At 70.5% G+C, this 57,185-nt stretch carries 47 protein-coding genes and 4 pseudogenes (2 of these 51 running past the window's edge); 35 read left to right on the forward strand and 16 right to left on the reverse strand.

Annotated elements, in window-relative coordinates; genetic code table 11:
- Both ACWD4G_RS08485 and ACWD4G_RS08490 read left to right on the forward strand, forming a co-directional pair.
- A protein-coding gene (locus tag ACWD4G_RS08485; protein WP_451291495.1) for an LLM class flavin-dependent oxidoreductase crosses the window boundary here: on the forward strand, nt 1–724 show its 3' portion. Its footprint begins 149 nt before the window's first position; 724 of the gene's 873 nt are visible here — the last part of the coding sequence; its start codon lies beyond the left edge, outside the window; the stop codon is at nt 722–724.
- Between the two features lie 129 nt (nt 725–853).
- Nucleotides 854–1,720: an intradiol ring-cleavage dioxygenase gene (locus ACWD4G_RS08490; protein ID WP_451291497.1), complete on the forward strand. Its 867-nt coding sequence runs from the start codon at nt 854–856 to the stop codon at nt 1,718–1,720.
- A 26-nt stretch (nt 1,721–1,746) separates the two neighbouring features.
- On the opposite strand, the gene ACWD4G_RS08495 is transcribed toward ACWD4G_RS08490, so the two are convergent.
- Nucleotides 1,747–2,502, reverse strand: coding sequence for a histidine phosphatase family protein (locus ACWD4G_RS08495; protein ID WP_451291498.1), 756 nt, complete (start codon nt 2,500–2,502; stop codon nt 1,747–1,749).
- Nucleotides 2,503–2,609: 107 nt separating this feature from the next.
- Complete coding sequence (locus ACWD4G_RS08500; RefSeq protein ID WP_451291500.1) at nt 2,610–2,957, reverse strand: SsgA family sporulation/cell division regulator; 348 nt, start codon at nt 2,955–2,957, stop codon at nt 2,610–2,612.
- A 228-nt stretch (nt 2,958–3,185) separates the two neighbouring features.
- Here ACWD4G_RS08500 and ACWD4G_RS08505 point away from each other — a divergent pair, with 228 nt between their 5' ends.
- The 5 genes from ACWD4G_RS08505 to ACWD4G_RS08525 all read left to right on the forward strand — a co-directional run bounded on the left by ACWD4G_RS08505 (nt 3,186) and on the right by ACWD4G_RS08525 (nt 7,708).
- Nucleotides 3,186–4,271 (forward strand): energy-coupling factor ABC transporter permease, encoded by a 1,086-nt coding sequence (locus ACWD4G_RS08505; RefSeq protein WP_451291502.1) that lies wholly within the window; start codon nt 3,186–3,188, stop codon nt 4,269–4,271.
- A gap of 1 nt (nt 4,272) precedes the next feature.
- Entirely contained in the window at nt 4,273–5,034 is a 762-nt protein-coding gene (gene cbiQ, locus ACWD4G_RS08510) for a cobalt ECF transporter T component CbiQ (RefSeq protein WP_451291504.1), read from the forward strand.
- On the forward strand, nt 5,022–5,849 hold the full coding sequence (locus ACWD4G_RS08515; protein ID WP_451291506.1) for an energy-coupling factor ABC transporter ATP-binding protein: 828 nt from the start codon (nt 5,022–5,024) through the stop codon (nt 5,847–5,849). The genes cbiQ and ACWD4G_RS08515 overlap by 13 nt, the downstream gene beginning before the upstream one ends.
- 155 nt (nt 5,850–6,004) lie before the next feature.
- The gene (locus tag ACWD4G_RS08520) at nt 6,005–6,463 is read left to right on the forward strand and encodes an organic hydroperoxide resistance protein (protein ID WP_451291508.1); all 459 of its coding nucleotides are present in this window, start codon (nt 6,005–6,007) and stop codon (nt 6,461–6,463) included.
- Between the two features lie 81 nt (nt 6,464–6,544).
- Nucleotides 6,545–7,708: a serine hydrolase domain-containing protein gene (locus ACWD4G_RS08525; protein ID WP_451291510.1), complete on the forward strand. Its 1,164-nt coding sequence runs from the start codon at nt 6,545–6,547 to the stop codon at nt 7,706–7,708.
- 547 nt (nt 7,709–8,255) lie between these two features.
- On the opposite strand, the gene ACWD4G_RS08530 is transcribed toward ACWD4G_RS08525, so the two are convergent.
- From ACWD4G_RS08530 to ACWD4G_RS08545, 4 genes are all read right to left on the reverse strand, one after another.
- A complete protein-coding gene (locus ACWD4G_RS08530) occupies nt 8,256–9,281 on the reverse strand; it encodes an AraC family transcriptional regulator (RefSeq protein WP_451291700.1) in 1,026 nt (341 codons plus the stop codon).
- A gap of 234 nt (nt 9,282–9,515) precedes the next feature.
- Nucleotides 9,516–9,791, reverse strand: coding sequence for a DUF1876 domain-containing protein (locus tag ACWD4G_RS08535; protein WP_451291512.1), 276 nt, complete (start codon nt 9,789–9,791; stop codon nt 9,516–9,518).
- A gap of 108 nt (nt 9,792–9,899) precedes the next feature.
- Complete coding sequence (locus ACWD4G_RS08540; protein WP_451291514.1) at nt 9,900–10,742, reverse strand: EamA family transporter; 843 nt, start codon at nt 10,740–10,742, stop codon at nt 9,900–9,902.
- The gene (locus ACWD4G_RS08545; RefSeq protein ID WP_451291516.1) at nt 10,739–11,278 is read right to left on the reverse strand and encodes a YbaK/EbsC family protein; all 540 of its coding nucleotides are present in this window, start codon (nt 11,276–11,278) and stop codon (nt 10,739–10,741) included. The genes ACWD4G_RS08540 and ACWD4G_RS08545 overlap by 4 nt, the downstream gene beginning before the upstream one ends.
- A 291-nt stretch (nt 11,279–11,569) precedes the next feature.
- Between ACWD4G_RS08545 and ACWD4G_RS08550 the strand changes: the two genes are divergently transcribed.
- The gene (locus ACWD4G_RS08550; RefSeq protein WP_451291518.1) at nt 11,570–12,217 is read left to right on the forward strand and encodes an RBBP9/YdeN family alpha/beta hydrolase; all 648 of its coding nucleotides are present in this window, start codon (nt 11,570–11,572) and stop codon (nt 12,215–12,217) included.
- Nucleotides 12,218–12,234: 17 nt separating this feature from the next.
- On the opposite strand, the gene ACWD4G_RS08555 is transcribed toward ACWD4G_RS08550, so the two are convergent.
- Nucleotides 12,235–13,968, reverse strand: coding sequence for a penicillin-binding transpeptidase domain-containing protein (locus ACWD4G_RS08555; RefSeq protein WP_451291519.1), 1,734 nt, complete (start codon nt 13,966–13,968; stop codon nt 12,235–12,237).
- 465 nt (nt 13,969–14,433) lie between these two features.
- Here ACWD4G_RS08555 and ACWD4G_RS08560 point away from each other — a divergent pair, with 465 nt between their 5' ends.
- Complete coding sequence (locus ACWD4G_RS08560; protein WP_451291521.1) at nt 14,434–14,841, forward strand: YciI family protein; 408 nt, start codon at nt 14,434–14,436, stop codon at nt 14,839–14,841.
- 83 nt (nt 14,842–14,924) lie between these two features.
- Nucleotides 14,925–16,070, forward strand: coding sequence for an RNA polymerase sigma factor (locus ACWD4G_RS08565; RefSeq protein ID WP_451291702.1), 1,146 nt, complete (start codon nt 14,925–14,927; stop codon nt 16,068–16,070).
- A 543-nt stretch (nt 16,071–16,613) separates the two neighbouring features.
- On the opposite strand, the gene ACWD4G_RS08570 is transcribed toward ACWD4G_RS08565, so the two are convergent.
- Both ACWD4G_RS08570 and ACWD4G_RS08575 read right to left on the reverse strand, forming a co-directional pair.
- A complete protein-coding gene (locus tag ACWD4G_RS08570) occupies nt 16,614–18,248 on the reverse strand; it encodes a penicillin-binding transpeptidase domain-containing protein (RefSeq protein ID WP_451291523.1) in 1,635 nt (544 codons plus the stop codon).
- 226 nt (nt 18,249–18,474) lie between these two features.
- On the reverse strand, nt 18,475–20,211 hold the full coding sequence (locus ACWD4G_RS08575) for a dolichyl-phosphate-mannose--protein mannosyltransferase (protein WP_451291524.1): 1,737 nt from the start codon (nt 20,209–20,211) through the stop codon (nt 18,475–18,477).
- A gap of 221 nt (nt 20,212–20,432) precedes the next feature.
- On the opposite strand from ACWD4G_RS08575, the gene rsmI reads away from it, so the two are divergent.
- The 9 genes from rsmI to ACWD4G_RS08620 all read left to right on the forward strand — a co-directional run bounded on the left by rsmI (nt 20,433) and on the right by ACWD4G_RS08620 (nt 31,508).
- Nucleotides 20,433–21,281, forward strand: coding sequence for a 16S rRNA (cytidine(1402)-2'-O)-methyltransferase (rsmI, locus tag ACWD4G_RS08580; RefSeq protein WP_451291525.1), 849 nt, complete (start codon nt 20,433–20,435; stop codon nt 21,279–21,281).
- Nucleotides 21,282–21,766: 485 nt separating this feature from the next.
- On the forward strand, nt 21,767–22,189 hold the full coding sequence (locus ACWD4G_RS08585; protein ID WP_451291527.1) for a hypothetical protein: 423 nt from the start codon (nt 21,767–21,769) through the stop codon (nt 22,187–22,189).
- A 93-nt stretch (nt 22,190–22,282) separates the two neighbouring features.
- Nucleotides 22,283–23,164 carry a TatD family hydrolase gene (locus ACWD4G_RS08590; protein ID WP_451291529.1) on the forward strand — a complete coding sequence of 294 codons (882 nt, stop codon included), beginning with the start codon at nt 22,283–22,285 and terminating at the stop codon, nt 23,162–23,164.
- Between the two features lie 156 nt (nt 23,165–23,320).
- Nucleotides 23,321–24,682 (forward strand): ubiquitin-like domain-containing protein, encoded by a 1,362-nt coding sequence (locus ACWD4G_RS08595; protein WP_451291531.1) that lies wholly within the window; start codon nt 23,321–23,323, stop codon nt 24,680–24,682.
- A gap of 298 nt (nt 24,683–24,980) precedes the next feature.
- Entirely contained in the window at nt 24,981–25,871 is an 891-nt protein-coding gene (rsmA, locus tag ACWD4G_RS08600) for a 16S rRNA (adenine(1518)-N(6)/adenine(1519)-N(6))-dimethyltransferase RsmA (protein WP_451291533.1), read from the forward strand.
- 30 nt (nt 25,872–25,901) lie between these two features.
- Nucleotides 25,902–26,828 carry a 4-(cytidine 5'-diphospho)-2-C-methyl-D-erythritol kinase gene (locus ACWD4G_RS08605; protein ID WP_451291535.1) on the forward strand — a complete coding sequence of 309 codons (927 nt, stop codon included), beginning with the start codon at nt 25,902–25,904 and terminating at the stop codon, nt 26,826–26,828.
- 95 nt (nt 26,829–26,923) lie between these two features.
- Complete coding sequence (locus ACWD4G_RS08610; protein WP_451291537.1) at nt 26,924–28,330, forward strand: acyltransferase family protein; 1,407 nt, start codon at nt 26,924–26,926, stop codon at nt 28,328–28,330.
- A 223-nt stretch (nt 28,331–28,553) separates the two neighbouring features.
- Nucleotides 28,554–29,333, forward strand: a complete 780-nt coding sequence (locus ACWD4G_RS08615) for an MHYT domain-containing protein (protein WP_451291539.1) — start codon at nt 28,554–28,556, stop codon at nt 29,331–29,333.
- Between the two features lie 147 nt (nt 29,334–29,480).
- Nucleotides 29,481–31,508 (forward strand): sensor histidine kinase, encoded by a 2,028-nt coding sequence (locus ACWD4G_RS08620; RefSeq protein WP_451291541.1) that lies wholly within the window; start codon nt 29,481–29,483, stop codon nt 31,506–31,508.
- A 123-nt stretch (nt 31,509–31,631) separates the two neighbouring features.
- Here the strand turns inward: ACWD4G_RS08620 and ACWD4G_RS08625 are convergent, their stop codons facing one another.
- Nucleotides 31,632–33,254, reverse strand: a complete 1,623-nt coding sequence (locus tag ACWD4G_RS08625; protein WP_451291543.1) for a S8 family peptidase — start codon at nt 33,252–33,254, stop codon at nt 31,632–31,634.
- Between the two features lie 415 nt (nt 33,255–33,669).
- Here ACWD4G_RS08625 and ACWD4G_RS08630 point away from each other — a divergent pair.
- From ACWD4G_RS08630 to ACWD4G_RS08645, 4 genes and pseudogenes are all read left to right on the forward strand, one after another.
- Nucleotides 33,670–33,902, forward strand: a pseudogene (locus ACWD4G_RS08630) (ATP-binding cassette domain-containing protein); the annotation flags it as partial.
- Nucleotides 33,888–34,127 (forward strand): hypothetical protein, encoded by a 240-nt coding sequence (locus ACWD4G_RS08635; protein ID WP_451291704.1) that lies wholly within the window; start codon nt 33,888–33,890, stop codon nt 34,125–34,127. The pseudogene ACWD4G_RS08630 and the gene ACWD4G_RS08635, both read left to right, overlap by 15 nt.
- Nucleotides 34,042–34,353, forward strand: coding sequence for a hypothetical protein (locus tag ACWD4G_RS08640; RefSeq protein ID WP_451291545.1), 312 nt, complete (start codon nt 34,042–34,044; stop codon nt 34,351–34,353). Before ACWD4G_RS08635 ends, ACWD4G_RS08640 begins: the two co-directional genes overlap by 86 nt.
- Nucleotides 34,350–35,183, forward strand: a pseudogene (locus ACWD4G_RS08645) (ABC transporter permease). Before ACWD4G_RS08640 ends, ACWD4G_RS08645 begins: the two are co-directional and overlap by 4 nt.
- A gap of 89 nt (nt 35,184–35,272) precedes the next feature.
- Here the strand turns inward: ACWD4G_RS08645 and ACWD4G_RS08650 are convergent.
- Nucleotides 35,273–35,971, reverse strand: coding sequence for an SMI1/KNR4 family protein (locus tag ACWD4G_RS08650; RefSeq protein WP_451291547.1), 699 nt, complete (start codon nt 35,969–35,971; stop codon nt 35,273–35,275).
- 175 nt (nt 35,972–36,146) lie between these two features.
- Here ACWD4G_RS08650 and ACWD4G_RS08655 point away from each other — a divergent pair.
- From ACWD4G_RS08655 to ACWD4G_RS08680, 6 genes and pseudogenes are all read left to right on the forward strand, one after another.
- Nucleotides 36,147–36,527: pseudogene (locus tag ACWD4G_RS08655) on the forward strand (DUF2269 family protein); the annotation flags it as partial.
- 195 nt (nt 36,528–36,722) lie between these two features.
- Nucleotides 36,723–38,522 (forward strand): ABC-F family ATP-binding cassette domain-containing protein, encoded by a 1,800-nt coding sequence (locus ACWD4G_RS08660; protein WP_451291705.1) that lies wholly within the window; start codon nt 36,723–36,725, stop codon nt 38,520–38,522.
- Between the two features lie 371 nt (nt 38,523–38,893).
- Nucleotides 38,894–40,657, forward strand: coding sequence for an outer membrane protein assembly factor BamB family protein (locus ACWD4G_RS08665; RefSeq protein ID WP_451291549.1), 1,764 nt, complete (start codon nt 38,894–38,896; stop codon nt 40,655–40,657).
- On the forward strand, nt 40,654–41,040 hold the full coding sequence (locus tag ACWD4G_RS08670) for a hypothetical protein (protein WP_451291551.1): 387 nt from the start codon (nt 40,654–40,656) through the stop codon (nt 41,038–41,040). The genes ACWD4G_RS08665 and ACWD4G_RS08670 overlap by 4 nt, the downstream gene beginning before the upstream one ends.
- Nucleotides 41,037–42,971 carry an outer membrane protein assembly factor BamB family protein gene (locus ACWD4G_RS08675; RefSeq protein ID WP_451291553.1) on the forward strand — a complete coding sequence of 645 codons (1,935 nt, stop codon included), beginning with the start codon at nt 41,037–41,039 and terminating at the stop codon, nt 42,969–42,971. The genes ACWD4G_RS08670 and ACWD4G_RS08675 overlap by 4 nt, the downstream gene beginning before the upstream one ends.
- A gap of 268 nt (nt 42,972–43,239) precedes the next feature.
- Nucleotides 43,240–43,935: a helix-turn-helix transcriptional regulator gene (locus ACWD4G_RS08680; protein WP_451291555.1), complete on the forward strand. Its 696-nt coding sequence runs from the start codon at nt 43,240–43,242 to the stop codon at nt 43,933–43,935.
- Nucleotides 43,936–44,027: 92 nt separating this feature from the next.
- On the opposite strand, the pseudogene ACWD4G_RS08685 reads toward ACWD4G_RS08680, so the two are convergent.
- The 3 genes and pseudogenes from ACWD4G_RS08685 to ACWD4G_RS08695 form a co-directional block, all read right to left on the reverse strand.
- Nucleotides 44,028–45,254, reverse strand: a pseudogene (locus ACWD4G_RS08685) (serine hydrolase domain-containing protein); the annotation flags it as partial.
- Nucleotides 45,255–45,262: 8 nt separating this feature from the next.
- Entirely contained in the window at nt 45,263–45,637 is a 375-nt protein-coding gene (locus tag ACWD4G_RS08690) for a hypothetical protein (RefSeq protein WP_451291557.1), read from the reverse strand.
- A 36-nt stretch (nt 45,638–45,673) separates the two neighbouring features.
- Entirely contained in the window at nt 45,674–47,353 is a 1,680-nt protein-coding gene (locus ACWD4G_RS08695; protein WP_451291559.1) for a sodium:solute symporter family protein, read from the reverse strand.
- A gap of 268 nt (nt 47,354–47,621) precedes the next feature.
- Between ACWD4G_RS08695 and galT the strand changes: the two genes are divergently transcribed.
- The 5 genes from galT (at nt 47,622) to mycP (ending at nt 55,081) form a co-directional block, all read left to right on the forward strand.
- Entirely contained in the window at nt 47,622–48,683 is a 1,062-nt protein-coding gene (gene galT / locus ACWD4G_RS08700; protein WP_451291561.1) for a galactose-1-phosphate uridylyltransferase, read from the forward strand.
- A complete protein-coding gene (galE, locus tag ACWD4G_RS08705; protein ID WP_451291563.1) occupies nt 48,680–49,687 on the forward strand; it encodes a UDP-glucose 4-epimerase GalE in 1,008 nt (335 codons plus the stop codon). The genes galT and galE overlap by 4 nt, the downstream gene beginning before the upstream one ends.
- 504 nt (nt 49,688–50,191) lie before the next feature.
- The gene (gene galK, locus ACWD4G_RS08710) at nt 50,192–51,421 is read left to right on the forward strand and encodes a galactokinase (protein WP_451291564.1); all 1,230 of its coding nucleotides are present in this window, start codon (nt 50,192–50,194) and stop codon (nt 51,419–51,421) included.
- Between the two features lie 183 nt (nt 51,422–51,604).
- Nucleotides 51,605–52,153 carry a hypothetical protein gene (locus tag ACWD4G_RS08715; protein WP_451291566.1) on the forward strand — a complete coding sequence of 183 codons (549 nt, stop codon included), beginning with the start codon at nt 51,605–51,607 and terminating at the stop codon, nt 52,151–52,153.
- A 1,539-nt stretch (nt 52,154–53,692) separates the two neighbouring features.
- Complete coding sequence (gene mycP, locus ACWD4G_RS08720; RefSeq protein WP_451291568.1) at nt 53,693–55,081, forward strand: type VII secretion-associated serine protease mycosin; 1,389 nt, start codon at nt 53,693–53,695, stop codon at nt 55,079–55,081.
- A gap of 33 nt (nt 55,082–55,114) precedes the next feature.
- On the opposite strand, the gene ACWD4G_RS08725 is transcribed toward mycP, so the two are convergent.
- On the reverse strand, nt 55,115–55,570 hold the full coding sequence (locus tag ACWD4G_RS08725; RefSeq protein WP_451291570.1) for a GNAT family N-acetyltransferase: 456 nt from the start codon (nt 55,568–55,570) through the stop codon (nt 55,115–55,117).
- A gap of 249 nt (nt 55,571–55,819) precedes the next feature.
- On the opposite strand from ACWD4G_RS08725, the gene ACWD4G_RS08730 reads away from it, so the two are divergent.
- Nucleotides 55,820–56,692, forward strand: a complete 873-nt coding sequence (locus ACWD4G_RS08730) for a LuxR C-terminal-related transcriptional regulator (protein ID WP_451291572.1) — start codon at nt 55,820–55,822, stop codon at nt 56,690–56,692.
- A gap of 81 nt (nt 56,693–56,773) precedes the next feature.
- Here ACWD4G_RS08730 and ACWD4G_RS08735 read toward each other — a convergent pair whose 3' ends face one another.
- Nucleotides 56,774–57,185, reverse strand: the 3' portion of a protein-coding gene (locus ACWD4G_RS08735; protein ID WP_451291573.1) for a MarR family winged helix-turn-helix transcriptional regulator. The gene runs 86 nt beyond the window's last position; only the last 412 of its 498 coding nucleotides appear in the window; its start codon lies off the right edge, out of view; it ends in the stop codon at nt 56,774–56,776.

Consider the following 57,185-nt stretch of genomic DNA (forward strand, 5'->3'; position numbering starts at 1 on the left):
CCTCGCCTGGACGGAACGCGTACGAGTGGGCGTCGGCCTGCTGCCGGTCCCCCTCCGGAACGTCGCCGTCACGGCGATGGAGCTGGCCACGCTGCACCGCCTGTTCCCGGGCCGCGCGACCGTCGGCCTGGGCCATGGCGTACAGGACTGGATGGGCCAGGTGGGCGCCCGGGCCGAGTCCCCTCTCACCCTTCTCCGGGAACACCTGGACGCGACTCGGGCACTGCTGCGAGGGGAGCGGATCACGACGGACGGCCGTTACGTCAGGCTGACCGACGTCGCCCTGGACTGGCCGCCGGAGCCGGACGTACGACTCCTCGCCGGAGCGACCGGCCCACGCACCCTCCGTCTGTCGGGAGAGGCGGCCGACGGCACGATCCTCACCGCCGGGACCCCGCCCGAGGGCGTCCGCCGGGCACGCCGACTGATCGACGAGGGCCGGGAGTCGGCGGGCCGCACCGACCCCCACGAGATCGTCGTGTACCTCCTCACGGCCACCGGCCCGGACGCCGCCCCCCGCCTGCGCGCCGAACTGACCGCCGAGGGCCTGGAATCCGTCCCCGACCTGGGGGTCGCCGGAGACGCCGGCGCGGTGGCGAAGGCCGTGGAACGCCTGGCGGAGGCCGGCGCCGACAGGGTGATCCTCCAGCCGACGGGCGACGAGCCCGACCCGGAGGGATTCATCCGCTTCGCGGCGGAGGAGGTACGGCCACTGGTGCCGTAGCGGCCGGAAGGCAGCCGCTGGGGTCACGCTTGGGGAACCCTTGGTTCGCTCTTGGGGAGTTCATAGGAATCCCTCATAGCATCACGCGCATTCCATGACGGGAACACTCAGAAAGCGCGCGGGCACACCATGAGCGAGAAGACGCAGAATCACGGCAAAGGCCACCACCACGACCACGAGGGCGAGATCGACGGAGGGCTGGCCCATGACCTGCCCATGTTCGCTCGGCGTCGGATGCTGAGACTGCTGGCCGGGGCGAGCATGGCCCCGCTGGTCGTGGCGTGTTCGTCGGACGAGTCGAGTGACGCCGGTACGTCCTCGTCGTCGTCCTCCTCCTCGTCCGCGGGGACCTCCTCCTCCGACTCGTCCTGCGAGGTCATCCCGCAGGAGACCGCCGGCCCGTACCCGGGCGACGGCTCCAACGGCCCGAACATCCTCAAGGAGAGCGGTGTCGTCCGGCAGGACATCACCAAGAGCTTCGGCTCGGCCAGCGGTGTCGCCGAGGGCATCCCGCTGACCGTCACCCTCACCATCGTCGACCAGTCCTCCGGCTGCGACACGCCCATGGCGGGCGCCGCCGTCTACCTCTGGCACTGCGACCGCGACGGCAACTACTCCCTCTACTCCGAGGGCATCACCGAGGAGAACTATCTGCGCGGCGTCCAGGAGGCCGACGACAAGGGCCAGGTCACCTTCACGTCGATCTTCCCCGCCTGCTACTCGGGCCGCTGGCCGCACATCCACTTCGAGGTCTACGGCAGCCTCGACGACGCCACCGCCGCCCAGAACATCGTCGCCACCTCGCAGCTCGCCTTCCCCAAGGACATCTGCGACACCGTGTACGCCACGGACGGCTACAGCCAGAGCGTCAACAACCTCGCCCAGCTCTCCCTGGAGACCGACAACATCTTCAGCGACGGCTACGACCAGCAGCTCGCCACCCTTGAGGGCGACACCGACAAGGGGTACACCGCCACCCTCACGGTGCCCGTGTAAGAGCCTGTGTCATATCCCCGGTCGGCTCACGCCACGCGGTCCAGGTGCGCGGTGTCCCCCCACCGCGCCAACCGCAGCCGTCCCCGTTCGTCGCCGTCCCACCGTGAGACGGAGGCGTTGGGGACGGGCGGCAGCCGGCCGGGGAACGTCGTGCCGAGCCCCGCGAACACCAGCCGCAGGGCGACGACGATCGCGTCATGGGCGACCACCAGCACACGGCGCCCGGACGCGACCCGGTCCAGCTCGTTCACCAGGTCCCGCACCCGCAGCACCACATCGGTCAACGCCTCCCCGCCCGGCGGCCGGTAGAACCGCTCCCCGACCCGCTCCCGCCGTGCCGCCTCCTCCGGCGACCGGGCCCGCATCGCGCTCGGCGGATGCATCTCGAACACCCCCATCTCCCGGTCCCGCAGCCGCTCGTCGAGGAGGAGAGGGAGAGGGGTGACCCCGGGGTGCGCCGCCATCGACGTCCAGGTCTGCACGGCGCGTGCGTAGGGGGAACAGACCACCAGGTCCGGCCCGCCGCCATCGCCGCCGCCGTCTTTTCCGTTCTCCGCGCGGGCCGACGCCAGCCATGCGCCCAACGCGCCGGCCTGGGCCCGGCCGAGTTCGGAGAGCGGTACGTCGGCGTCCCGGCCGGGCAGCGGTTCCGTCGAACCGGTCCGTTCCGCCTCCTCGTACGCCGCGTTCGCGGTGCTCTGTCCATGCCGTACCGCCCACACGGCGGCCAGGGAACAGGGGGCGACGAACTCGCCGGGAGCGTCGGACACTCGCACCTCCATGGGGGTTCCTGCCACGCAGGCGTAGGTTTCCCATGGTGTGCGCGTCGTATGTGCCGCCGCCGGATGCTCCTTCTGCCGACTTCTGCCGACTTCCGCCGGCGTTCCCGTCAGCGCGGGACCGGGGCCGCCGCCGTGTACGTCCGTCTCAGGAAGCGCATCAGGGCCTTGGTGTCGAACTGCATCACCTCGACGCCCTGCGACGAGTGGAACTCCATGACGGCCTGGACCCTGCCGAGGGGCCAGATGCTGATGGGGCCGTCGCTGGTGGGGGTGCGCAGGCCTCGTTCGAGGAGGTCGCGGGGGAACGTCCACTCGTGGGCGCCGAAGAGGTCGACATGGATGGTGGTGGGGGCGTCCTCGGGGTCGTAGCGGAGGACGACCGGCACGCTGTCACGGTCCTCGGGGGAGTCCGTGACCACATGGGCCCGGGCGTACTGCTCGACGGTGACGGACATCGGGCGGCTCCTCACGCTGAGTGACCTGGGCGGAAGCTGTGAATCTGCTGTCCGCCGTCTCCAATGTCGCACATTTTCGCCATGGCGCTGCTGGGAAGCCCGTGGGCCTGTGAGCCTGTGGGTGCGCCCCCCGTAATTGGGGTAGCGATGCTCTTGCAACATCCTCGCAATAGGGCTCTATCATCGTAAGGTTCCAGCCAGCCCGCGTACCGGAGAGCGAGCCTTCGTATGCACGTCCCCGACGGATTCATCAACGCCCCCGTCTCGGCGGTCGCCGGAGTCGTCGCCGCAGGTGCCGTCGCCGTGAGCCTGCGCGGGGCCCGCCGCGAACTGGACGAGCGCACGGCACCGCTCGCCGGGCTCGTCGCGGCGTTCATCTTCGCCGTGCAGATGCTGAACTTCCCGGTCGCCGCCGGAACCAGCGGGCACCTGTTGGGCGGTGCGCTCGCCGCGATACTCGTGGGCCCCTATACAGGGGTCCTGTGTGTGTCCGTGGTGCTCCTGATGCAGGGCATCCTCTTCGCCGACGGCGGTCTCACCGCCCTCGGCGTGAACATCACGATCATGGCCGTGGTGACATCGATCGTCGGATACGCCGTCTTCCGGGGGCTGGTCAAGGTCCTGCCGAAGACACGGCGGTCCGTCACCGTCTCCGCGTTCGTCGCCGCGCTGCTCTCCGTGCCCTCCGCCGCCGCCGCGTTCACCCTCGTCTACGCGATCGGCGGCACCACGGACGTACCGATCGGGTCCGTCCTCACCGCCATGGTCGGCGTGCACGTCCTGATCGGCATCGGCGAGGCCGCGATCACCGCCCTCACCGTCGGCGCCGTCATCGCCGTACGGCCGGATCTCGTCCATGGCGCCCGCGGTCTGACCGCCCCCCTCAAGCTCCGCGTCAACGGCGAACTCGTCGACGCGCCCGCACCCGTGCCCGCGCCGGTCGCCGCGCGCTCGCCCCGCAAGCTGCTGCTGGCCGGACTCGGCACGTCCCTCCTCCTCGCCGGTGTCGTCAGCTTCTACGCCTCCGCCGATCCGGACGGCCTGGAGAAGGTCGCCGCCGACAAGGGCTTCGACGCCAAGGCCGAGGAGCACGCCGCCGCCGACTCGCCGCTCGCCGACTACGGCATCGAGGGCCTCACCGACGCCCGGCTCTCCGGCGGTCTCGCGGGCGTGATCGGCGTCGGCGTCACGGTCGTCGCCGGGACCGGGATCTTCTGGACCGTACGCAAGCGCCGTACGGGCGAGGGGACTTCGGAGTCTTCGGGTACGCCGGGGTCTTCGGGTTCCTCCGCATCCGTCGCCGAGAGCGCCTGAGATGGGAGCGGGCCACGCCCACCGGCTCTACCGGCACGCGCACTCACCCGTCCACTTGCTCCCACCGCACACCAAACTCGCGGCCGTCTTCGCCTTCGTGGTCGTCGTGGTGTCGACGCCGCGCGAGGCGATGTGGGCGTTCGGGCTGTACGCCGTGCTGCTGGGCGGCGTCGCGTACGCGGCCCGCGTGCCCGCGCTCTTCCTCCTCCGAAGGCTGCTGATCGAGATCCCGTTCGTCGCCTTCGCCGTGCTGATGCCGTTCGTGGCACAGGGCGAACGCGTCGAGGTGCTGGGGATGTCGCTCAGCGTCAACGGGCTGTGGGGTGCCTGGAACGTTCTGGCCAAGGGGACGCTGGGCGTCGCCGCCTCCGTCCTGCTCGCCGCCACCACCGAACTGCGGGAGCTGCTGCTGGGACTGCAACGGCTCAAACTCCCGCCGCTGCTCGTCCAGATCGCCTCGTTCATGATCCGGTACGGGGATGTGATCACCGATGAGATGCGGAGGATGCGCATCGCCCGGGAGTCACGGGGGTTCGAGGCGAGCGGCGTACGGCACTGGGGGGTGCTCGCCAAGTCGGCCGGGGCGCTGTTCATCCGCTCGTACGAACGGGGAGAGCGCGTTCATCTGGCCATGATCAGCCGGGGGTACGCGGGCACCATGCCCGTCATCGACGAGGTGACCGCGTCCCGGGCGCAGTGGTCGTACGCCTTCGCCCTCCCGTTCGCCGCGCTCGTCGTATGTCTGTTGGGATGGATTCTGTGACCACCACAGCCAGTGATTCCGCCGCCGATTCCGCCGAGAGTGCTTCCGCCGCCGGTGACTTGGCCGGGGCTTCCGTGCCGCCGTCGCTCGATGTCGCCGGGCTCGCCTTCGCCTACCCGGACGGGCATCAGGCGCTCTTCGGCGTCGACTTCAGGATCGGTCGGGGCGAGCGGGTGGCGCTGCTCGGGCCGAACGGGGCCGGCAAGACCACCCTCGTCCTCCATCTCAACGGCATCCTCACCGGGGGCGCCGGGACCGTGACCGTCGCCGGGCTGCCCGTCGGCAAGCGGCACATGGCCGAGATCCGGCGGAAGGTCGGGATCGTCTTCCAGGACCCGGACGATCAGCTGTTCATGCCGACGGTCAGGGAGGACGTGGCCTTCGGGCCCGCCGCGGCCGGGATCAAGGACGCCGAGCTGGAGGCCCGGGTGGACCGGGCGCTCGATCGAGTGGGCATGGCCGAGTTCAAGGAACGGCCGCCGCATCATCTGTCGTTCGGGCAGCGGAGGCGGGTGGCCGTCGCCACCGTGCTCGCCATGGAGCCGGAGATCCTCGTCCTCGACGAGCCGTCGTCCAATCTCGACCCCGCGTCGCGGCGTGAACTCGCCGACATCCTGCGGTCGTTGGACGTGACGGTGCTCATGGTCACGCACGATCTGCCGTACGCGCTTGAGCTGTGTCCGCGGTCGCTGATCCTGAGCGAGGGGGTCATCGCCGCCGATGGTCCCACCGGGGAACTCCTCGCCGACGACGCGTTGATGCGGGAGCATCGGCTGGAGCTGCCGTTCGGCTTCCGTCCGCAGTGGGGCGCGTGACGAAACAGGAGGGTGATGTCGGGTGGGAGCCTAATAGGCGTGGCGTGACCTTGGGTTACCTTTAGTTACTACCCCCTGGTAACTTCCCGCTTCGTACCGGTCGGTATCTTGTGCGCGATGTACTTGTGTGCGCTTGATTTGGGGGAGGGCGATCGATGACTGAGGATGCTGCTGGTGGGGACCGGTCCGACACTCGGCCGTTGAAGATCATGTATGTCGCCGAGGCCACCGCGCACGGAGGGCGGGACGGGTACATCACCAGTCAGGACGGGCAGATCGATCTCAAGGTCGCGATGCCTCCGCAGCTGGGCGGGGACGGTGACGGGACGAACCCCGAGCAGCTGTTCGCGGCCGGGTACAGCTCCTGCTTCCACAGCGCGCTCGTCCTCGTCGGCCGCCGCGAGGGGTACGACCTGACCGGGTCGACCGTCGCCGCGAAGGTCGGCATCGGGCCCAACAAGCAGCGCGGTTACGGTCTCGCCGTCGCCCTCAGCGTCTCCCTCCCCGTCATCGACCAAGAGGTAGCCGCCCAACTCGTCGACGCCGCCCACCAGGTCTGCCCGTACTCCAACGCCACCCGCGACAACATCGACGTCACCATCGTGCTGGGCTGAGGAATCCGCCGCCCCGCGCGTGTGTTCCACTCGATGCCGTCCAGCGAGCGGACGTCGGGTGAGCGAACAGGGAGTGCGGGCGTGGACGTGAACGGCGTGGTGGCCGAGGGCTTCGAGCCGGTCCGGGAGGCGTTCGTACGGAACTTCGAGGTGCTCGGGGAGCGGGGCGCGGCCGTGGTCGTGTACCGGCACGGGCGCAAGGTCGTCGATCTGTGGGCCGGGACCCGGGACGTCGACGGTGCCGAGCCCTGGCAGCGCGGTACCGCGCAGATCATGCGCTCGGCGACGAAGGGCGTGGCCGCCGCTGTACCGCTGATGCTGGCCGAGCGCGGTGAACTGGACCTGGACGCGCCGGTGGGGCGGTACTGGCCGGAGTTCAAGGCGCAGGGCAAGGACGGGGTGCTGGTGCGGCATGTGCTGAACCACCGGGCCGGCCTGCCGGTCCTCGACCACCCTCTCACTCCCGTCGACGCGCTGGACCCGCGCCGGGGACCCGAGGCGGTCGTCGCGCAGCGCCCCGCCTGGGAGCCCGGCACCGACCACGGCTATCACCCGCTGACCTACGGCTGGCTCCTCGACGAGGTGGTGCGGCGGGTCACGGGCCGGGGGACCGGGGAGTGGATCGCCTCCGAGATCGCCGGGCCGCTGGGTCTTGACCTGTGGCTGGGACTGCCGGACGCGGTCGCGGCGGAGGGCCGGGTGGGGCGCGCGGGCCGGCTGGAGGCCGCGCCGGAGCCGCCGGGCGCGCTACGGCTGCGGCCGAAGAAGGCCGTCACCGAGGCCTACGACGACCCCGGCTCCCTCACCCGCCGCGCCTTCGCCGCGATCACCCCGTTCCCGGACCAGAACGACCCCGCGTACCGCGCCACCGCCCTCCCCGCGACCAACGGCATCGCCACCGCCCAGGCCCTGGCCCGTTTCTACGCGGCGCTCATCGGCGAGGTCGACGGCCTACGGCTGTTCGGGCCCACGACTCTGGAGGCGGCCCGCGCCGAGGAGTCCTCCGGACCCGACCGGACCCTCGTCATCAACACCCGCTTCGGCCTCGGCTACATGCTCCACGGCAGCGCCTCGCCCCTCCTCGCCGCCGGCTCCTTCGGCCACCCCGGCCGCGGCGGCCCCCTCGGCTTCGCCGACCCCGAGTCCGGTATCGCCTTCGGCTACCTCACCAACGGCTACCGCAAGACGGTCACGGCCGACCCGAGGGCCCAGGCACTGGCACGGGCAGTGGGCCGGAGCCTGTAGCCCCCGGCCGGGAGGTTGTGGGGGCGCGGCTCGTGGCTCCGGGGCGCACAGAGAGTTGTGGGGGCGCGCCTCCGGGCAGAGGAGTAGAGGCGCGCCCCGGATCGCGGGGCCGAGCCGACCACGGCGTCCCCACGCGGTTCGCACCGCGAGGGTCACCGCGTGAGCGCGACCGACCCCACGACCACAACCGCCGACCCACGCCCCACCCCCGAGCTCCGAGAAACCCGGGTCCCCTGGCGGGAGCGAGCCCGACGGTCGTGCGTGATGTCGGGAGGGGGTGCTGCCGGAGGCGGGGCGGACGAGCGCGCAGCGCCTCGTCCAGGGGCGCGGGGAACTGCGCGACCAGCCAAACTCAGCCCGCGGCCGCCACCAAAACAGCATCCCCCGAGCTATTAGGCGCCCGGCGGCCGCCCTTTCCCACCGGCGCCCCAGCACTCCCCCGTGGTGCCCTGGCACGATCCCGTAGATCCGGACGGCCGCCCTCCGCAGCGGCGATCACCAGGATGCGCCAAAGATCCCCACTCTGTCGTTGGCACACAGTGCACAGTCACTTGGCAAGGAGTCCACGCTCAACCTCCACCGCGACGCGCGGCCCCCGCCGGCGCAATTCGCTCGGCGACACCCCGTACGCCGAGCGGAAGGCCCGGCTGAACTCGGCGGCGCGTGGGAAACCCCAACGCGCCGCGATCGCGTGGATCGGCGTGGCACGCAGGACCGGGTCCGGCGCGGTCAGCTCACGGTGGGCGTTGCGCAGCCGCTGGTCGCGGACGTACGCGGCGACCGTGAGGCCCTCCGCCTGGAAGAGGCGGTGCAGATAGCTGCGCGAGATGTGATGGGCGGCGGCGATCGTGGCGGGGGTGAGGTCCGGGTCGCTGAGATGACGGCGGATGAACGACTTCACCGTCAGCGTCAGCATGCGGCCGTGCGTCTCCGGCGGCAGCCGGGGGTCCGTCTCCACGGTGTGGGCGAACAGCGCGGTCACCAGATCGGTGACGACCGTACCCAGCCGGGCCGCGTCCGAGGGCCGGTACGGGACGGTGTCCGCCGCCAGCTGCGTCAGGAACTGCGCCAGCAGTGCCCCGATCCCGTCCCGCCCCGACAGCCGGCTCCCGATCACCCGGTTCGCCTTGCGCGCGGGCAGCGCCACCAGCGAGCGCGGTATCTCGACGCCGACCATGGTGACCGGGTCGGCGCCGGTCCGGACGTCGAACGCCACCGACGAGCAGCTGATGTGGAAGTCCTGCATCCCGTACGTGCTCTCGTGGGTGCCCCAGCTGGCCGCGCCCTCGCCCCGGAGCAGCAGGGAGAGATGGAACGTCTCCGGGTCGGACTGGCGGATCAGCTTCGGGGTGCGGTGGAAGACCAGCGGGTCGAAGGTGGCCGGCCAGACCGCGACCTCGCCGAGGGCGATGAGGCGTTGGTGGGCGAAGTAGTCGTCGGCGGGCGCCGGGGCGGCCTTGGCCAGACGGGTCAGGTTCATGGGGGCGTGCGTCTGGCTCATCAATACCGACCAGGCCTCGAACCGGTCGGTCACCGGGAGGTCCACGGTCTGGAAGACGACCTCGTGCAGCACCGTCGTAGTCAACCACAGGGCGCTCCACGGGATGTCGGGCGCCCGGCGGGAGAGCGAACGCCGCAGCGTACGGCCGCGCCGGGCCGTCCCCAGGACACGGATGCCCTCGGCTGCCCCGGCCGTCCCCCCGTGCACGACTGCCCGCGGCTGCGTGGGACCACGGGCAGCCGTGCGGTCGGTTTCGCTCTACCTGACCACGGGGCTACCTGGGCACAGGGCCACCTGGCCCCCGGGCTACATGGCGATCGGGTGGGACGTACGCCCCGACGCCTCGTCTATCTCGTCGTGGGCCTTCGTCAGGAGCTTCATGGCCAGCTCGTTGAGTGCCCTGGCACCGGCTATCTCCTCGCCGACCCTCGGCTGATTGGAGTCGGTGTGGTGGCGGCTGGCGTAACCCTGGGCCCGTACCTCTTTCCCGTCGGGAAGGCGTACGAGGGCAGCCGCCCGGGTGCGCTGTTGGTCCTCCTGGAACTCCAGCTCGACATGCCATCCGACAGCGGTGTGCATCATGACGATCACCTCCGGAACCGCTCTCTCCAGAGTGCTCCTCCGCGCCCGTGGATGCACGGCCTGACCGCGTCCGGAGCCCGGTTCCGGCTGCCGGCGGACGCGTACGCCTCACCCGGCCCTCAGCATCAGACCGATGCCCAGCACCAGCAGCCCCGCCGCCACGATCCTCGGCGCCCCGAACCGCTCCTTGAAGAGCACCGCCCCGATCGCCGCCCCGACGATGATCGACGACTCCCGCAGCGCCGCGATCGGCGCCAGCGTCGCCCTGGTCTGGGCCCACAGGACCAGGCCGTACGCCCCGACGGACAGCGCCGCGCCGAGGAACCCCACGGCGGCGAACGGGCGGAGCCGGGCGAACGTCTCGCCGCGCCAGCGCCAGATCGCGTACGCCGGGACCGACACGCTCATCGCCATCAGCCAGGCCGTGAAGCCGATCGCCGAGCCCGAGGCCCGTACGCCCAGGCCGTCCACCACCGTGTACGCGGCGATCGACAGGCCCGTCGCCAGCGCCGCGCCGATCGCCGCCCATCGCGGCCGGCTGCCGCGCAGGCCCCACAGCGCGACCCCGGTCAGCCCCGCGCAGCTCAGCAGGATGCCGGCCGCCGCCCAGCCGTTCGGCACCTCGCTCGCGAAGACGGCGGCGAGGACCGTGACCACGAGCGGCGCGGAGCCGCGCGCGAGGGGGTACGCCTGGCCGAAGTCGCCCAGCCTGAACGACGTCATGAGCAGGACGTAGTACACGACGTGGATCACCGTCGAGGCGATCAGATACGGCCAGGCGGCGGGCTGCGGGAACGGTACGAAGGGGAGCGCGGCGAGGCCGATGAGCGCGCCGCCGCCGGATATGAGGGCGAAGCCGACCAGCTTGTCCGTGATGTTGTGGGCGATCGCGTTCCAGGAGGCATGGGTGACCGCGGCCAGCAGGACGGCCGCGGTGACCAGCGGCGTCATGCGGAGGGGGGTGCGTTGTGTGTGCCGTCGGCCTGGGGCTCGTGGTCGGTTCGGGCCTCCCTGACGTCCACCGTCGTGGCGCCCGCGTGGGCGATCAGTGACCCGGGGTCCATGGGGAAGACGGTGTACGGGGTGCCTGCCGCCGCCCAGACGATCTCGTGGGCGAGGAGGGAACGGTCGGCCAGGACGCGGGTCTTCGTACGGTGGCCGAAGGGCGGGACTCCGCCGATCGCGTAGCCCGTGGTCTCGCGTACGACGTCCGCCTTGGCGCGGGTGACCTTCTCGGCGCCGAGTTCGCGGCGGAGCAGTTCGGTGTCCACGCGGGAGGCGCCGTCCATCAGGACCAGGACGGGGATGCCGTCCGCGGCGAAGATCAGGGACTTGCAGATTTCGCTGGGGTCGCAGCCCAGGGCCGTGGCGGCTTCTGCGGCTGTGCGGGTTGCTTCCGGGAAGTGGCGGATGTGGGGATGGAGGTGGGTGAGGCCGAGGGTGGTGAGGGCTTCGGTGAAGCGGGGGTGGGCTGGGGAGAGGGTCATGGCGGGACACGGTAGCGGTGGGTGTACGGGGCATGCGACTGGGTTTGTGACGGGGTTTGTTCGCCCCCGCCGCCCTTACCCTTCCCGTCCACCAGGGGCTGTGCCCCTTTGACCCCCCTCCGCCTAGTAGCTCGGGGGTGCGTGTGGTTTCGCGGGTGCGGCGTGTGTCGTGGTTGCTCGCGCAGTTCCCCGCGCCCCTTTCGGGGTGCGGTCCCTTCGGAGAGCGTCGCCCTCGTTTCAGGCAGAGAGACGGGACTGGACCCTTGTCTTCCTCTCCCCGACTATCGGGGGATGACTGAGACTTCGGGGCATTCGGGAGAGGACGGTGGGCGGGCGTTTCTCATCCTGCATGGGTGGCAGAACCGTCGGCCCGTCGGGCATTGGCAGTACTGGCTTGCCGATCGGCTGAGTGAGCTGGGGTGCGAGGTGGTGTATCCGCAGTTGCCGGAGCCGGATGATCCGGATCTGGAGCGGTGGCTCGCTGAGCTGGATGTGCTGTTGGGGGAGTTGTCGGGGCGGCGGGTGACCGTCGTCTGCCACAGCTTGGCCTGTTTGTTGTGGTTGCACGCGGTCGGCCGGGACGACGTGCTGTCCGGCCGTACCGTCGAACGGGTGCTGCTCGTCGCCCCGCCCGCCCCCGAAGTCGCGCTGGAGCACCCGGAGATCGCCGAGTTCGCACCGCCGCCGCTGACGCCCGCGCGGGTGGCCGGGGCCGCCTCGTACACCCGGGTCGTCGGCAGCGACGACGACCCGTACTGCCCGCGGGGCGCCCTCTTCGCGTACGCCGAACCCCTGGGCCTTCCCGGCGACCTCATCCCCGGCGAGGCCCACCTCAACCCCGACTCCGGTTACGGCAGTTGGCCGTCGATGCTGGAGTGGTGTCTGGAGGCGAGGGCGGAGTCGTACGAGGCGATGCCGATCCGGAGCCGGAAGGAATAGCGCCCTAAGGCCCGGCCTCAGCTCGTGCCCGCCTTCAGGAGGGCGGCGACGATCGGGCCGGCCGACTCGCTGCCGTGGCCGCCCTCCTGGACGACACCGGCTGAGGCGAGGTCGCCCTTCCAGGCGGTGAACCAGCCGTTGGGCTCCTCCTGGCCGTCGACCTCGGCGGAGCCGGTCTTGGCGCCGTAGTCCGGGCCGAGGCCCGCCATGGCCTCGGCCGCCGTACCGGCCGCGGCGGTGTACTGGAGGAGTTCGCGCAGCTGGGAGCGGACCGTCTCGGACATGGGGCGGGAGGCGGTGGCGAGGGTCCGGCCGTCGACCGACGGGGGGACCAGATAGGGCTGCCTGAAGACGCCCGTCTTGGCCGTCGAGACGACGGAGGCCATGTTCAGGGGGTTCATACGGACCCCGCCCTGGCCGATGAGGGAGGCGGCCATCGGGGCGTCGCTCTGCACCGGCACCGAGCCGTCGAAGGTGGACACCCCGATCGCCCAGTTGTCGCGCCCGAGCCCGAAGACCTCCTGGGCCTCCAGGGTCAGGGAGTCGTCGTCGAGCTTCTTCGCCTGGGAGATGAAGGCCGTGTTGCAGGAACGCGCGAAGCTGGCCTTGAACGTGCCGCCCTTGATCTCGAACTTGTCGTCGTTCTGGAACTTCCAGCCCCCGTACGACGAGTACTTCGGGCAGGGGTGGACCTTGTTCGCCGAGGCCAGGCCCTTGTCGATGAGGAGGGCCGACGACACGATCTTCATCGTGGAACCGGGGGCGAGGGAGCCCTGGAAGGCCACGTTGAAACCGTGGCCCGAGTTGGCCACGGCCAGGATCTCGCCGGTCGAGGGGCGCATCACGACCACCGAGGCCCGCTTCTTCGCCGCCACCTGAGCCTCGGCGGCGGCCTGCAGCGACGGGCTGAGCGTCGTCTTCACCTCACCCGGCGTGCCCTCGCTCAACTCCAGCAGGGTCTTGTCGGCGGCCTTCTCCTTCTCCGTCTCCGTCTTGGATTCGGCCTTCGAGGACTCGTCCGCAGACTCGTCGTCCTCCGCCTTCGCCCGTACGACCCGTAGCTCGATGCCCGACTTGCCGCCGGCCTTCTTGCCGTACTTCTCCCGGAGGCTGTCCAGCACCGTCCCGAGCGACGGGTACTTCTTGGTCGTCAGCTCGCCGCCGTCGCGGTCGAGGGCCGTCACCGGGGGCGTGCCCGCCTCGCCGGTCACCAGACGGTCGCCCTCGCCGAGGTCGGGGTGGACGACGGACGGCTGCCAGCCGACGGTCGGTTCACCGTCCTTCTCGGCCCGTACGACCGTCAGGGAGGACTTGTAGGTGAGGGGCTTGCTCGTGCCCTTGTAGGAGACCGTTCCCTTGACCGAGAACGCGACCTTGTCGCCCGTGCGCTTGCCGGGGGTGAGGGTGACGTCCTCGACGTGGGCGTCCTTCGTGAAACCGGTCAGCGCGGTCTTCGCGGCGGACGGGGCGTCGGTGGCCGCGGCGGCCTTGGTGACCTTGCCCTTCTGCCAGGCGGTGAGGAAGGTGGTGGCGGCGGTTCGGACCTCGGTGGCCGACAGGGGGCCGGACTTCACGGCCTTGGCGTCCGCCGCCGAGGCGTCCTCGGCGGCCGCGCCGCCGCCGAACACCGTGTACACCGCGAACGCGCCGCCGCCGAGGGCGACGGCCGCCATTCCGCCGAGTACGGCGGGGCGCCGCGCCTTCGCCGACCTCGCGGCCTTGCGCTCGTCGACACGCCTTCTCTTACCCACGCGGTTGACCTTCCGGTGCCTGCCCCCGACTGCCTCTCGTCATCATGACAACGAGGGGGACCACAGTAGTCACTCCGGGGGTGGGGGTGCCTAATAGCTCGGGGGCGGGGTGGTTTGGCGGGTGCGGGTGGGGTTGTGGCTGGTCGCGCCCACGCGGCGGAGCCGCATATGTCACAGCCCCGCGCCCCTTGAAAAACCGGCCTGCTGGCCTGCTTTTTCATCCCTCCCGCAGGCACCTGTTCTCAGGGCCCCGCGCTCGCCGCTTCAGGCTGCGGGCCCCGGCTTTTTGGGGCGCGGGGAACTGCGCGATCAGCCACAACGAACCCGCACCCCGCAACGCACCCCCAACCCAACGGCGCCCCCGCCTCGAAAAAATCTCCCCTTCATGTCGAGAACGCGTCGTCGGCTCCGTCCCCGGGGTGAGCGCGGCCAGAATGGGTCGCCCGAGTAGGTAGGAGAAGGATCATGGCCAAGTACCTGCTGCTGAAGCACTACCGGGGTGCTCCCGCCGCCGTGAACGACGTTCCGATGGAGCGGTGGACTCCGGAGGAGATCTCGGCGCATGTGCAGTACATGCGGGACTTCGCGGACCGGCTGGAGAAGACCGGGGAGTTCGTCGGCGAGACGGCGCTCGCGCCCGAGGGGGCGTGGGTGCGGTACGACGGGGAGGGGCGGCCGCCGGTCACCGACGGGCCGTTCGCCGAGACCAAGGACCTGATCGCCGGGTGGATGGTGATCGACGTCGACAGTTACGAGCGGGCCGTGGAGCTGGCCGGGGAACTGTCCGCCGCCCCCGGCGCGGGCGGGAAGCCGATCCACGAGTGGCTGGAGCTGCGCCCCTTCTGGACCGGGTCGCCCACCATCACGGAGTGACCCCGACATCACGGATGATCTCGACATCACGGATGACCTCGACCGTGTCCGACGCGCCTGAGAGGGGCGAGATCGTGTCCGAGATGGACGAGGCCCTGCTCAGGAGCCTCACGCCGGGTGTCCTCGCCGTTCTCGTCCGCCGCGGAGCAGACTTCGCGGCGGCCGAGGACGCCGTACAGGAGGCGCTGGTCGAGGCGGTTCGCGTCTGGCCGGCCGATCCGCCGCGCGATGCGAAGGGGTGGCTGGTCACCGTGGCGTGGCGGAAGTTCCTCGACCAGGCCCGGGCCGATGCCGCCCGGCGCCGCCGCGAGGACCTCGTGGAGGAGGAGCCCGGCCCCGGCCCCGCGCCCTCGGCGGACGACACCCTCCAGCTCTACTTCCTCTGCGCCCACCCCTCGCTGACACCGTCCTCGGCGGTCGCGCTGACGCTGCGGGCCGTCGGCGGGCTCACCACCCGGCAGATCGCCCAGGCCTATCTGGTGCCCGAGGCGACGATGGCGCAGCGCATCAGCCGGGCCAAGCGCACGGTCTCCGGCGTACGCCTGGACCGCCCCGGCGATGTCGCCACCGTCCTGCGCGTCCTCTACCTGGTCTTCAACGAGGGCTACTCCGGTGATGTCGACCTGGCCGCCGAGGCCATCCGGCTCACCCGGCAGCTGTCCGCCGCGATCGACCACCCCGAGGTGGCGGGGCTGCTCGCCCTGATGCTGCTGCACCATGCGCGGCGTGCGGCCCGGACCGGGGCCGACGGCGGGCTCGTACCGCTGGCCGAGCAGGATCGGAGCCGGTGGGACACGAAGCTGATCGCCGAGGGCATCGACATCCTCCAGGCTGCCCTCGCCCGCGATCGGCTGGGCGAGTTCCAGACGCAGGCCGCGATCGCGGCGCTCCACGCGGATGCGCCGACCGCCGGGGAGACGGACTGGGTGCAGATCGTGGAGTGGTACGACGAGCTGGTCCGCCTGACCGGCAGCCCGGTCGCCCGCCTCAACCGCGCGGTGGCCGTCGGCGAGGCGGACGGCCCCCGGGCGGGCCTGGCGGCGCTGGCGGAACTGGACCCGTCCCTGCCCCGCTACGTGGCGGTGGCGGCCCACCTCCACGAACGGGCCGGCGACCTGCCGCAGGCGGCCCGCCTCTACAAGGAGGCCGCCCAAAAGGCCCCCAACCTCCCCGAACACAACCACCTGACCCGCCAGGCGGCCCGCCTCAACAGGAGATTGGGCGAGTGAGCAGGAGATTGGGCGAGTGAGGGGGTGGGTGGTCGGGGTGGGTGAGTATGCGCGGGCGGGTGGGGGCTGATCGCGCAGTTCCCCGCGCCCCTAAAAGACCAGGGCCTGCGGCCCTGAAACCCGGGCACGCGTCCGTGAGGACGGGCCTGCGGCCCTGGAATCCGATTGCGCGGCTGTGGGGGCGGGCATCGGCCCTGGAATCCGATTGCGCGGCGGTGGGGACGGGCCTGCGGCCCTGGAATCCGGGCGCGCGGCTGTGAGGACGGGCCTGCGGTCGTGAAAACCAGGTGCGCGGCTGTGGGGGATCGGGCCTGCGGCACTGAAAACCAGTTGGGCGGCGGTGAGGACGGGCCTGCGGTCCTGAGAGACCGGGCACCTGTGGCTCTGAGGACGGGTGCCTGCGGGGGTGATGAAAAAGCTGGCCGCAGGCCGGTTTTTCAGGGGCGCGGGGAACTGCGCGACCAGCCCCCACCCACCCGCACCCGCCAAACCACCCGCACCCCCGAGCCATTGGGCACCCCCGCTCAACCCACCCCGCTCACCTCACCCCGTCGCCCCGAGTACAGACACCACAATCGGCCCGGCGGCCTCGCCGCCGCGACCCCCGGCCTCCGCCATCGCCGCCGCGGCGACATCCCCCCGGAACCCGGTGAACCAACTGTCCGCCACATCCTGCCCATCGACCTCGGCCGACCCCGTCTTCGCCCCGATGTCCCCGCCCAGCGGAGCCATCACATCCTTCGCCGTACCCTGACTCGCGGTCAGCCTCATCATCTGCTTCAGCTGCGACGCGGTCCCCGGCTTCAACCCCCGCGCGGTGGCCAGCTTCCGCCCGTCCAGCTCGGGCGAGACGAGATACGGCTGCCGGAACTCCCCGGTGATCGCGGTCGCCGTCACCGACGCCATGTTGAGCGGATTCATGGTGACCTGCCCCTGCCCGATGGCGTTGGCGGCCCGGTCGGGCCCGGCGGACGCCGGCACGCTGCCGTCGGAGGAGGTGATGCCCGTCTTCCAGTTGTCCTTGCCGAGCCCGAAGCGCTCCTGGGCCTCGGCGGTGAGGGACCCGTCGTTCATCGGGCCCTCGTCGATCAGCTTGATGAAGGCCGTGTTGCAGGACCGCAGGAACGCCTGGGCGAGCGTGGCACTCGGCGACTCGTCGGGCTCCATGCCCGGCAGGTTCTTGAAGGTCTGGCTCTTCCAGATCGCGCTGTCGGGGCAGGGCGCGGGCCCGTTCATGGTGGCCACACCGTTGTCGATGAGGGTGGCGGCGGTGATGATCTTCATGGTGGAGCCGGGCGGCACCTGCCCCTCGAACGCCGCGTTGAAGGCGTCCTTCCGGTGGTTGGCCACGGCCAGCACCTCACCGGTACTCGTCTTGACGGCGACGACGGACGACTCGGCGTACTGCGCGACGGCCTTCTCGGCGGCCGCCTGCGCCTTCGCGCTGATCGTGGTCTTCAACTCGCCCGCCTTGCCCTCGGCGAGCGTGAGGAGAGGCGTGTCGGCGGCGCCGGTGGCGGTGTGCCGTACGGCCAGTTCGATACCGGGGCTGCCGCCCGCCTTGTCGCCGTAGCGCTCGCGCAGGGTGTCGAGGATCGGCCCGAGGGAGGGGTACTTCTCCTTGGTCAGCACGGTGCCGTCGCGGTCCACGGCCTCGATCGGCGGTGCCGCCGCCTCACCGGTGTACAGCTCGTCGCCGTCCTGCAGTTCGGGATGGACGACGGACGGCTGCCAGTCGACCAGCGCCCGCCCGGTGGTCTCCCCGCGCACGACGGTCAACCGGCTCTTGTACGCCAGCTCCTCGCTCTTCCCCTCGTACGACACCGTCGCCGAGACGGAGAACGGAACGGTCCGGCCCCCGGCACCGGTCGGCTTGCCGGGCTCGATCCTCACCTCGCCGATCCGCGCGGCGCCGACGAACTGGCCGAACAGCTTCCCGGCGCCCGCCGCGTCGTTGGTGTACGACGACGCCGTGGCCGCGTCGCCCTCCTCCCAGGCGGCGAAGAACTTCTCGGTGGTCTCCGAGACCTCCTCCGCACTCGGCGGCCCGGTCCGCTGCGCGCCCGACGTACCGTCGCCGCCCAGCGCGGTCACGAAGTTGTACGCCCCGTACCCGGCACCCCCCACCATCACCATGAAGACCCCGCCGACTATGGCGACCTTGGCCCCCTTGCGCATACGTACTTCCTCCCCGTTTGCGGCACTTGTGGCGCCTCCGCGACCGGCTCCCGCGCACTTTGAACGCGTTCAGAAACCGCTTGCCTGGGCCCACTGTATGCGCCGCCTGTGACTCACGGGGCGTGTGTTCCCTGATTGTTAGCCCTTGGGGGAGCGGGACGGGGAGCGGCTGCGGGAGGGAAGGCGGGAGGGATTACGGGAGGGAAGAGGGGCCGGATTCAGGGCGTCAGACCCATGTGTCCAGCCACATCCGGGAGCGCCAGTCGTCGATGGGGATGGACTGGCCCGTGAGGATCGGCCAGAAGTAGATGAAGTTCCAGAGGATGAGGAGGACGAGGACGCCGGCGCCGGCGGCTCCGGCGACGCGGCGGTGTTCGGAGGCGCGGGGTGGGCCGAGGACGGCGCCGATCATCATGGCCACGGCCAGGCAGAGGTAGGGCAGGAAGACGACGGCGTAGAAGTAGAAGATCGTGCGTTCCTGGTACATGAACCAGGGGAGGTAGCCGGCGGCGACGGCGCAGACGATCGCGCCCGCGCGCCAGTCGCGGCGGAAGAACCAGCGCCACAGGACGTAGAGGACGGCGAAGCACGCCGCCCACCACAGCAGCGGGGTGCCGATGGCGAGGACCTCACGGCCGCACTTCTCGACGGCGTCGGCCGGGCAGCCGCTCCTGCCGGGCGTCTGCTCCTCGTAGAAGTACGAGACCGGGCGGCCGTCGACGATCCAGCTCCACGGGTTCGACTGGTACTTGTGCGGCGAGTGCAGCCCGATGTGGAACTGGTAGACCGCGTGCTCGTAGTGCCACAGGCTGCGCAGCCAGTCCGGCAGCCAGCTGAACCAGCCGCCCTTGCCCGAGGTAGCCGCCCAGTCGCGGTAGTAGCCGCCGGTGCCGTCGTCCGGGGAGAGAATCCAGCCCGTCCAGGAGACCAGATATGTGACGATCACGACCGGGACCGTGGACAGGAACGCGAGGCCCAGGTCCCGCTGGAGGGTCGCGATCAGCGGCTGACGGGCACCGGCGACCTTGCGGGCCGCGTAGTCCCAGAGCACCGTCATGATGCCGAAGAAGACGAGGAAGTACAGCGCGTTCCACTTGGTGCCGAACGCCAGGCCCAGGCAGAGACCGGCCAGCCAGCGGTACGGGCGCAGGCCGAGCCTCGTCGTCTCGGCGACCAGGGCGTTGGGGCGTACGACTCCGTCGGCGTCCGGTGGCAGGGCGGCGGCCAGGCGTTGTCGCGCCTTGTCCCGGTCGATGACCAGACAGCCGAAGGCCGCCAGTACGAAGAACATCAGCACCTGGTCGAGCAGCGCCGTACGGCTCATCACGAAGTGCAGGCCGTCCACCGCCATCAGCGTGCCCGCGAGGCAGCCCAGGAACGTCGAGCGGAAGATACGGCGGCCGATGCGGCAGAGCATCAGGACGGACAGGGTGCCCAGCAGGGCCGTCATGAAGCGCCAGCCGAACGGGTTGAACCCGAACATCAGCTCGCCCAGACCGATGACGTACTTGCCGACCGGCGGATGAACGACGTACGCCGCGTCCGTCGGGATCGGGACGTCGCCGTTGTTCTGGAGGATCAGCTCGTTGGCGTTCTTGGCCCAGTTGACCTCGAAGCCGCGGTGGACCAGCGCCCACGCGTCCTTGGCGTAGTACGTCTCGTCGAATATCACCGCCTTCGGGCTGCTCAGGTTCCAGAACCGCATCACGCCCGCGACCAGCGTCACCAGCAGCGGGCCGCCCCACGCCGACCAGCGGGTGATCCGTACGGCGAGGCCCTGACCGATACCCAGCGCGGCCCAGACGCCCGGGCCGGGGCGGGTGTACGGGGGCACCAGACGGTCGCGGACGTCGCTGCTCGGCGGCGCCGTGTAGCCGAAACGGCGCAGCCGCTGCTGCCACGACGGCCGCGAGTCGGTGCCCTGGCTCTGCCGGGTGTCCGTGGAGGGCGCGGTACTGGTCACCGCGCCATCGTAGGGAACACGGCTGTGGGAGTCCCGTGGGTTGGGAATGTGGGATGGGGGGCCGCATGGGGTGCCGCGTGGGGCGCCTATGGGGGTGGGGGTGTCTGGTGCTTTGGCGGCTGCGGGTGCGTTGTGGCTTGTCGCGCCCACGCGGCGGCAGCCGCACATTCAACACAGCCCCGCGCCCCTTGAACGTGGCGGTGGCTGGGAGGATGAGCCATGTGACTGGAACCCTTGTTTTGGCAGGTACCCCCATCGGTGATGTCGCGGATGCGCCGCCTCGGCTCGCCGAGGAGTTGAGCGGGGCCGATGTGGTCGCCGCCGAGGACACCCGGCGGCTTCGGCGGCTCGCGCAGGCGCTCGGTGTGCAGCCGGGTGGGCGGGTCGTGTCGTACTTCGAGGGCAACGAGGCGGGGCGTACGCCGGAGCTGGTGGAGGCGCTCGTGGGGGGCGCGCGGGTGTTGTTGGTCACGGACGCCGGGATGCCGTCCGTGTCCGACCCCGGGTACCGGCTGGTCGCGGCGGCCGTGGAGCAGGGGGTACGGGTGACCGCCGTGCCCGGTCCCTCCGCCGTGCTCACCGCCCTCGCTCTCTCCGGTCTGCCCGTGGACCGGTTCTGCTTCGAGGGGTTCCTGCCGAGGAAGGCCGGGGAGCGGCTGGGGCGGCTGCGGGAGGTCGCGGAGGAGCGCCGGACGCTGGTGTATTTCGAGGCCCCGCACCGGCTGGACGCGACGCTCGCCGCGATGGCCGAGGTGTTCGGCGCCGAGCGGCGGGCCGCCGTGTGCCGGGAGTTGACCAAGACGTACGAGGAGGTCAAGCGGGGGCCGCTGGGGGAGTTGGCCGAGTGGGCCGCTGGTGGGGTGCGCGGGGAGATCACCGTGGTGGTGGAGGGGGCGCCGGAGAAGGGGCCCGGGGAGGTGGACGCCGAGGAGTTGGTGCGGCGGGTTCGGGTGCGGGAGGAGGCGGGGGAGCGGCGCAAGGAGGCGATCGCGGCGGTTGCGGTGGAGGCGGGGGTGCCGAAGCGGGAGGTGTTTGACGCGGTTGTGGCCGCGAAGCGGGGTTCTGTGTAGGGGGGCGCCGTCGGGGTGGGGTGTGTTGTTGGGTGCGGGTTCGTTGTGGCTGGTCGCGCCCACGCGGCGGAGCCGCATATGTCACAGCCCCGCGCCCCTGAAAAGACGGGGCTGCGCCCCGGCCTTTTCATCATCCCGCAGGCATCGTTCTCAGGGCTGCACACCCGGTTTTCAGGGCCGCAGGCCCTGATCTTTTAGGGGCGCGGGGCTGTATCGATATGCGGCTCCGCCGCGTGGGCGCGATCAGCCCCCACCCACCCGCAGTCGCCAAACAGCCTCTCCCCCCGAGCGATTGGGCGGGCCATACCCCATCCCCTGGTAAAGCCACGCAAAGCCCAGCCCTCCCAGCGGAGCGGTTCCCACAAAGGGAGGCCAAATCGGGTTCAAAGGTAGGCAGGTGGGGTGCGGTGGGGGGCGGCCCGGGCGTCCACTGGGTGACGAGGGCGTTTGGGGCCTCAACCGTCCAGCGGACAAGAGGAGCTGGCATGACCGAGATCGCAGAGCGGGCCGTACTGCGGGACACCGCAACCGCTGTCGTTCACGAGTCGTATTCGTTCGCCTGCATGCGCTGCGGGCATGGCTGGGAGCAGTCGTTCGAGATAGAGCACCACAATGACGCCCAGGGCCGCGACTTCGTGATGTACGTGGCCGACGGCCAGGTCGTGCCGTCCCCGCTGTCGAGGCCCACCTGCCAGAACTGCGACGGTCATGTCGTGCGGATCATGCGCGCCGGCCAGGTCTCGTCGGTGAAGGACGCCGAGCGGCACCACCACGTGCCGAAGCCCCGCGAGGCCACCGCCGTGGCCCCGGACGCGGCCGAGCCCAAGGAGGCCGACCCGCAGGGGCAGCACCACTGGAACTGGCACCTGTCGGATCTGCTGCACCCGTTCCACCGCAAGGCGAGCTGACCGCCGGCCCCCCGGAGGCTCCCCCCGCCGGGTGACGAGGGCATGCCCCGATCCTGCGATTCGTTCGATTCGTTCGATTCATAGGATCGGGGCATGCCTTCAAAGAACGACGACAAGAACTCCGCGCCGCCTCTCCCCGAACCCCTGCGGGTCGCCGTCGCGGATTCGCACACCCATCTGGACATGCAGTCCGGCACCGTCGACGAGGCCCTTGCCAAGGCCGCCTCGGTGGGGGTGACGACCGTCGTGCAGGTCGGCTGCGACATCAAGGGATCGCGCTGGGCCGCCGAGACGGCCGCCGCGTACGAGGCCGTGCACGCCACCGTCGCGCTGCACCCGAACGAGGCCCCGCGCATCGTCCACGGCGACCCCGACGGCTGGTCCCGGCAGGGCGAGCGGGCGGCCGGGGGCGACGCGGCGCTCGACGAAGCGCTCGCCGAGATCGACAGGCTTGCCGCGTTGCCGCAGGTCAAGGGCGTCGGTGAGACGGGTCTCGACTACTTCCGCACCGGGCCCGAGGGCAAGGCGGCGCAGGAGCGGTCGTTCCGCGCGCACATCGAGATCGCCAAGCGGCACGGCAAGACGCTGGTCATCCACGACCGCGACGCCCACGCCGACGTCCTGCGCGTCCTGAAGGAGGAGGGCGCCCCCGAGCGGACCGTCTTCCACTGCTACTCCGGCGACGCCGACATGGCCGCCGTCTGCGCCGAGCACGGCTACTTCATGTCCTTCGCCGGGAACATGACCTTCAAGAACGCCCAGCCGCTCCGCGACGCCCTCGCCGTCGCCCCGCTCGACCTCGTCCTCGTCGAGACCGACGCGCCGTTCCTCACCCCCGCGCCGTACCGCGGACGGCCCAACGCCCCGTATCTCATTCCGGTCACGGTCCGTGCGATGGCCGAGGTCCGCGGTATCGACGAGGACGCGCTGGCGACGGCGATCGCCGCGAACACGGCCAGGGCGTTCGATTACTGACCGATCACGCCGCATAGGCCGTTCGAGGGACCCAGAAAGATGATCAGCGGCCCGTGTCGCGACACTGTGTGACCACGTTGCTTTGGAGGGTGACCGCAGTCCGCTAGGTTCGCGTCGCCCGACCCGGACCCCGGATTCCCTCTGGAGCGTGTCGTCGTGAGCAGTGTGCAGTCGTCGTCGCAACCCTCGTCGTACGAGACCTCGCCTCAGGGGGGCTACGGGGAGTACGCGGATTACGCCGAGTACGGGGAGCGCGCGGACTTCTCGGGTTACGAGGAGCAAGGGGACTACGAGGATTACGGGGACTGCGCGGATACCTACAGGCCCGCTTACGAGATTCCGTCGGCGCCGCAGGGCGGCGGTGGGCGGGCCGTGGCACGGCGGGCGGCTCGGGGCGGGCGGGCGCGGCGGCGGGGGGCCGAGCGGCCCACCACCCTGCGGCGGCTGGTGCCGCAGGCCCTCGTCGTGGCGTTCCTCGCGGGCGGCACCTCGGCGTTCGTGGCGAAGGACAAGGCGATCGAGCTGACCGTCGACGGCCGGCCACGCACCCTGCACACCTTCGCCGACGACGTCACCGAACTCCTCGCCGACGAAGGGGTCGCCCTCGGCGCCCACGACGTCGTCGCCCCCGGCCCCGGTACCGCGCTCAGCAGCGGCGACGAGGTGGCCGTCCACTACGGGCGGCCCGTCGCCCTCACCCTCGACGGGCAACCCCGCCGGGTCTGGACGACCGCCCGTACCGTCGACGGGGCGCTGCGGCAGATCGGGGTGCGCGCGGAGGGCGCGTACGTCTCGACCTCGCGCTCGCGGCGGATCGGGCGGGAGGGGCTGGAGCTGGACGTCCGTACCGAGCGGACCGTCACGATCATGGCGGACGGGCGGACGCGGACCATCCGTACGAACGCGGCGACCGTGCGGGAGGCCGTGGAACAGGCCGGGGTCACGCTGCGCGGGCAGGACACCACCTCCGTCGACCAGGCCGGCTTCCCGCGCGACGGGCAGACCGTGACCGTGCTCCGGATCACCGGGTCGCGGGAGGTGCGCGAGGAGCCGATCCCGTTCCTGGTGCGGAGGGTCGAGGACGCGTCGCTGTTCAAGGGCACCGAGGTCGTGGAGCAGGCCGGGCGGCCGGGGGCGCGACGGGTCACGTACGCCTTCCGCACGGTCAACGGGGTCAAGGAGCGGCCGAGGCGGGTGCGGACGGAGGTCGTACGGGAGCCGCGGGAACAGGTGGTTCTGGTCGGGACCAAGCCGAGGCCGATGTCCGTGCGGGGTGCCGAGGGGTTGAACTGGTCGGCGTTGGCGGCGTGCGAGTCGGGGGGCCGACCCGACGCCGTCGATCCCTCCGGGACGTATGGGGGGCTGTACCAGTTCGACACCCGGACGTGGCAGAGCCTCGGGGGGAGCGGGCGGCCCCAGGACGCGTCCGGGGAGGAACAGACCTTGCGGGCGAAGAAGCTGTATGTGCGGCGGGGGGCGAGTCCTTGGCCGCATTGCGGGGCGCGGTTGAGGGGGTGAGAGGGGGGTGGGTGGTGGGTTGCGTTGGGTGCGTATGTGCGGCGCCGTCGTGGTTGCTCGCGCAGTTCCCCGCGCCCCTAAAAGATCAGGGCCTGCGGCCCTGAAAACCGGGCGTGCGCGGTGATGAAAAAGCTGGCCGCAGGCCGCTTTTTCAGGGGCGCGGGGCTGTATCGACATGCGGCTCCGCCGCGTGGGCGCGACCAGCCCCCACCTACCCGCACCCCGCAACGCACCCCACCCACCCGAGCTCCCCCCGGCCCGGCGCCCGGCGCTCCCCCGGCCCCGTAACCTTGTGCCCGTGAGCACCAGCCCCACCCCCGACGCCCTCCTCGGTCCCGCCGACGTCCGCGAACTCGCGGGCGCCCTCGGCGTGCGGCCCACCAAGCAGCGCGGTCAGAACTTCGTGATCGACGCGAACACGGTCCGCCGGATCGTACGGACCGCCGACGTGCGGCCGGACGACGTGGTCGTCGAGGTCGGCCCGGGGCTCGGTTCCCTCACGCTCGCCCTGCTGGAGGTCGCCGACCGGGTCACCGCCGTCGAGATCGACGACGTACTCGCCGGCGCCCTCCCCGCCACCATCGCCGCCCGCATGCCCGACCGGGCCGACCGGTTCGCCCTCGTGCACTCCGACGCGATGCACATCAAGGAACTCCCGGGCCCCGCCCCGACCGCCCTCGTCGCGAACCTCCCCTACAACGTCGCCGTCCCCGTCCTCCTCCATATGCTCGACACCTTCCCGAGCATCGAGCGCACCCTCGTCATGGTCCAGGCGGAGGTCGCCGACCGCCTCGCCGCCGGGCCCGGCTCGAAGGTGTACGGCGTGCCCTCGGTGAAGGCCAACTGGTACGCCGAGGTCAAGCGGGCCGGGGCGATCGGGCGGAACGTCTTCTGGCCCGCGCCGAACGTGGACAGCGGCCTCGTCTCGCTCGTCCGCCGTACCGAGCCGCTGAAGACGACGGCGACCAAGGCCGAGGTGTTCGCCGTGGTCGACGCGGCCTTCGCCCAGCGGCGCAAGACGTTGCGCGCGGCCCTCGCCGGCTGGGCCGGTTCCGCCGCCGCGGCCGAGACCGCCCTCGTCGCCGCCGGCGTCTCCCCACAGGCCCGGGGCGAGTCCCTCACCGTCGAGGAGTTCGCCGCCATCGCCGAGAACAAGAACACCGGCGACAACCACACCGCCCAGCACTAAAACGTCCACGAACGAGGAGTCCAGCCAGCCGTGAGCGTGACGGTTCGCGTCCCCGCCAAGGTCAATGTCCAGCTCGCGGTCGGGGGTGCCCGGCCCGACGGGTTCCATGACCTGGCCAATGTCTTCCTCGCCGTCGGGCTCTACGACGAGGTGACCGCCACCCCGGCCGACGAACTGCGCGTCACCTGCGAGGGACCGGGCGCCGACCAGGTCCCCCTGGACCGCACCAACCTCGCCGCCCGCGCCGCCCTCGCCCTCGCCGAACGCCGCGGCATCGCACCGCATGCGCACCTTCACATCGGCAAGGACATCCCGGTGGCAGGCGGTATGGCGGGCGGGAGCGCGGACGCCGCCGGTGCGCTTCTCGCCTGTGACGCGCTCTGGGGTACGGACGCCTCGCGCCATGAACTCCTCGACATCTGCGCCGAGTTGGGCAGCGATGTGCCGTTCAGCCTGGTGGGTGGAGCCGCGCTCGGGACCGGGCGGGGGGAGCGGCTGCGGCCCCTCGATGTGGGCGGGGACTTCCACTGGGTGTTCGCGATCGCGGACGGAGGGCTCTCCACCCCGGCCGTCTACCGCGAGTTCGACCGGCTCAACGAGGGGCACCGCGTCCCCGAGCCCGTCGCCTCCCAGGTGCTCCTCGACGCGCTCGCCAAGGGGGATGTGGATGCCCTCGCCGCCTTCCTCCCCGACTCCAACGGGCTCCAGCCCGCCGCCCTCTCCCTTTTCCCCCGGCTCGCCGACACCCTCGCCGCCGGTCGCGCGGCCGGCGCCCTCGCCGCGCTGGTCTCCGGGTCGGGGCCCACCACGGCGTACCTCGCCAGGGACGCGGAGGCCGCCACCGCGATCGCCGCCGCGCTCATCGCCTCCGGCACCTGCCGCACCGCCCGCGTCGCCACCTCCCCCGCGCCCGGCGCGACGATCACCACTCCAACCGGCGCGACGATCACCACCTGATCCGTACGACTCCTGCGGTGAACCCCAGGTACTCAGCCCCCACTTGAGTACCTGAGCGCTGACGCCCACCCGGCTGTCGGCGCGACCGTACTCCCATGACCGCAAACGTGAGTGCGAGCCGGCTCGCCGCCGCCACACCGTCCAGCCGTGACCGGTATGTCGACCTGCTGCGGGTCGCCTCGCTCGGCACGGTCGTCCTCGGCCACTGGCTGATGGCGGCCGTGACGACCGGCGGCGACGGTGAGGTGGAGGTGGGCAATCTCCTCGCCGTGGAGCCCGGGCTCCAGATACTCACCTGGGCGCTGCAGATCATGCCGGTCTTCTTCTTCGTCGGCGGCTTCTCCCACGCCCTGTCGTACCGCTCCCTGAGCAGGAAGGCCACGACCGGCCCCGATACGAAGACAGGCGCGGCCTCCCGCCACCCGGTCTCCCTCTACCCCGCCTTCCTCCGCGCCCGGCTCCAGCGGCTTCTGCGGCCCACCATGGTGTTCATCGGGGTGTGGGGAGCCGCCGCGCTGCTTCTCCAACTCACCGGCGCGGGCGGCGGCCTGCTCGATGTGGCGCTGCGACTCGTCGCCCAGCCGCTGTGGTTCATAGGGATCTATCTGGCGATGGTCGCCTTCACCCCGCCGCTGCTGAGGCTGCACGAGCGGTTCGGGTGGGGGGCCTTCGCGGGGCTCGTCGCGGCGGCGGCCACCGTCGATCTGCTGCGCTTCGCCTTCCATGTGCCCTTCGTCGAGTTCCTCAACTTCGCCTTCGTCTGGCTCGCCGTCCACCAGCTCGGGTTCCTGCGTGCCGACGGACGCCTGACCCGGCCGTACCTCCTCGCGGGGGCCGGTCTCGCGGGGGCCGCGCTGCTGGTGGCGTACGGGCCGTATCCGCTGTCGATGGTGGGGATGCCCGGCGAGAAGATCTCGAACATGGCGCCCCCGACCTTCGCGCTGCTGTGCCACGGGCTGTGGCTGGTCGGCGCGGTGGAGTGGGTGCGCGGGCCCGTCTCGCGGTGGCTGGAGCGGCCGAAGGTCTGGCGGGCGGTCGTGGCGGCCAACGGGATCTCGATGACCGCGTTCCTATGGCATCTTTCGGCCATGCTCGGCGTCTACGGCGTCCTCCTCGCCCTCGACATCACGCTCCCGGCGCCCGCGTCGGCCGCCTGGTGGGTCCAGTTGCCGCTGCGGCTGGTCGCCGCCGGCCTCCTCACCGCCGTACTCGTCGCCGCCTTCAAGGGCTTCGAACGCCCGGCGGCCACGAAGGAACTCAGCAGGTCAGAGGGCAAGTCGCGGGCGCATGAAGGGTTTTCGGGGCCCGCCGCCGCGCTCGGTGTCACGCTCTGTCTGTTCGGGGTGCTGGGGCTGTCGATGGTCGGATTCGGGGGGTTGTTGGAGGGGCGCACGGCTCTGCTGATCGCCGTTCATGTGACCGCGCCGGTGGCCGTGGCGATGACGCTCATGGGGTGGCTGATGGTCGAACGGGCCGGGCGCAAGGGAACGTTGGGACTGTAAACGCGCAGGTCATGTGAGGATTCTGTGGATCTGGGACATGCTCCGGAGTCTGTAACTCACGCCACAGTATTTTAATTCTCACTAATGTCCCCGAGTGATCCCTTTTCAAGTGATCTGGCCGTCGATCGCGAATGGCATGATCTCGATCCCCGGTGACTGCGTTACCGGTGGTACTACCGTCCGCGCGGGGCCGTCCGCGCGGCGGGCGAGAGGGGTTCCTCCCATGGGACATATGGACCACTTCAGCGCCGGATGGGTCACTCCCGTCCTGTCCTACGTCATGGCCTGCGTCGGCTCGGCACTCGGACTCCGCTGCACCGTCAGGGCACTTGAGGCCGAGGGCGCCTCGAAGCGGAACTGGCTGACGCTGGCGTCGTTCGCGATCGGGTCCGGCATCTGGACCATGCACTTCGTCGCCATGATGGGCTTCGGCGTGGAGGGCACCCCGATCCGCTACGACGTGCCGATGACCGTGCTCAGCCTGGTCATGGCGATCGCCGTGGTCAGCGCCGGGGTGTTCACCGCCGGATACGGCCGCTCCCGGGTACGGGCGGTCGCCTTCGGCGGGCTCGGCACCGGGCTCGGGGTGGCGGCCATGCACTACACCGGGATGACGGCGCTCAATCTGCACGGCACCGTCCACTTCGACCCCAAGCTGGTCATCGCCTCCGTGGTGATCGCGGTCGTCGCGGCGACCGCGGCGCTTGCGCTGACGCTGGTCGTGCGCGGGGGTGTGCTCGCCGCTATCGCGGCGCTGGTCATGGGGCTTGCCGTGAGCAGCATGCACTACACCGCGATGTATGCCGTGAGCATTGATCTCGCGCCCAGTTCGGCGGAGTTGGGTGGGGCCACTGCGACGGAGTTCCTGTTTCCGCTCGCTGTGCTGCTTGGGTCGTTCCTCTTTCTGACCTCGGCGTATGTGGCGCTTTCGCCTACCGGGAAGCGGGCGGAGTCTTCTTTCGCGGATGAGTTGCTTCGCGAGGTCGAGCTTTCCACTGCGTAGGCGCTCCGCGCGGAGTGCCGTTGTTGTCTGCGGGCCCGTGGGGGCTGGTCGCGCACACGCGGCGGAGCCGCATATCGACTCCGCCCCGCGCCCCTTACGGGGCGCCCCTTAGCTTCAAGTCGCCCGACCCCTCGAAGAGGTCCCCAAATGCAACTCCCCCGTATCACGCAACGGCTGCGGCCCAGATCCGTGCGGGCGAAGATCGTCGCCCTGTTGATGTTGCCCATCGTGTCGTTGATGGCGCTGTGGAGCTATGCCGCCGTGACGACCGTGGCGAGCATCGGTGACACCGAGCGGGCCAAGGACGTCAACAACGAACTGCTCGCGCCGGTCGCCGAGTTCGTCACCGCGTTGCAGGGGGAGCGGACCGCCGCCACCCGGTATGCCGCCGGGCGGGACTCCGTCGACCTGGACAATCTCGAAGCCGCGCAGAAGACCACCGACAAGGCCGTCTCCGTCCTCCGCGACGGCGTGAACTCCTCCAGCTCGGACGCGGCGCTCATCGACGCCGGGCTGCCCGACCGGCTTCAGACCCTGGAGGCCGACTTCAGCGGTCTGGCGTCCCTCCGTGCGCAGACGACCGACAAGGGCACGAAGGACGCGGAGAACGCGAAGGACACGGTCTCCACGGCGTACGACAAGTACTCCACGGTCATCGAGCACGCCTTCGCCGTGACCGGGGCGCTCACCAGCGAGAAGGGCACCGACGCCACCTCCGAGGCCCGCGTCGTCCTCGAACTCTCCCGCGCCCGTGACGCCGTGGCCCGCGAACAGGCCCTCCTCGCCGCCGCCACCGCCTCCGGGACGCTCTCCAAGCAGCAGTACGCGCAGTTCATCGGCGCCGTCGCCACCCAGCGCGAGCTGCTGAAGCCCGCCGTCGCCGACCTCAAGGCGGAGCACCGGCCCGCCTACGACATCCTGCTGGCGAGCGACGGTTACACCACGCTCGCCGAGGTCGAGGACCGGGTGACCGACGCCGGGTCCGGGCCCGTGTCGGCGGCCGTGCTCCAGGGCTGGGACTCCTCGTCGGACGCCGTGCTCAGGGGCCTCGCCGAAGCCGAGGAGGACGCCGGTACAGGGGCCGCGGCCAAGGCGGACGTCTTCGGCTGGGACACGCTCGGCGCCTCCGGTATCGCGGTCGTCCTCGGTCTCGTCGGCGTACTGCTGTCGCTGCTCGTCTCCGTGGGCGTCGGGCGCGGCCTCATCGTCGAACTCCTCGATCTGCGCAACTCCGCCCTCGAAGTCGCCGGCCGCCGCCTCCCGCAGGCCATGCGCAAACTGCACGCCGGGCAGGGTGTCGACATCGACGCCGAGGCCCCCATGCGCCGTCTCGCCGGGGACGAGCTGGCCCAGGTGGGTACGGCTCTGACCGCCGTCCAGCGGGCCGCGCTCAAGGCCGCCTCCGAGCGCGCCGAACTCCTCAGCGGTATCTCCGGGGTGTACGTCAGCCTCGCCCGCCGCAGCCAGGTGCTGCTCCACCGCCAGCTCGACCTGCTCTCCGCCATGGAGCACCGGCAGCGGGACCCGGCCGAGCTGCACGACCTCTACCGCGTCGACTACCTCGCCACCCGGATGCGCCGCCACTCCGAGTCGCTGCTCATCCTCTCCGGCATCGCGCCCGGCCGGGGCTGGCGCGACCCGATCCCGCTGACGGACGTCCTGCGGGCCGCCGTCGCCGAGATCGAGGACGCCACCCGCGTCCAGGTCTGGGCCGTACCGAAGGTCTCCCTCAACGGCGGTTCCGTCGCCGACGTCATCCATCTCCTCGCCGAACTCGTCGAGAACGCCGCCGCGTTCTCCCCGCCCTCCACCAAGGTCCAGCTGCGCGCGGCCCGGCTGCGCGACGGTGTCCTCATCGAGGTCGAGGACAGCGGCTTCGGCATGAACGAGGAGGCGATGGCCGAGGCCAACCGCAAGATCCAGTCGGAGCGGGTCGACCTCCTCGACGCCAAGCAGATCGGCCTGTTCGTCGTCAACCGCCTCGTCGAACGCCAGGGCCTGCGCGTCGATCTGCGCGAGTCGACCACCGGTGGTGTCACCGCCTCCGTCCTCATCCCCGAGAACCTCATCCGCGACGACATGCCGGTCCACCAGGCGGTGACCGCCGGCGGCGGAGCCGGGAGCCGTCCCCTGGACCCGGCCTCGGCCCTGATCCAGCAACGGCGACGGCAGTAGACCGCGACGGTCGCACAAGGCGGTCGGCCGCGGAGGTCGCACAAGACGGCCGTGCGCCTCGGGTGGTGGTGTCCCCGGGGCGCACGGCTTTTTTACGCGATGTTCCTGAACAACGCCGACGCGCTAGAAGGTCAGCTTCCAGCTGTTGATGTAGCCGGTGTCCGCGCTGTAGACGTCCTGGACCTGGAGCTGCCAGGTGCCGTTGACGGTGGTCTCGCTGGAGGCGTCGACGGTGTAGGTGGCGTCCACGTTGTCGGTGGAGTCGGAGGTGCTGCTGCTCTTCAGACGGTAGGTGGAGCCGTCCGGGGCGACGAGGTCGATGACCAGGTCACCGCGGTAGGTGTGGACGATGTTGACGTACACGGACAGGTCGCTGGGCGCGCTGCCGGTGAGGCCGCTGACGGTGATCGGCGAGTAGACGGCCGACCCGGCGTCCGGGATGGAGACGTCGGTGGTGGACTCGAAGGCGGTGCCGGTGTCGCCGCCGTCGTCCCCGCCGTCGTCGCCGTCACCGCTCGGGGTGACCTGGAGCAGCAGGTTGGGGCTGCCGGTGCCGACGCTGGTGAGGGTGGACGCGGAGGCCGCCGAGGTCAGGGCCGTGGAGACCGCCGAGGGCGAGGCGCTGGGGTTCTCGCCGAGGTAGACGGCCGCCGCGCCCGCGACGTGCGGGGACGCCATCGACGTACCCGAGTACGTGGCGGTCGCCGTGTTGGAGCTGTTCGACGCGGAGGTGATGGACGAACCCGGCGCGAACAGGTCCAGCGAGGAGCCGTAGTTGGAGAACGACGACCGGGCGTCGGCGCTGGTGGAGGCGCCCACGGTGATCGCGTTGGCCACGCGGGCGGGGGAGTAGCTGGACGCGTTGGCGTTGTCGTTGCCGGCCGCGACGGCGTAGGTGACACCGGCCGCGATGGAGTTGTTGACGGCCGCGTCGAGCGTGGAGTCCGCGCTGCCGCCGAGCGACATGTTGGCGACGGCCGGGAACTGGGCGTTCTCCGTCACCCAGTCGATACCGTCGACCACACCGGCGGTCGTACCCGAGCCATCGTCGTCGAGGACGCGTACGGCGACGATGTCGGCGGCCTTGGCGACACCGTAGGTGGTGCCCGCGACGGTACCGGCGACATGGGTGCCGTGGCCGTTGCCGTCGTCGGCGGTGGAGTCGCCGTCGACGGCGTCGTAGCCGTAGGACGCCCGCCCGCCGAAGTCGGTGTGGGTGATGCGTACGCCGGTGTCGATGATGTACGCGGTCACGCCGGCGCCCGCGCTGGACGGGTAGGTGTACGACGAGTCCAGCGGCAGATCGGCCTGGTCGATACGGTCCAGGCCCCAGGTGGCGCCGGTCTGGGTGTCGTTGATGCGGAGGGTCTTGTTGGTGGCGACCGAGGCGACGGCCGGGTCGGCGGCGAGCTGCTTGGCCTCCGCCTCCGTCATCTCGGTGGCGTAGCCGTTGAGGGCCTTGGTGTACGTCTGCTCCACCTCGGCGCCGTAGCGGGTGGCGACTGCCTTGCCCTTCGCGGAGGCCGCCCGGAACGGCAGGCTCTCCTTCAGCGTGACGATGTAGCTGTTCTTGATGGCGTTCTCGGCGCTCGCACCGAGGATCGTGCCCTCGGCCGGTGCCGCGGCCGCGGGGGCGGCGGTCGCGGCACCGACGGTGAACAGCGCGGCGGCCGACACCAGCGCGGCGAACGTGGCGCGTCTGCGGCGCCCGGGGGTGTGGGGGCTGGGGGAGTGCTGCACGAACATCGGGGGTGGTTCCCCTTTCGTGAAGACTTGCGTGGACTGGCCGAGGTGGGGGGTGGCGTTGTCCTGGTCACATACAGTGATGGTGATGATGTGGTCACGTCAATGAGGGGAATCCCTAAGTCCGGGTCGGGGGTGGGGAGTTGGGGGGCGAGGGTGCGGGGCTCGGCCCCTTGGCCCGAGTGGTACCCCGGTACCACTCGCGTGCCGAAGATTCCCTCAGGGCCCAGAGCGGGGGCACGCGGCGCTTCTGGCTTCGAAAGCACACACCGCGACGCATCCGTAGCCGGCCTCGCGGTCGAGTCATAGCCCGACGCGAGAAAGGCCCCCTCCTGTGATCGAAGCACGCGAGCTGACCAAGCGGTACGGCGACAAGACGGTCGTCGACCGGCTGAGCTTCACCGTCAAGCCCTGTGAGGTGACCGGATTCCTGGGCCCCAACGGCGCCGGCAAATCGACGACCATGCGCATGATCGTCGGCCTGGACGCCCCCACCAAGGGCTCCGTCACGGTCAACGGCAAGTCCTACGCCCGGCACACCGCCCCGTTGCACGAGGCCGCCGGGTCGAGGAGGTCATCGAACTGGCCGGACTGACCAGCGTGGCGGGCAAGCGCGTGGGTGCCTTCTCGCTCGGCATGGGGCAGCGGCTCGGCATCGCCTCCGCCCTGCTCGGCGACCCGGCGATCGTCATGCTCGACGAACCGGTCAACGGCCTCGACCCCGAAGGCGTGCTCTGGGTACGCAATCTGCTGCGGGCGCTGGCCGACGAGGGCCGGGCCGTGATGCGGTGTGAAGGTCGCCACCGCCGAGACCGCGAGGCTGCGTTCGCTGCTGGCCGGTCCCGATGTCACCATCAGCTCCTCCTCCGCCGATGAACTGCTGGTCAACGGCCGTGACGCCCGCGAGATCGGGGCGATCGCCGCCCAGCACGGGATCGCCCTGCACGAACTCACCCCGCAGGCCGTGTCGTTGGAGGCGGCGTTCATGGAACTCACCCGGGACGCCGTCGAGTACCAGAGCGCACCGGGCCGACACCGCCGACACCGCCGACCGCGCCGCCGCCGGAACCGCCGACTCGGAACGAAAGGCCGCCTGAGATGACCGTCACCAGCCTCTCCCCTGCCACGGCCACCACCCCTGCCCGTACCGCCGACTACAAGGTCACCGCCCTGCGCGTCCTGCGCTCGGAGTGGGCCAAGTTCTGGTCGCTGCGGTCCAGTTGGATCACCCTCGGTGTGGCCGTCTTCCTGCTGATCCTCTTCGGGGCGGTCGCCGCCTACACCTACAGCCCCGACGCCGCCGCGACCGGCGGCCCACCCGGCGGCGGGACCGGTGACAGCGACGCGGTGAGCCTCGCCCTGACCGGCGTGACCTTCGCTTCGCTGGCCGTCGGTGTGCTCGGCGTCCTGCTGTCGGCGGGCGAGTACAGCACGGGCATGATCCGCTCCACCCTCGCGGCGGTCCCGCGCCGGCTGCCGGTGCTGTGGGCCAAGGCCGCGGTGATCGGGCCGATCGCCCTGGTCCTCACCACGCTGGGCGCGCTGGCCGCGTTCCAGTTGGGCGCCCCGGGCCTGGACGGCGAGTCGATCGCGCTCTCCCTCGGCGGCGACGGCGTACTGCGCGGCCTCGCCGGAGCGGGCGTCTACCTCGGCCTGGTGGCCGTGTTCGGCATGGCCCTGGGCGTACTGATCCGCTCCTCCGCCGGCGCCATCGCGGTCCTGGTGGGCATCCTGCTCATCCTCCCCGGCCTGGCCTCCCTCCTCCCCGACTCCCTCAGCCCCTAGTTCCCCAGCAACGCCGGATCGGCCATCTACGCCCTCCAGGAATCCTCGGACGCCCTCTCCCCGGGCACGGGCCTGGCGGTCTTCGCGGGCTGGGTGGCGCTGACGCTCGCGGGGGCGGCGTTCCGCCTCGTCAGGAAGGACGCCTGAAGGGTTGCGCCGTCGCCCCCGAAGGAGGGCGGGCGCGCTCAGGCGCCTGATCCGGGGCGGGAGGGCACCCTCAGCCGCCTCAGCCCCCCTCACTCCCTGCCCCGGCCCCGCACGGCGCTCTCGGCCTTCGTCAGCCACTCCAGGTACCACCCGGCGTAGGTCACGGGAGCGCCTTCGGCGTCCAGCGGGGGCTCCAGGTCGGCCTCGTCCACCCTTGGGTCGGACCAGATCGTGCCCCGGTGGGGGCCGCTGACGATCAGCCATTCGCGCTGGGCGCAGCCCAGGTGGCAGAGGGCTATCGCCCCGGCGGTGCGCTCGGGCGCCCACAGCACCTCGGCCAGACGGCCGTCCCACGCCTCGTACGCGGTGTCGAAGGCATCCAGATCGTCTCCGAAGTCCTCCTCCTCGGGGCACGCGTCCAGCAACGCGGCCAGCACCTCCGGGTCCGGCCCCTTCTCCGGGAACGGCTCGGCGAGCAGGGTCAGGTCCGTGAGGTCGGCCCCGTCGCCCTCCCAACGCCAGGCGCCGTCCACCCGGCGGGCCGGGAACACCCCGTACGAGGGCCCGGCGCCGCCCGCTCCCACCTCCGTGAGAAACGTCCGGTACTCCTCCGGGAGGCGCACCCCCAACTGCGTCTCCAGCTCGGCCAGCGCGCCCTCCGTCAGCGGCTCCTCCAGCACCCACCCATGGCCGAGGGCCCCGAACACCTCATGGCTCCCCGGCGCCGCGCCCAGCGCCGCGACCCGCTGTCGTACGCCGGCCCACACCTGATCACTGACTTCGGTCATGTGCAAGAACGTACGCCCCGCCACTGACAACGGGCCCGGACGACCGCCCCGCACCGCCCCACCGCCGCCCACACCCGGCCCCGTCCCCCGCCCCGCCCCGTACGCCCACCCCAGTACACGCGGATACTCCCGCCGTCAGACGCGCCCCCCGGCCGTCGACCGGCACGGTGAACACATGAAGACAAGCCGGCCCGTACGCCGGGCCCTCCTGGTCGTCCATGTCACCGCCTCCGCCTGCTGGCTGGGGCTCACGCTCGGCCTGCTGGCGCTGGCGATCACCGCCACCACCACCGGGTCGGCGGCCGTCACCGAGGCGTCCGTCCGGGCCATGAAGCTGTTCGCCGACTGGCTGCTGCTCCCGGTCGGGTTCCTGACGTTCGTGAGCGGGCTGGTGCTGTCCCTCGGCACCCCGTGGGGGCTCGCCCGGCACCGCTGGGTGTACATCAAGTTCTGGCTGACCCTGGCCACCCTCACCGCCACCACGTTCGTGCTGCGGCCCGGCATGGGCGAGATCGTCACCGCAGCACAGAGCGGACCGCTTCCCGACCGCGAGGACGTGCTGATGGGGCCGATCGTCTCCCTCACCGCGTACGTCTTCATGACCGTGATCTCGGTGCTCAAGCCCTGGGGGGCTCACCCGGCGCGGCCGGCGCCTGCGCGAGGCGGAACGGGCCCGGGCCAAGCGTGCCGTCACGGCTCCCCGGGGCGCCGACTACCCTGGAGGGTCGATCGTCACCGTGGCAGGAGAGTAATGGCCGTCAACCTGGTCAATGTCGAGAACGTCAGCAAGGTGTACGGCACCCGCGCCCTGCTCGACGGAGTCTCCCTCGGCGTCTCCGAAGGGGACCGCATCGGCGTCGTGGGCCGGAACGGGGACGGCAAGACCACCCTCATCCGGATGCTCGCCAAGCTGGAGGAGGCCGACACCGGCCGGGTCACCCACTCCGGCGGCCTCCACGCCGGCGTGCTCACCCAGCACGACTCCCTCGACCCGACCGCCACGGTCCGGCACGAGGTCATCCGGGACATGGCCGACCACGAGTGGGCGGGCAACGCCAAGATCAGGGACGTACTGACCGGGCTGTTCGGCGGCCTCGATCTCCCCGGCTTCCCGCAGGGGCTCGACACCGTCATCGGCCCGCTCTCCGGTGGCGAGCGCCGCCGTATCGCCCTCGCCAAGCTACTCATCGAGGAACAGGACCTGATCGTCCTCGACGAGCCCACCAACCACCTGGATGTGGAGGGCATCTCGTGGCTTGCCACTCATCTGCGTGAGCGGCGGTCCGCGCTTGTCTGTGTCACCCACGACCGGTGGTTCCTCGACCAGGTCTGCACCCGCATGTGGGATGTGCAGAAGGGCACGGTCTACGAGTACGAGGGCGGGTACTCCGACTACGTCTTCGCGCGCGCCGAGCGGGAGCGGATCGCCGCCACCGAGGAGACCAAGCGGCAGAACCTCGTCCGCAAGGAGCTGGCCTGGCTGCGGCGCGGCGCCCCCGCGCGCACGTCGAAGCCGCGGTTCCGCGTCGAGGCCGCGAACGAGCTGATCAAGGACGTGCCACCGCCGCGCGACAGCAGCGAGCTGATGAAGTTCGCGACGACCCGGCTGGGCAAGACCGTCTTCGACCTGGAGAACGTCACCGTCCAGGCCGGGCCGAAGGTGCTGCTGAAGCATCTGACGTGGCAGCTCGGGCCGGGTGATCGCATCGGGTTGGTGGGGGTCAACGGGGCGGGGAAGACTTCGCTGTTGCGGGCCATGGCGGACGCCGCCCGCAGCGACGGGGAGAAGCAGCCGGTCGCCGGGCGCGTCGTCACCGGCAAGACCGTCAAGCTCGCCTATCTGTCCCAGGAGGTCGCCGAACTCGACCCCGAGTGGCGGGTCCTCCAGGCCGTGCAGCAGGTCCGCGACCGCGTCGACCTCGGCAAGGGGCGCGAGATGACCGCCGGGCAGCTCTGCGAGACGTTCGGCTTCAACAAGGAGAAGCAGTGGACTCCCGTCGGGGACCTCTCCGGTGGTGAGCGGCGGCGGCTCCAGCTGCTGCGGCTGCTGATGGACGAGCCGAACGTCCTGTTCCTGGACGAGCCGACCAACGACCTCGACATCGAGACGCTGACGCAGTTGGAGGACCTTCTCGACGGGTGGCCGGGGTCGATGGTCGTCATCTCCCACGACCGGTTCTTCGTCGAGCGGACGACGGACCGGGTGTTCGCGCTGCTGGGTGACGGGGCGTTGCGGATGTTGCCGCGCGGGATCGACGAGTACATCGAGCGGCGACACCGCATGGAGGAAGCCGCGGCTGCGGCCAAGCCTGTTGTGGTTGAGGTCGCGCAGAAGAGTGCGGCTGATTCGCGGGCCGCGAAGAAGGAACTGCAGAAGATCGAGCGGCAGTTGGACAAGATCTCCGAGCGGGAGGCGAAGCTGCACGCTCAGATCGCCGAGAACGCGACGGATTTCGCGAAGGTGGGGGAACTGGACGCCGAGCTTCGAGGGCTGGCCGGGGAACGCGAGGACCTTGAGATGCGATGGCTCGAACTCGCTGAAGATGCGTAGCCTCGGGGGCTGATTGCGTCAACTCGCCTTAGCGGACTGGGATTCGACTACGGGTGCGGGTCGTGTGTGGTTGCTCGCGCCCACGCGGCGGAGCCGCACATCGACACAGCCCCGCGCCCCTTTAGGGGCGCCGCAGTCCCCCAAAGTCGTATAGAACCCTCCGCGTCCGTCCCGTGAAGGGGGCGTGAAGGTGCGTAACGGGCGCATCACGGAGGGGTTCTCCCTTGGGAACAGGGGATCGAGTGGGGGGCTGCGTGGTTGTGTCGCAGTGATAGAAAGGGCCGACAGAGACGTCGTCTCGTCAGTCTGAGAAGCGACACCACGCGTTAGCACGGGTGGCTCGAAAGCAGCGAACAGGGGGATGAACGCTGATGACTCAACCACCCGGTCAACCGCCGTACGGCGGCGGCTTCGGAACGCCGCAGGACCCGTCGCGACAGCAATCGCACCAGCAACCACAGGCCCAGCCCCAGCCGGGCCCGTACGGGTATCCGCACACGCCCCCGCCGCAGGGCCCGCCCGTCCAGAACCACCCCGGCTACGGCTACCCCCAGTCCGGCCCGTACGCCGCCCAGCCGGGCCCGTACACCCCGCCACCCCAGCCCGGTTACGGGTACCCGCAGTCGCAGTACCCGGGCGCTCCCACGCCTCCGCCCGCGCAGGGCGGCGGCGGTGGTTCCAGGAACCCCTTCAAGGGCAGGCCGGCGATGGCGATCGGCGCCGCCGTGGCCGCGCTGGCGGTGATCGGGGGCGCGGTGTTCGCCGTGACCTCGCTCGGGGGCGACGACGAGGGCGACAAGAAGCCCGTCGCCCAGGAGAGCCCCAAGGCGAGCGAGGACGCCAAGCCGTCGACGGAACCCTCCGCCCCCGTCAACCCGGGGGACGGCAGTGGTGACGGCGGTGAGGACCTCGACGTCACCGATCTCAACGCGGGGCGCAAGGACGGCGAGGCCAAGGTGCTCTGGTACAAGAGCGCGCCGGACGCGCCCGGTTCCGGTGCGGACGCGCCGGGGCTGTGGGTCACCGACAAGGTCGCGGTGAAGGCCGCGTACAAGCAGGTCTTCGCGTTCGGTGTGGCGGACGGGAACCCGGCGTGGGACCCGATCGAGTTCGACGGGAAGATCTGCGCGGTTACCCGGCAGGCGACCGCCGGCAAGATCGTCGTCGCCCACCAGAAGACCAACGCGAGCAACGCCAAGTGCAACCAGCTCCAGCAGATCGACCTGGACACCGGGGAGAAGGGCTGGACCGCGGAGGTCGACGAGGGCGCCCTCTTCGACAGCACCCTCAGCCTCGGGCTGACCGTCACCGGCAACACGCTGATGGTGGGCCGCTCGCAGTCCGGGACGGCGTACGACGTCACCACCGGCAAGAAGCTGTGGGACAAGAAGGACTACGGGCAGTCCTGCTACCCCGACGGGTTCGCGGGCGGGAAGAAGCTGATCGCCGTCTCCTCCTGCGCGGCCGGCTCCGACAAGAAGCACGACGAGGTGCAGGAGCTCGACCCGAAGACCGGCAAGGCCAAGTGGACGCGGAAGATCCCCACGGGCTGGCGGGTCGAGTACGCGTACTCCACCGACCCGGTCGTCCTCTACCTCACCAACGAGGACGAGAACAAATGGAACATCTCCACGTTCAACGGTGACGGCTCGACCCGTTCGCAGGTGGACATCAAGGACTCCATCGCGCCCGACTGCGACGGCGGCTTCCTCGACCGGGGGCTGGAGGGCTGCTCGGGGGTCGTGGTCGCCTCGAACACCCTGTATCTGCCGACCGAGGCCAAGGACAGCACCAACGCGATCGTCGCGATCAACCTGGCCAACGGCAAGGAGAAGTGGCGGGTCAAGTCCGCCGAGGGCTCGTCCATGGCGCCCATGAAGACGGACGGTACGAAGCTGATCGCGTACGTGGAGCCGGGGTACAGCGTCGGCGGCGAGATCGTGTCCGTGCCGACCACCGGCAAGAACCACAAGGCGACGCGGCTGCTTCAGATGCCCAGCAGCGCCGCCAAGATCGAGAGCGCCTTCTTCTCGCAGGCCTACGACTATGTGGGCGGGCGCTTCTTCCTCTCGACGACCACGCTGACCGGCAGTGACGAAGCGAAGGAGAAGTTGATGCTGGCCTACGGCAAGTGACGCGCGCGCAAGCAGAGGGCGGCCTCCGACCGGCTCTCGGCTCCGCCGGGTGCGCCTCCGCCGGGTGCGCCTCCGGTTCCGCCGGGTTCGTCCTCGGTGGTCTCGGCCTCGTCTCCGGTTCGGCCGGGTTCGCCTTCGGTGGTCCCGGAGTCGCCTCCCGTTCCGCCGGAGCCGTCCTCGGGGGCCCCGTGGTCGCCTCCGGACCCGCCCGGCGATTACCCGCCCGGGCCGCTGTCCGGTGGGGCGCCCCGGCCGGCGTCCGGTCGTACATCCCGACCGGCATCCGGTCGTACGCCCCCGCCGCCGACGGACCGGCCCCCCTCGACCCGTACTCGTACCCGTCCTCCTTCTCCCAGATCCGCTCCGAGGTATCCACGTCATGACGCAGCCGCCGCCCCCACCGAACCAGCCTCCGGGCCCGCCGCCGAACCAGCCGCCCGCGCAGCCCCCGGCCCAGCCGCCGCAGCTCGGCAAGGACACCCCGCCGCAGGGCGGCTTCGGTGCGCCCACGCCCCCGCCGCAGGGTGGGTTCGGCGCCCCCACGCCCCCGCCGCAGGGCCCGCCCGCGCAAGGAGGCGGCTACGGCTACCCGCAGGCGCCGACGCCCCAGCCCGGCTACGGCTACCCCGGCCAGCCCACGCCCCCACCCGCCCAGCCGGGCCCGTACGGCCAGCCGCAGCAGCCCGGCCCCTACGGTCAGCCCCAACAGCCGTACGGCCAGCAGCCCTACGGCCAGCCCGGTCAGCAGCAGCCGTACGGCTACCAGCAGCCGACCATGCCCATGCAGCCCCAGGTCGGCGCCCCCGGCACCCCCGGCGGGCCCGGTGGCAAGAAGAAGATGAACTCCACGGCGATCATCATCACGGCGGCCGTCGCGGCCATCGCGCTGATCATCGGCGGCGGTGTCTACCTCGCCAACTCGGGCGGTGACGACGAGGGCAAGAACGACACCGCCAGCTCCGAGGGCACCTCCGGTGGCAAGGAGGACACCAAGAACGGCGACGACGGCGGCTCGTCGTCCGGCGGTTCGTCGTCGGGCGGGGTCGAGATCCCCACCGAGGCGCAGGAGAAGGTGCCGTCCAGCACCAGCGCCAAGGTCCTCTTCCAGGTGCCCGCGCACGAGGTCGCCAACAAGGACGACATCGACAGCGTCAAGGGCTCCTGGCTGACGAGCACGACGTACGCCAAGTCCGCGCTCAACAAGATCGTCGGCTACGACCCGGACACCGGCAAGGAGAAGTGGACGCTCGACCTGCCGGGCCAGACCTGCGCCGGCTCGCGTGAGATCACCACCGAGGGCGTCGCCATCGTGGTGAGCGAGGACGGCAAGCGCACCAAGGACGAGCGCCCGCCGTGCACCGAGGTCACCGCGTTCAACGTCGACACCGGCAAGGAGGTGTGGACGCAGAGCGCCGATGTCAGCGGCAACAAGGTGCCGTTCGGCGAGGTCACCATCTCCGGTACGACGGTCGCGGCGGCCGGCGGCTACTCCGGTGGCGCCGCGTTCGACGTCAACTCCGGCAAGGTGCTGTGGTCGCCGAAGGTCGGCGAGTGCACGGACGACGGCTACGCGGGCGGCGCCCAGCTGGTCGCGGTCCGCCAGTGCGGCGACTACGGCGAGGAGACGTACGAGATCCAGCTGCTCGACCCGAAGACGGGCAGCGTCAAGTGGAGCTACAAGCTGCCCAACGGCATCGACCGCGCCACGGTCATCTCCACCAGCCCGGTGGTCTTCGGCGTCGTCACCGGCAGCGACGTCCCGCTGGTCGGCGTCACCGACATCTTCTCCCTCGACGACAGCGGCAAGCTCCGCGCCAAGATCTCCGTCCCGGACAAGAAGTACGACTTCGACTGCCCGGTCCGTGGCGTCTGGGCCTGCAAGGGCATCTACGTCGGCAGCGACAAGGTGTACATGCCGACCGAGCACCACGACGGCACCAAGGCGTACAGCTCCACCAACGAGATCGTCTCCTTCTCGCTGGACACGGGGAAGTCGACCAGTGACCGCGTGGACGCGGGCGACGACTACGAGCTGTTCCCGATCCGCATGGACGGGCCGAACATCATCGCCTACAAGGAGGGCCCGTACGACAAGGGCTCCCAGATCGTCTCGGTCGACGCCAAGACGATGAAGCAGACAGTGCTGCTGGAGACCCCGGCCACCGACGCGGTCCGCACCGCGATCAGCGCGATGGTGCCGACGCTGAGCGAGATGCTCTACACCGATGGCCGGTTCTTCATCGGCAAGGACCTCGTCAGCGAGCCGTACAACGACGAAAAGGAGTACACGGCGCTCGGTTTCGGGGCGAAGTAACCCCACGCGCCCCCTCGGCCTCGTCCGACGGCCCCGCCCCAGCTCAGGGGCGGGGCCGTGCACGTTTCCCTCATCACTCCCGAATGGGAGGGAATTTCGGTAATCCGGGGCACTTCTCTCCGATAGGGGGCGCGCGATGTCGAACAAGCGTGTAGCTTCCGGGGGCATGAAGCGTGGGGGAGTGGACGCGGGAGCCGGGGGGCTTCTGTCCGTGCGGTCCAGTGGGCGGCCATAGTTGGCATCCGTGGGGGTACTGGGGGGTGGCTCGATGGGAGTTCGGCTCATGGTGGTCGACGACCACCGATTGCTGGCCGAGGCGCTGGCCTCGGCGTTGAAGCTGCGCGGGCACCGGGTGCTCGCGGCGGCGGCACCGGCCGCGGGGGCGGCGGAGTTGGTGATCACGAGGGCGCCCGAGGTGTGCCTGCTCGGCACGGCGACACCCGCCGAGCCGGGCATCTTCGACCCGGTGGTCAAGATCAAGCGGGAGCGCCCGCAGGTGGCGGTCCTGGTCCTCGGCCCGGTCCCGAACCCACGCGGCATCGCCGCCGCGTTCGCCGCGGGCGCCTCCGGCTACGTACGCCATGACGAGCGCATCGAGAGCGTGGAGCGGGCCATCATGAAGGCGCGGTCCGGGGAGGCCGCGGTGGCCCCCCAGCTGCTCCAGGCCGCGTTCAGCGAGCTCCTGAACCCGGCGGCCCAACCGGACGACGAGGGCCAGCGGTTGCTCCAGATGCTGACGCCGCGCGAGGTCGAGGTCCTGGTGAGGGTCGCGGACGGCGAGGACACGCGGCTGATCGCGGCCGGCATGGGCATAGCCCCGTCCACCGCCCGCACCCATGTCCAGCGGGTGCTGATGAAACTGGGCGTGGGCTCACGCCTGGAGGCGGCGGCACTGGCGGCCCGCACGGGCCTGCTGGACCGCGCGGGCCCGGTACGGCGCTCGCCGCCGCCGACGGATGCGTAGCGGGCTCGGAGCGGACGCTGGTCGGTCGGGCAGAGGGCGTGGTCGACGAGGTCGGTGACGGCCCGGAGCTGCCGTACGGAGGTGCCCTCGTCGGCGGGCCGACTGTGCGCGGCGACGGTGAGCGACGTCCGCCCGTCGGGGGTGGCGGCGGGCCAGGCCAGATACCCGAGCCCACTCCCGCTGTGCCCCCAGTAGCCGCCGCCGCAGCTGAGCGGGGTGTAGGCGAGCCCCAGCCCGTAACGCGACCCCGGCACCTCTCCGGGGGCGTCGGGTACGGGCACGGTACGGCGCATCTCGGCGAGTTGGGCGGGGGCGAGGAGGGTGCCGTCGAGGAGGGCGCGGAAGAAGCGGTTGACGTCGGCGGCGGTACTGATGATCGCCCCGTCGGCGTCCCCGTCGAAGGGAAGGTAGGCGAGGGTGGCGTCGACGAACGGCCCCCCGATGGTTGAGCCCTCTTCCACGAACCGCTGGTAGTTACGGGCGTGGGGCCGGGGCAGCCGTGGATCGTCCCCCGGCAGGAAGGTCCGGGTGAGCCCCAGCGGCCGCAGAATCCTTGTGTCGACCTCTGTGTCCCACGACTGCCCGGTGACGGCCTCGATGAGCATCCCGGCGAGGATGTAGTTGGTGTTGGAGTACTCCCAGCGGGTGCCCGGCTCGAAAACGGGCGGATGCTTCATGGCGAACGCGACGCGCTGCTCGGAGGAGTAGGTCGTCGACCGGTGGGCGAAGTAGGACCCGGCGGTCCAGTCCGGCAGAACGTCCGTGATGTAGTCGGGCACCCCGCTGGTGTGCTGAAGGATCTGCCGCACGGTGATGCGCCGCCCGTCCTTCCCACGGCCCCGGACCACTCCCGGAAGCCAACGCTCCACGGAGTCGTCCAGCGACAGCCGCCCCTCACCGACGAGTTGAAGGACGACGGTGGCGACGTAGGTCTTGGTGGTGCTGCCGATACGGATGTACTCGTGGCGGGGCACGGGCGCGCCGGTACGGAGGTCCCCGACACCGCTGCGAGCGGTGCGGCTCCCGCCGGGCGAGTCGAGCCGTACGGAGACGCCGGTGACGTCGGTGTCACGTAAGGCATCGGCGTCCCGCCGTAGGCTGTCGCCGGGCCCGGTGGCCCGGGCCTGTGCCGGGACGAGAGCGACGAGGAGCGCGAGGACACCGACAGCGGCGACCCGACGGCTGCCCCACCGGGCGTGCGGCATGGCGAGAGACATACACCCACCGTAGGAACACCCATTCCAGACAGACCATCCGGTGAACCCCCGGCTGCCACCGGGGGTTTTCCTCAGCGGGAGGGCCGGCTCCCGGCCGGCCATGGGGTGCGTCAGCGGCTCCCTCCTTCCGGCCCCTCCTCCAGCCGCTCCACCTCCACCGGCGGAGCAATCGGCCGGACCCACAGCCAGACCAGGAAGAACACGCCGAGCGCCAGCATCCCCAACCCGGTCCACAGGTTGATGTTGACGTTCTCGGCCTTGTCGAGGTCGGCGTCGGAGGCGGTGAGGCCGGCGAGGGTGACGATGGCGCCGTAGACGACGAAGAGGCCGCCGATGATGCGGCGGATGTCGAAGAGCCGGGCGGCGGTCGCCGACTTGCCCTCCAACTCCGTGACTTCACGCTGGACGTCACGCTCGGAGTAGCCATGGTGTGCGGAGTCGCCACGGCGTTCGGGGTGTTCGGGGTGTTCGGGGTGTTCGGACATGGTTGGGTCAGTCCTCCGTACAGGCCAGAACCAGAACTAGAACGAGAACGGGATGTAGCAGGCGGCCGCCAGGACGATCGCGCCCCAGCCGAGCAGCGCCGGCCGGCGGTACCAGGCGTCGTCCCCCTCGGCCGGAGGCTCGTCCATGCCGGGTGAGCGCGTGCCGTAGACGAGGCCCTGGAGGTCCTCCTCCGGTTTCGGTGCCGTGAAGAGCGAGACGGCGACCATGACGACCGCCCCCGCCACGAAACCGGCGATCGCGGAGACGAAGTTGGCGCCCTGGTCGGAGGGGATGTCGATGACGTCCCGCTTGTAGAGGACGAAGTAGTTGATCATCGCGGCCGTCGTACCGGCCAGCAGGCCCCAGAAGCCGGACTTCATCGACGCCCGCCGCCAGAACATCCCGATGATGAAGACCACGAACATCGGCACGTTGAAGAAGGAGAACAGCGTCTGGAGGTAGCTCATGATGTTGGAGAAGGAGGACGCCAGGAAGGCGGTGCCGATGGACGCCAGGACGCCGACCGCGGTGATGAGGCGGCCGAAGCGCACGTAGTAGCCGTCCTCCCGCCCCTCGACCACGTACTTCGCCCAGATGTCCGTGGTGAAGACCGTGTTGAAGGACGAGACGTTCGCCGCCATGCCCGCCATGAAGGCGGCGAGCAGGCCCGTCACCGCGATGCCGAGGACACCGTTCGGGAGGAGGTCCTCCATCAGGTACGGGATCGCGTCGTTGTACTGGTAGCCCGACTCCGCCGTGCCGAACCTCGGGACGAGCACCGCCGCCACCAGCCCCGGGATCATCACCAGGAAGACGATGAAGATCTTCGGGAAGGCGGCGATGAGCGGAGTGCGCTGGGCGGCGGAGAGGTTCTTGGCGCTCAGGGCCCGCTGGACCTCCGCGAAGTTCGTCGTCCAGTAGCCGAACGACAGGACGAAGCCCAGCCCTAGGACGATCGTCAGCCAGTTCGCCCCCAGCGGGTTGTCGTTGCCGATGCCGGTGCCGCCCCAGGCCGTGACGAAGTCCGCGCCATGAGTGGCCGTCAGCGAGTCCGACAGACCGTCCCAGCTGCCCACCTTCTTCAGACCCAGCACCGTGATCGGGATGAGCGCGGCCAGGATCACGAAGAACTGCAGCACCTCGTTGTAGATCGCCGAGGAGAGACCGCCGAGCGTGATGTAGGCGAGGACGAAGAAGCCCGCCACCACGATCGACACCCACTCCGGCCAGCCCAGCAGCGCCTCCACGACGATCGCGAGCGCGTACAGGTTCACCCCGGCGATCAGGATCGCGGCGAACGCGAACAGGATCGAACTCAGCAGATGCGCGCCCCGGTCGAAGCGCAGCAGCAGGAACTCGGGCACCGACCGCACCTTGCTGCCGTAGTAGAACGGCATCATCACCAGACCGAGGAAGACCATCGCCGGGATGGCGCCGATCCAGTACCAGTGGGTGGTGTAGACGCCGTACTGCGCGCTGTTGGCGGCCATCCCGAGGATCTCGGTGGCGCCCAGGTTCGCCGCGATGAACGCGAGACCCGTCACCCAGGCGGGCAGGGAGCGCCCGGAGAGAAAGAAGTCGAGGCTCGTTCTGACCGACCGCCGGGCCGCGAAGCCGATGCCGAGGACGACGACGAAGTAGATCGCCAGGATCGTGTAGTCCAGCCAGTCGGTGGGGAGCCGAAGCTCGGCGGCGAGATACGTGGGAGTCCGCATGCGCAGCTCACTTCAGTCGGCGTTCTGATGTGTGTGTTCTGATTCTGGTGGTCTTTGTTTGATTGTGATGGTGACTGGGGTGGGGACTTGTGCTTTGATGTGTTCGGTTCTGTTTGGTGAACTTCCGGATGATCGCTCGAAGCGAAGCGGTACGGATTGCTGGAAGCGGTAACGATGGGGAGCTCGGAGTGCGGCATACACCGGGGGACAACCCCCGGACCCCCGGCCGTGTGGTGTGGACGTAGGTGTGTAAGGAAGGCGTGCTGTTGTGAAGAAGACCTCGACCCGGTTGGCCGACGGTCGTGAGCTGATCTACTACGACCTGCGCGACGACACCGTGCGCGACGCGGTGGACAAGCGACCCCTGGAGCGCACGGTCACCACTTCGGAGGTACGCCGGGACGCGCTGCTCGGCGACTCCGTGGCGATCGCCTCGCACCGCCAGGGCCGCACCTACCACCCGCCGGCGAACGAGTGCCCGCTCTGCCCCTCCGAGGGCGACCGGCTCAGCGAGATACCGGACTCGTCGTACGACGCGGTCGTGTTCGAGAACCGTTTCCCGTCGCTGGCCGGCGACTCCGGCCGCTGCGAGGTCGTCTGCTTCACCTCCGACCACAACGCGTCCTTCGCCGACCTCACCGAGGAGCAGGCCCGCCTGGTCCTGGAGGCGTGGACGGACCGTACGGCCGAGCTGTCGCATCTCCCCTCCGTCGAGCAGGTCTTCTGCTTCGAGAACCGCGGCGCCGAGATCGGCGTGACCCTCGGCCACCCCCACGGGCAGATCTACGCGTACCCCTTCACCACCCCCCGTACCGCCCTGATGCTGCGCTCGCTCGCCGCCCACAAGGACGCCACCGGCGGGGAGAACCTCTTCGACTCCGTACTGGAGAGCGAGCTGTCCGGCGAGCGGGTGGTCCTGCAGACCGAGCACTGGGTCGCCTTCGTGCCGTACGCGGCGCACTGGCCGTACGAGATCCACCTGTACCCGAAGCGCCGCGTCCCGGACCTCCTCGCCCTCGACGAGGACGCGCGCACAGAATTCCCCCAGGTCTATCTGGAACTCTTGAGGCGCTTCGACCGGATCTTCGGTGAAGGTGAACCGCCCACGCCGTACATCGCGGCCTGGCACCAGGCGCCGTTCGGCACCCTGGACGAGTTCGAGGGTGTGGCCCGTGAGGACTTCGCCCTCCACCTTGAGCTTTTCACCATTCGCCGAACCTCCGGCAAGCTGAAGTTCCTCGCGGGTTCCGAATCCGGCATGAACGTGTTCATCAACGACGTGCCGCCGGAGCGCGCGGCCGAGCGACTGCGAGAGGTAGCGAGTTCATGAGCGGTGAGTCCGGGTCCGGCAAGCACTCCGGTAACTCCGGTAACTCCGGTAAGTACCTGGTCACGGGTGGTGCGGGGTACGTCGGCAGCGTGGTCGCCCAGCATCTTCTGGAGGCGGGCCACGAGGTCGTCGTGCTCGACAACCTGTCCACGGGCTTCCGCGAGGGCGTGCCCACGGGCGCGTCCTTCATCGAGGGCGACATCCGCGACGCCGCCAAGTGGCTGGACTCCTCCTTCGACGCCGTCCTCCACTTCGCCGCGTTCTCGCAGGTCGGCGAGTCGGTGGTGAAGCCGGAGAAGTACTGGGACAACAACGTCGGCGGCACGATGGCCCTGCTGGCCGCGATGCGCGAGGCGGGGGTGAGGAAGCTCGTCTTCTCCTCCACGGCGGCGACGTACGGCGAGCCGGAGACGACCCCGATCGTGGAGTCCGCCCCGACGAAGCCGACGAACCCGTACGGCGCCTCCAAGCTCGCCGTCGACCACATGATCACGGGTGAGGCGGCCGCCCACGGCCTGGGCGCCGTCTCCCTCCGCTACTTCAACGTGGCGGGCGCGTACGGCACCTGCGGTGAGCGCCACGACCCCGAGTCCCATCTGATCCCGCTGGTCCTCCAGGTCGCGCAGGGCAGGCGGGAGGCCATCTCGGTCTTCGGCGACGACTACCCGACCCCCGACGGCACCTGCATCCGCGACTACATCCACGTCGCCGACCTGGCCGAGGCCCACCTGCTGGCCCTGGACGCGGCGGTGTCGGGCGAGCACCTGATCTGCAACCTGGGCAACGGCAACGGCTTCTCGGTCCGCGAGGTCATCGAGACCGTCCGCCAGGTCACGGGCCACCCCATCCCGGAGGTCATGGCCCCCCGCCGCGCCGGCGACCCCGCCGTCCTGGTCGCCTCGGCCCAGACGGCCCGCGACCGCCTCGGCTGGAACCCCTCCCGAGCGGACCTGGCGGGCATCGTCGCGGACGCGTGGGAGTTCGCGCAGCGGCGGGACGGATAATTTGCGGCCGGGCTGACCGGTGAGGTCGGCTGGGCCGGGTGGTGAGGTCGGCCGGGTCGGGTGGTGAGGTTGGCCGGGTCGGCCGGGGTTGGTTTGGCCGACCGGGGTTGGTCGGACTGGTTGGTGAGGTCGGCTGAGCCGGTTGGCGAGGTCGGTCGGGTCGGCCGGGTCGGGCCGGACTGGTCGGTGAGGTTGGCCGGGTTGGTCGGACTGGTTGGTGAGGTTGGCTGCTGGGTCGGCCGGGCCGGCCGGTGAGGTCGGTTGGCTGGTCGGGCCGGTTGGTGCGGTTGGCTGTGCCGGTCGCGCCGGTCAGTGAAGTCGGTCGGGCTGGTCGGACTGGTCGGTCGTGTGGACGTATGCCGGACGGGCCGGACGGGCCGGACCGGCTGACGAGGCGGGCCAGGCCGGGCGGGTCAGGCCGATCCGGGCGGGCCGGGCGGGTAAGGCGCGCGCCGGCCGGTGTTTCTCTTTGTTTTGTTGTACGGAAAGGTCAGGGTCAGGGGCATGAGCGAGGCCGTAGAGGTCGGAACCGGGGCCGGCGCCGGAAGCGGCGTCGAGACCGTTGGCGACGGTGCCGTCGAGGTCGCCGTCGCCGTCGCCGAGCGGTTCGAGGAGCTGTACGGGGCGGCGCCGGAGGGGGTGTGGGCGGCGCCGGGCCGGGTCAACCTGATCGGCGAGCACACCGACTACAACGACGGCTTCGTCATGCCCTTCGCCCTCCCGCACACCGCCGTCGCGGCGGTCTCCCGCCGGGAGGACGGCGTCCTGCGCCTGCACTCCTCCGACGTGGACGGCGGCGTGGTCGAGCTGCCGCTGGACGGTCTGACCCCCGAGTCCGACCGAAGCTGGACGGCGTACCCGGCGGGCGTGGTCTGGGCCCTGCGCGAGGCCGGCCACGAGATCACGGGAGCCGACGTCCACCTGACGTCGACGGTCCCGACGGGCGCGGGCCTGTCCTCGTCGGCGGCGCTGGAGGTCGTCGTGGCCCTCGCCCTCAACGACCTCTACGACCTCTCCCTGAAGGGCTGGCAACTGGCCCGCCTGTGCCAGCGAGCGGAGAACGTCTACGTGGGCGCCCCCACCGGCATCATGGACCAGACGGCGTCGGCGTGCTGCGAAGCGGGCCACGCCCTGTTCCTGGACACCCGGGACCTCGCCCAGCGCCAGATCCCCTTCGATCTGGCGGCGGAGGGGATGGAACTCCTGGTCGTCGACACGCAGGTGAAGCACTCCCACAGCGAGGGCGAGTACGGCAAGCGCCGGGCGGGCTGCGAGAAGGGCGCGGCACTGCTGGGCGTGGACGCGCTGCGGGACGTGGCGTACGAGAACCTGGACGCGGAACTGGCCCGGCTCGGCGACGAGGAGGAGGTCCGCCGCCTGGTCCGCCACGTGGTGACGGAGGACCAGCGGGTCGAGAAGATCGTCGCCCTGCTGGAGTCGGGCGACACTCGTGCGATCGGCCCGATCCTGGTGGAGGGCCATGCGTCGCTGAGGGACGACTTCCGCATCTCCTGCCCCGAACTGGACCTGGTCGTGGACACGGCCGTGTCCACCGGCGCGTTGGGCGCCCGTATGACGGGCGGCGGCTTCGGCGGCTCGGCGATCGTCCTGGTCGAGTCGACGGAAGCGGACACGGTGACGAAGGCGGTACAGGAGGCTTTCGCGGCAGCGGAGTTCACGGCACCGAGGGTGTTCGTGGCGGTGCCGTCGGCGGGGGCGCGACGAATCGCCTGACCAACTGAGCCGTAAACGGCGGGCGGCGGCACCGGAGGAGTCCGGGTGCCGCCGCTTTGCTGTTGCCGAAGCGAAAGCCGATGCCGTTGAAACCCACATGCGCTCCGCTCGCCCCGGCCACCACACTGTCACAGCAAATAGTTAAAGTTATGGGTGAGACGCTGGCTTGCGGGGAGGGCAGTGATGGTGGACGGGGGCGGGTCGGGCGGTGGAACGGGCCCCTCGTGGATGTCCGGGGTGTGGGACGCCGTACAGGACACGGCCACGGACGTGTACACGGAACTGTCGTCGTTCCAGACGTTCAAGAAGCGCATCGACCAACTGATCGACGATCTCAAGGACTCCGACGCCGGCCCCGGGAAGGTGGGCCAGGAGCAGCTGGTACGCGCCCAGTTCGGCGGTGGCAACGGCCAATGGGCGGAGGCGGCGGGCCTGTTCACGGCGTACGAGACGGTCATCACGGAGCTGGAGAACCTCTCGAAGCTGCTGTCCGACTCAATGGAGGGCGTGGGCATCGCGGTCATGGCCTCCCACAAGGGCTACCAGAACATCGACCTCGACATCCGCGACCGCATGGTGGCGATCAGCGCGGAGACGACGGAGCACTACGGCGGCGCGTACAGACCGAAGCTGCCGGCACGGTCCGAAGGCGGGGGCGGCGGCGTTCGCCGGACGGATGAGTCGCAGTCGGAGCAGGCACCGTCGGGTGGCGACGTGGGAGGCACGATCTGATGGCGGGCGGCACGTTCGAGAACATGAGCCACGAACAGATGCTGGCGTGGCTGGACCAGGCGAACAGCGGCACGGTACAGGGGGCGGCCGACCGCCTGGCGAAGGCGGCCGAGGAGATCCACAAGATCGCCGAGGAACTGAAGGTCCGCCCCCAGTGGGTGGAATGGAAGGGCGAGGGCGCGGACGCGTTCCGCACCTGGACGGCGGACCTGGCCAACTCCACCCTCCGCCTGGGCGACTTCAGCGTGGAGTCGGCGAAATGGCTGGCCCAGGCGTCGGACGCGATCGCCCGGGCCCAGGCGGCGATCCCCCGCACGACGGAAAGCGCGGAGGGCAACCTGGTGGCCGCCGCCTCCGCCCCCAACGACCCCGACGCGGACACCATCTCCACCAAGTCCTCCGACGAACTCGCGGCCCTGGCAGCCAACAAGGAAAACGTCCGCCTCCAAGCAGCGGACGAAATGATCAAACTGGGCCAGGCCTACGAGTTCTCGGCCGTACAGCTGAACGCGTTGGAGAGGCCGAAGTTCGCGCCGCCGCCGAAGGTGTTGGTGCCGGATGAGGGAGAAAGCCGTCAGGACGGAGCAGTCTTTGTTTCTCCCGGTGCTTCTTCGCAGAGCGCTTCTTCGGGGAGCGAACCCACGACGGTGGATTCGCGTCGGAACCTCGACTCGACCTCTGATGCTCGGCGAGCGTCAGATGCCTCCGGACGACCCCGAGTCTCGCCGTTGGAGGACGTGCCTTCTACACGGCTCGTTATGGACTCCGTGGAAACGCTACTCCCAGACAGACAGGCCCCGACGGGACCAGTAAGTGGTCCGCCTGGTCCAGGGCGACCGGACGGGTCCGGGCCTTCAACACAGCCTGGTTTGATCCCGTCCTTGCCTGGCATGCCTCCTGGCGGTCTGCCTGCGCAGGGCCGGTCAGTGGCGACTGGTCGCGTGCCTCAGATGCCCGGCCCCGTGGGCCCTTCGTCGAATGCCGGGCGTGTACCCGGCGGTAACGGCATTATCGGAGGACGCCCCGTCGTTCCGCCCTTGGGCGGGCAGACCGGAGTGACCCATCGCGGGACCGTAGTCGGAGCGCCTGGACCGGCCGGAGGCCGCACCCCGATCGGCCCCGCGGCCGGTACGACGACTCCTGCGGGACGAGCCTTCGGCCCGCAGGGCCCCACCGCTGGCCATCGTCCTACACCCTCGAATGGTGGTGTCATCGGTGGCAATCCGCAGCGAACAGGCCGTGTGGCGCCCGGCTCTGGAGGTGTGATCGGGACGGGGTCGACCACACCCGGAGCAACCGCCTCAAATGCGGCGCGGGGTGGTGTAGTAGGGGGGACACCGGTCACGGCTCGCCCGGGCGAGAACAGAGACACGGGCGCTTTCCGATCGCCTCGGCCGAACTCCTCAACGGATACGGCCGACAGGAAGGGGCAGTCGCGCCGGTCGGCCGTGGACGAGGGGACTCAACGGCGCGGTAACGGCCCTAACGTGCCACCGGTCATCGACTGATGGGTATCCAGGAACGGAGACAGTGAACCTCATGCGTACCACCAGCCCGCGACCCGGGCACCGTCGTGCTGTGGCGTCGGTGATGCTCGGCATGCTGCTGGTGGGCATCGCGGGTGCACCGGCCCACGCCGAGACGATCCGCGAACAACAGTGGTTCCTCGATGCCATGAAGGCCGAGCAGATGTGGCAGGTCAGCACTGGTAAGGGGATCACGGTAGCTGTCATCGATTCCGGGGTCTCCCCTGCCACACCCGACCTGAAGGGGCAGGTCCTGCCGGGAAGGGACTACGCGGAGAACCAGTCCGGTGATGAGCACACGGACTACGACGGACATGGCACCGGCATGGCTGCCTTGATCGCTGGGACCGGCGCCTACGGCGGTGGAACGGGCTCGTTCGGACTCGCTCCCGGCACGAAGATCCTCCCGATCCGCATGCCGAAGTCCGGCATGGCAGCCAACCAAGCTGAGGGGAACAAGCGGTTCAACGAAAACGTCCCGAAGGCGATTCGCTACGCCGTGGACGCGGGTGCCCAGGTCATCAACATCTCTTTGGGACGCAATGAGGGTTCGCCGCAGCTCACAGAGGCGGTCAAGTATGCGTTGGATAAAGGGTCTTTGATCTTCGCTGCGGTTGGCAATAGCGGAGACGAGGCCAACCAACTCGAGTATCCCGCAGCGACCCCAGGCGTGGTCGGCGTGGGCGCCATCGGCAGGGACCTGCGCAAGACCGCCGAATCCCAGCACGGCCCTCAGGTGGACATGGCCGCTCCCGGAGAGGACATCGTCGCTGCGTGCACAGGCGGGACCGGCTTCTGCAAGTCGAACGGCACCAGCGACGCCACCGCCCTCGCCTCCGCCAGCGCCGCCCTCATCTGGTCCAAACACCCCACCTGGACCAACAACCAGGTCCTCAGAGTCATGCTGAACACCATCGGCGCCCCCACCGACGGCTCCGAGCGCAACGACTCCATCGGGTACGGCATCGTCCGCCCCCGCATCGCCCTGCAGAACCCCGGCGATCCGGGCCCGGCCGACGAGTACCCGCTCCCGGACCTCGCGGCGGCAGCCTCACCGTCCCCTCAGCCCTCGGCCACCGACGCCGACAACTCCCCGGCGGAGGACGAGAACACCGAGGAGGCGGCAGCCTCAGATCCCTCCAAGGAGAACAACATGCTGTCCATGGTCTTGGCCGCGGCCGCGGTCGTCGCACTGCTCGGCATCGCCGCCGCGGTCTTCGTCCTCGTCCGCAACCGCCGCCCCGCGCAACCCACGGCACCGCACCCGACAGCCCCCTACGCACCCCCGCCAGGACAACCGCAGTACCCGGCCGCCCAGTACCCGCCATCCCCCTACGCCCCGCACAGCGCACCCAACAGCAACGTCACTCCCGGCCAGCACCCCGGCCCCGGCCCCGGCTGAGCCTTCGGAGGGGCGGACGCGGCCCGGACCGGGTCAGCCCCACCGCTTCGTCAGCGTGTACTCCGTGATCCCCGGCGGATAGTCCGGGATCGCGCAGATCACCTCGTAGCCCTGCTTCTTGTAGAAGTCGGGGGCCTGGAAGTCCCAGGTTTCCAGGCGGGAGGCCCGGCAGCCGCGCTGTTCGGAGGAGAGGTTTTCGGCTGTGGAGAGCAAGTGGGAGCCGAGGCCCGCGCCCCGGTGGGGTTCGGCGACCCAGAGGTAGGTGACGTGGAGCCAGGTGGTCCAGGTGTGGCCCACCAGGCCGCCGGCCAGGTCGCCCGAGTCGGTCAGGGCCCAGACGTGGAGGGGGAGTTCGCGTTCACCCGGAGTTCCGCGGAGGGCGCGTAGCGTCGGCGAGGCCGCCGTGTTCGTGGCGCGGAGTCGCGAACGCAGCAATTGGCTTCGTTCCTTGTCGACTTCTGTCTCAATACGAAACATGTGGCACACCATAAACGTGCTGGCCAGTCAGTTCTGCGAATTGCCTTCCCCTCCCCGCCCCCGGCCGTACCCTGATGAACAGCACCGGTGGGGGCCGGTGCCGATCAGGGGGCGAGACAAAGTCGGGTACGACGCCCGGTGTGGGGGTAGCGGTTCAGCACGGCGGCGGCCGTGTGGCTGCGGCCCCGTCCCAGGTGTAGACCGGGGAACACTCCGGGCGTCGTATCCGCGCCGGCCGTCCCCCGACCAGTGGGGGTTTCTGTGGTTCGCATCCGAGTCCTGGTCGTCGACGACCATCGTATCTTCGCCGAGTCGCTCGCCGCGGCCCTCGCCGCCGAGCCCGACGTCGACGTGTCCGCGGCCGGCAGCGGCCCCGCCGCGCTGCGCTGCCTCGACCGCGCCGCCGCGGAGGGACGGAAGTTCGACGTGCTTCTTGTCGATGCCGATCTGGGGGCCCATGCCCCGGGCATCGGCCTCGGCCGTGGTGGCGGCGGCAGCGGTGGCGCCGGCGGCGTACGTCCGACTGCCGTGCCGCAGGCCAACGGCACCGGTGGTGGCCTGCCCATGGCCGCCGTACCCCACCCCAGGCAGGACGGCGGCGACGACGGGCTCGTCGACGGGATTTCGCTGGTCGCCGGGGTGCGTTCGGGACAGCCGAGCGTACGGACCGTCGTCCTCGCCGAGAAGGACGATCCCCGGCGGGCCGCCCTCGCGTTGCAGGCCGGGGCATGCGGGTGGGTCGCCAAGGACTGTTCGCTGTCGCGGCTGCTCACCGTGATCCGGGGGGTGCTGCGCGACGAGACCCATCTGCCGCCCGCCCTTCTCACAGGAGTTCTGCGGGAGTTGACCGCCGCGCGCAAGCACCGCACCGAGAGTGAGCGTCTCGTCGAATCCCTCACACCGCGTGAGCGCGAAGTGCTTCGGTGCATGGTGGCGGGGCTGGGGCGCAAGGCCGTCGCCGAGCGCCTGTTCCTCTCACCGCACACCGTCCGCACCCATATGCAGAACGTCCTCGGCAAACTCGGCGTCCACTCCACCCTCGCCGCCGTCGCCCTCGCCCGCCGCGCCGGCGTGGGCCCCGTCGACCTGGGCCCGGGCGGCCGCATCCTCCCGGAGGAGAGCAGCAGCGCCTGAGGGGAGCAGTGGCGTGTGAGAGGAGCAGCAGCGCCTGACGGGAGCGAGGGCGCCGGAGGGGAGCAGCGGTGTGAGGGCCGCTCAGCCCGGTATGTTGTCGAACGGTGCCGTCAACTGGCGTAGCAGTCCCGCCAGTTCACCCCGCTGGGCTCGGGAGAGCTCCACCAGGATCGCTCGTTCCTGGTCGAGGAGGCCGGCCAGGGCCTGGTCGGCGCGGTCCCGGCCCTCCTCCGTCAGACGGACCAGAACACCTCGGCGGTCACTGGGATCGGGCAGCCTTTCGACCAGGCCCTTCTTCGTCAGACGGTCGATACGGTTCGTCATCGTGCCCGACGTCACCAGCGTCTGTGTGAGCAACTGACCCGGCGAGAGCTGATACGGCGACCCGGCCCGCCGGAGCGCGGTCAGGACGTCGAACTCCCACGGCTCCAACTGATGCTCCGCGAACGCCAGCCGCCGCGCACGATCCAGATGCCGGGCCAGTCTGCTCACC

It is taken from the genome of Streptomyces sp. NPDC002643, from assembly GCF_053592555.1.

Coding starts and splice junctions, on each gene's coding strand:
- ACWD4G_RS08490 (WP_451291497.1), top strand. CDS start 854: ATGAGCGAGAAGACGCAGAATCACGGCAAAGGCCACCACCACGACCAC.
- ACWD4G_RS08495 (WP_451291498.1), bottom strand. CDS start 2,502: ATGGAGGTGCGAGTGTCCGACGCTCCCGGCGAGTTCGTCGCCCCCTGT.
- ACWD4G_RS08500 (WP_451291500.1), bottom strand. CDS start 2,957: ATGTCCGTCACCGTCGAGCAGTACGCCCGGGCCCATGTGGTCACGGAC.
- ACWD4G_RS08505 (WP_451291502.1), top strand. CDS start 3,186: ATGCACGTCCCCGACGGATTCATCAACGCCCCCGTCTCGGCGGTCGCC.
- cbiQ (WP_451291504.1), top strand. CDS start 4,273: ATGGGAGCGGGCCACGCCCACCGGCTCTACCGGCACGCGCACTCACCC.
- ACWD4G_RS08515 (WP_451291506.1), top strand. CDS start 5,022: ATGGATTCTGTGACCACCACAGCCAGTGATTCCGCCGCCGATTCCGCC.
- ACWD4G_RS08520 (WP_451291508.1), top strand. CDS start 6,005: ATGACTGAGGATGCTGCTGGTGGGGACCGGTCCGACACTCGGCCGTTG.
- ACWD4G_RS08535 (WP_451291512.1), bottom strand. CDS start 9,791: ATGATGCACACCGCTGTCGGATGGCATGTCGAGCTGGAGTTCCAGGAG.
- ACWD4G_RS08540 (WP_451291514.1), bottom strand. CDS start 10,742: ATGACGCCGCTGGTCACCGCGGCCGTCCTGCTGGCCGCGGTCACCCAT.
- ACWD4G_RS08545 (WP_451291516.1), bottom strand. CDS start 11,278: ATGACCCTCTCCCCAGCCCACCCCCGCTTCACCGAAGCCCTCACCACC.
- ACWD4G_RS08550 (WP_451291518.1), top strand. CDS start 11,570: ATGACTGAGACTTCGGGGCATTCGGGAGAGGACGGTGGGCGGGCGTTT.
- ACWD4G_RS08560 (WP_451291521.1), top strand. CDS start 14,434: ATGGCCAAGTACCTGCTGCTGAAGCACTACCGGGGTGCTCCCGCCGCC.
- ACWD4G_RS08565 (WP_451291702.1), top strand. CDS start 14,925: ATGGACGAGGCCCTGCTCAGGAGCCTCACGCCGGGTGTCCTCGCCGTT.
- ACWD4G_RS08570 (WP_451291523.1), bottom strand. CDS start 18,248: ATGCGCAAGGGGGCCAAGGTCGCCATAGTCGGCGGGGTCTTCATGGTG.
- ACWD4G_RS08585 (WP_451291527.1), top strand. CDS start 21,767: ATGACCGAGATCGCAGAGCGGGCCGTACTGCGGGACACCGCAACCGCT.
- ACWD4G_RS08590 (WP_451291529.1), top strand. CDS start 22,283: ATGCCTTCAAAGAACGACGACAAGAACTCCGCGCCGCCTCTCCCCGAA.
- ACWD4G_RS08610 (WP_451291537.1), top strand. CDS start 26,924: ATGACCGCAAACGTGAGTGCGAGCCGGCTCGCCGCCGCCACACCGTCC.
- ACWD4G_RS08615 (WP_451291539.1), top strand. CDS start 28,554: ATGGGACATATGGACCACTTCAGCGCCGGATGGGTCACTCCCGTCCTG.
- ACWD4G_RS08620 (WP_451291541.1), top strand. CDS start 29,481: ATGCAACTCCCCCGTATCACGCAACGGCTGCGGCCCAGATCCGTGCGG.
- ACWD4G_RS08625 (WP_451291543.1), bottom strand. CDS start 33,254: ATGTTCGTGCAGCACTCCCCCAGCCCCCACACCCCCGGGCGCCGCAGA.
- ACWD4G_RS08635 (WP_451291704.1), top strand. CDS start 33,888: ATGGGGCAGCGGCTCGGCATCGCCTCCGCCCTGCTCGGCGACCCGGCG.
- ACWD4G_RS08650 (WP_451291547.1), bottom strand. CDS start 35,971: ATGACCGAAGTCAGTGATCAGGTGTGGGCCGGCGTACGACAGCGGGTC.
- ACWD4G_RS08660 (WP_451291705.1), top strand. CDS start 36,723: ATGGCCGTCAACCTGGTCAATGTCGAGAACGTCAGCAAGGTGTACGGC.
- ACWD4G_RS08665 (WP_451291549.1), top strand. CDS start 38,894: ATGACTCAACCACCCGGTCAACCGCCGTACGGCGGCGGCTTCGGAACG.
- ACWD4G_RS08675 (WP_451291553.1), top strand. CDS start 41,037: ATGACGCAGCCGCCGCCCCCACCGAACCAGCCTCCGGGCCCGCCGCCG.
- ACWD4G_RS08680 (WP_451291555.1), top strand. CDS start 43,240: ATGGGAGTTCGGCTCATGGTGGTCGACGACCACCGATTGCTGGCCGAG.
- ACWD4G_RS08690 (WP_451291557.1), bottom strand. CDS start 45,637: ATGTCCGAACACCCCGAACACCCCGAACACCCCGAACGCCGTGGCGAC.
- ACWD4G_RS08695 (WP_451291559.1), bottom strand. CDS start 47,353: ATGCGGACTCCCACGTATCTCGCCGCCGAGCTTCGGCTCCCCACCGAC.
- galE (WP_451291563.1), top strand. CDS start 48,680: ATGAGCGGTGAGTCCGGGTCCGGCAAGCACTCCGGTAACTCCGGTAAC.
- galK (WP_451291564.1), top strand. CDS start 50,192: ATGAGCGAGGCCGTAGAGGTCGGAACCGGGGCCGGCGCCGGAAGCGGC.
- ACWD4G_RS08715 (WP_451291566.1), top strand. CDS start 51,605: ATGGTGGACGGGGGCGGGTCGGGCGGTGGAACGGGCCCCTCGTGGATG.
- mycP (WP_451291568.1), top strand. CDS start 53,693: ATGCGTACCACCAGCCCGCGACCCGGGCACCGTCGTGCTGTGGCGTCG.
- ACWD4G_RS08725 (WP_451291570.1), bottom strand. CDS start 55,570: ATGGTGTGCCACATGTTTCGTATTGAGACAGAAGTCGACAAGGAACGA.